Origin of the sequence: Streptomyces sp. NPDC093600, assembly GCF_044764755.1 — a bacterium.
Lineage (GTDB): Bacteria > Actinomycetota > Actinomycetes > Streptomycetales > Streptomycetaceae > Streptomyces.
Genome location: NZ_JBIWIU010000003.1, coordinates 512502 through 568251 on the forward strand (window position 1 = coordinate 512502; position 55750 = coordinate 568251).

Annotated in this window: 52 protein-coding genes, 1 pseudogene and 1 riboswitch (2 of these 54 only partly in view); of the genes and pseudogenes, 30 read left to right on the forward strand and 23 right to left on the reverse strand. The window is 72.6% G+C overall.

Annotated features, from left to right (window positions below):
• Nucleotides 1–640: the 3' portion of a LacI family DNA-binding transcriptional regulator gene (locus ACIRB4_RS12260; RefSeq protein WP_403290191.1), read on the forward strand. It extends 413 nt beyond the left edge of the window; the window shows 640 of its 1053 coding nt (coding positions 414–1053); its start codon lies off the left edge, out of view; its stop codon occupies nt 638–640.
• On the opposite strand, the gene ACIRB4_RS12265 is transcribed toward ACIRB4_RS12260, so the two are convergent.
• Genes ACIRB4_RS12265 through ACIRB4_RS12275 form a run of 3 tightly spaced genes read right to left on the reverse strand, consistent with a single transcriptional unit; the run spans nt 624 to nt 4197 of the window.
• Entirely contained in the window at nt 624–1334 is a 711-nt protein-coding gene (locus ACIRB4_RS12265) for a sulfite exporter TauE/SafE family protein (RefSeq protein ID WP_403290193.1), read from the reverse strand. The genes ACIRB4_RS12260 and ACIRB4_RS12265 overlap by 17 nt on opposite strands.
• Nucleotides 1331–2773: an amidohydrolase family protein gene (locus tag ACIRB4_RS12270; protein WP_403290195.1), complete on the reverse strand. Its 1443-nt coding sequence runs from the start codon at nt 2771–2773 to the stop codon at nt 1331–1333. Before ACIRB4_RS12270 ends, ACIRB4_RS12265 begins: the two co-directional genes overlap by 4 nt.
• Entirely contained in the window at nt 2770–4197 is a 1428-nt protein-coding gene (locus tag ACIRB4_RS12275) for a uracil-xanthine permease family protein (RefSeq protein ID WP_403290197.1), read from the reverse strand. The genes ACIRB4_RS12270 and ACIRB4_RS12275 overlap by 4 nt, the downstream gene beginning before the upstream one ends.
• A gap of 478 nt (nt 4198–4675) precedes the next feature.
• On the opposite strand from ACIRB4_RS12275, the gene ACIRB4_RS12280 reads away from it, so the two are divergent.
• Both ACIRB4_RS12280 and ACIRB4_RS12285 read left to right on the forward strand, forming a co-directional pair.
• The gene (locus ACIRB4_RS12280; protein ID WP_403290200.1) at nt 4676–6100 is read left to right on the forward strand and encodes a nucleobase:cation symporter-2 family protein; all 1425 of its coding nucleotides are present in this window, start codon (nt 4676–4678) and stop codon (nt 6098–6100) included.
• A gap of 77 nt (nt 6101–6177) precedes the next feature.
• Nucleotides 6178–6882 carry a helix-turn-helix transcriptional regulator gene (locus ACIRB4_RS12285; RefSeq protein ID WP_403290203.1) on the forward strand — a complete coding sequence of 235 codons (705 nt, stop codon included), beginning with the start codon at nt 6178–6180 and terminating at the stop codon, nt 6880–6882.
• A gap of 185 nt (nt 6883–7067) precedes the next feature.
• Here the strand turns inward: ACIRB4_RS12285 and ACIRB4_RS12290 are convergent, their stop codons facing one another.
• Nucleotides 7068–7985, reverse strand: coding sequence for a S1 family peptidase (locus ACIRB4_RS12290; RefSeq protein WP_403290206.1), 918 nt, complete (start codon nt 7983–7985; stop codon nt 7068–7070).
• Between the two features lie 906 nt (nt 7986–8891).
• Between ACIRB4_RS12290 and ACIRB4_RS12295 the strand changes: the two genes are divergently transcribed.
• Nucleotides 8892–10532: a glycosyl hydrolase family 8 gene (locus tag ACIRB4_RS12295; protein ID WP_403290209.1), complete on the forward strand. Its 1641-nt coding sequence runs from the start codon at nt 8892–8894 to the stop codon at nt 10530–10532.
• A 73-nt stretch (nt 10533–10605) separates the two neighbouring features.
• Here the strand turns inward: ACIRB4_RS12295 and ACIRB4_RS12300 are convergent, their stop codons facing one another.
• Nucleotides 10606–12183, reverse strand: a complete 1578-nt coding sequence (locus tag ACIRB4_RS12300) for an ArnT family glycosyltransferase (RefSeq protein WP_403290212.1) — start codon at nt 12181–12183, stop codon at nt 10606–10608.
• Between the two features lie 227 nt (nt 12184–12410).
• Between ACIRB4_RS12300 and ACIRB4_RS12305 the strand changes: the two genes are divergently transcribed.
• The 3 genes from ACIRB4_RS12305 to ACIRB4_RS12315 all read left to right on the forward strand — a co-directional run bounded on the left by ACIRB4_RS12305 (nt 12411) and on the right by ACIRB4_RS12315 (nt 15251).
• On the forward strand, nt 12411–13217 hold the full coding sequence (locus ACIRB4_RS12305) for a class I SAM-dependent methyltransferase (RefSeq protein ID WP_403290215.1): 807 nt from the start codon (nt 12411–12413) through the stop codon (nt 13215–13217).
• A gap of 233 nt (nt 13218–13450) precedes the next feature.
• Nucleotides 13451–13557, forward strand: a riboswitch (ZMP/ZTP riboswitch).
• A 28-nt stretch (nt 13558–13585) separates the two neighbouring features.
• Nucleotides 13586–14467, forward strand: coding sequence for a bifunctional 5,10-methylenetetrahydrofolate dehydrogenase/5,10-methenyltetrahydrofolate cyclohydrolase (locus ACIRB4_RS12310; protein WP_403290217.1), 882 nt, complete (start codon nt 13586–13588; stop codon nt 14465–14467).
• Nucleotides 14468–14594: 127 nt separating this feature from the next.
• The gene (locus ACIRB4_RS12315; RefSeq protein WP_403290219.1) at nt 14595–15251 is read left to right on the forward strand and encodes a hypothetical protein; all 657 of its coding nucleotides are present in this window, start codon (nt 14595–14597) and stop codon (nt 15249–15251) included.
• Nucleotides 15252–15370: 119 nt separating this feature from the next.
• On the opposite strand, the gene ACIRB4_RS12320 is transcribed toward ACIRB4_RS12315, so the two are convergent.
• Both ACIRB4_RS12320 and ACIRB4_RS12325 read right to left on the reverse strand, forming a co-directional pair.
• Nucleotides 15371–16669: an SWF or SNF family helicase gene (locus ACIRB4_RS12320; RefSeq protein ID WP_403290222.1), complete on the reverse strand. Its 1299-nt coding sequence runs from the start codon at nt 16667–16669 to the stop codon at nt 15371–15373.
• Nucleotides 16666–19692, reverse strand: coding sequence for a DEAD/DEAH box helicase (locus tag ACIRB4_RS12325; RefSeq protein ID WP_403290225.1), 3027 nt, complete (start codon nt 19690–19692; stop codon nt 16666–16668). The genes ACIRB4_RS12320 and ACIRB4_RS12325 overlap by 4 nt, the downstream gene beginning before the upstream one ends.
• A 264-nt stretch (nt 19693–19956) precedes the next feature.
• Here ACIRB4_RS12325 and ACIRB4_RS12330 point away from each other — a divergent pair, with 264 nt between their 5' ends.
• The 3 genes from ACIRB4_RS12330 to ACIRB4_RS12340 all read left to right on the forward strand — a co-directional run bounded on the left by ACIRB4_RS12330 (nt 19957) and on the right by ACIRB4_RS12340 (nt 21873).
• Entirely contained in the window at nt 19957–21036 is a 1080-nt protein-coding gene (locus ACIRB4_RS12330; protein WP_403290228.1) for a fatty acid desaturase family protein, read from the forward strand.
• A 39-nt stretch (nt 21037–21075) separates the two neighbouring features.
• Entirely contained in the window at nt 21076–21255 is a 180-nt protein-coding gene (locus tag ACIRB4_RS12335) for a hypothetical protein (protein WP_403290231.1), read from the forward strand.
• A gap of 75 nt (nt 21256–21330) precedes the next feature.
• A complete protein-coding gene (locus tag ACIRB4_RS12340; protein ID WP_403290233.1) occupies nt 21331–21873 on the forward strand; it encodes an MOSC domain-containing protein in 543 nt (180 codons plus the stop codon).
• A 3-nt stretch (nt 21874–21876) separates the two neighbouring features.
• Here the strand turns inward: ACIRB4_RS12340 and ACIRB4_RS12345 are convergent, their stop codons facing one another.
• The 4 genes from ACIRB4_RS12345 to ACIRB4_RS12360 form a co-directional block, all read right to left on the reverse strand.
• A complete protein-coding gene (locus ACIRB4_RS12345; RefSeq protein WP_403290236.1) occupies nt 21877–23268 on the reverse strand; it encodes a tannase/feruloyl esterase family alpha/beta hydrolase in 1392 nt (463 codons plus the stop codon).
• A gap of 127 nt (nt 23269–23395) precedes the next feature.
• Complete coding sequence (locus tag ACIRB4_RS12350; RefSeq protein WP_403290239.1) at nt 23396–24262, reverse strand: hypothetical protein; 867 nt, start codon at nt 24260–24262, stop codon at nt 23396–23398.
• A gap of 101 nt (nt 24263–24363) precedes the next feature.
• The gene (locus ACIRB4_RS12355) at nt 24364–24669 is read right to left on the reverse strand and encodes a hypothetical protein (RefSeq protein ID WP_403290241.1); all 306 of its coding nucleotides are present in this window, start codon (nt 24667–24669) and stop codon (nt 24364–24366) included.
• A 163-nt stretch (nt 24670–24832) separates the two neighbouring features.
• Nucleotides 24833–25432, reverse strand: coding sequence for a class I SAM-dependent methyltransferase (locus tag ACIRB4_RS12360; protein WP_403290244.1), 600 nt, complete (start codon nt 25430–25432; stop codon nt 24833–24835).
• A gap of 161 nt (nt 25433–25593) precedes the next feature.
• Here ACIRB4_RS12360 and ACIRB4_RS12365 point away from each other — a divergent pair, with 161 nt between their 5' ends.
• The 8 genes from ACIRB4_RS12365 (at nt 25594) to ACIRB4_RS12400 (ending at nt 34147) form a co-directional block, all read left to right on the forward strand.
• Nucleotides 25594–26508, forward strand: coding sequence for an MHYT domain-containing protein (locus tag ACIRB4_RS12365; RefSeq protein ID WP_403290247.1), 915 nt, complete (start codon nt 25594–25596; stop codon nt 26506–26508).
• Between the two features lie 137 nt (nt 26509–26645).
• Entirely contained in the window at nt 26646–29177 is a 2532-nt protein-coding gene (locus ACIRB4_RS12370) for a nitrate- and nitrite sensing domain-containing protein (protein WP_403290250.1), read from the forward strand.
• Nucleotides 29174–29608 carry a roadblock/LC7 domain-containing protein gene (locus ACIRB4_RS12375; RefSeq protein WP_403290252.1) on the forward strand — a complete coding sequence of 145 codons (435 nt, stop codon included), beginning with the start codon at nt 29174–29176 and terminating at the stop codon, nt 29606–29608. Before ACIRB4_RS12370 ends, ACIRB4_RS12375 begins: the two co-directional genes overlap by 4 nt.
• A gap of 13 nt (nt 29609–29621) precedes the next feature.
• On the forward strand, nt 29622–30110 hold the full coding sequence (locus tag ACIRB4_RS12380; protein ID WP_403290255.1) for a DUF742 domain-containing protein: 489 nt from the start codon (nt 29622–29624) through the stop codon (nt 30108–30110).
• Nucleotides 30091–30708: a GTP-binding protein gene (locus ACIRB4_RS12385; RefSeq protein ID WP_403290258.1), complete on the forward strand. Its 618-nt coding sequence runs from the start codon at nt 30091–30093 to the stop codon at nt 30706–30708. Before ACIRB4_RS12380 ends, ACIRB4_RS12385 begins: the two co-directional genes overlap by 20 nt.
• Nucleotides 30709–30842: 134 nt before the next feature.
• Entirely contained in the window at nt 30843–31256 is a 414-nt protein-coding gene (locus ACIRB4_RS12390; RefSeq protein WP_403290261.1) for a roadblock/LC7 domain-containing protein, read from the forward strand.
• A gap of 131 nt (nt 31257–31387) precedes the next feature.
• On the forward strand, nt 31388–32425 hold the full coding sequence (locus tag ACIRB4_RS12395; RefSeq protein WP_403290264.1) for a DUF6397 family protein: 1038 nt from the start codon (nt 31388–31390) through the stop codon (nt 32423–32425).
• A gap of 165 nt (nt 32426–32590) precedes the next feature.
• The gene (locus tag ACIRB4_RS12400; protein WP_403290267.1) at nt 32591–34147 is read left to right on the forward strand and encodes an ATP-dependent DNA ligase; all 1557 of its coding nucleotides are present in this window, start codon (nt 32591–32593) and stop codon (nt 34145–34147) included.
• A 200-nt stretch (nt 34148–34347) separates the two neighbouring features.
• Here ACIRB4_RS12400 and ACIRB4_RS12405 read toward each other — a convergent pair.
• Nucleotides 34348–34836 (reverse strand): annotated as a pseudogene (locus ACIRB4_RS12405) (DUF6328 family protein); the annotation flags it as partial.
• Nucleotides 34837–34928: 92 nt separating this feature from the next.
• Here ACIRB4_RS12405 and ACIRB4_RS12410 point away from each other — a divergent pair.
• The 6 genes from ACIRB4_RS12410 (at nt 34929) to ACIRB4_RS12435 (ending at nt 39195) form a co-directional block, all read left to right on the forward strand.
• Nucleotides 34929–35342: a hypothetical protein gene (locus tag ACIRB4_RS12410; protein WP_403290269.1), complete on the forward strand. Its 414-nt coding sequence runs from the start codon at nt 34929–34931 to the stop codon at nt 35340–35342.
• Between the two features lie 87 nt (nt 35343–35429).
• Nucleotides 35430–36113 carry a DUF6766 family protein gene (locus ACIRB4_RS12415; protein ID WP_403290272.1) on the forward strand — a complete coding sequence of 228 codons (684 nt, stop codon included), beginning with the start codon at nt 35430–35432 and terminating at the stop codon, nt 36111–36113.
• A 129-nt stretch (nt 36114–36242) separates the two neighbouring features.
• Nucleotides 36243–36620, forward strand: coding sequence for a hypothetical protein (locus ACIRB4_RS12420; RefSeq protein WP_403290275.1), 378 nt, complete (start codon nt 36243–36245; stop codon nt 36618–36620).
• 239 nt (nt 36621–36859) lie between these two features.
• Nucleotides 36860–37642: a polysaccharide deacetylase family protein gene (locus ACIRB4_RS12425; RefSeq protein ID WP_403290278.1), complete on the forward strand. Its 783-nt coding sequence runs from the start codon at nt 36860–36862 to the stop codon at nt 37640–37642.
• Between the two features lie 513 nt (nt 37643–38155).
• Nucleotides 38156–38827, forward strand: a complete 672-nt coding sequence (locus ACIRB4_RS12430) for a hypothetical protein (RefSeq protein ID WP_403290280.1) — start codon at nt 38156–38158, stop codon at nt 38825–38827.
• Nucleotides 38824–39195, forward strand: a complete 372-nt coding sequence (locus ACIRB4_RS12435; RefSeq protein WP_403290282.1) for a peptidase inhibitor family I36 protein — start codon at nt 38824–38826, stop codon at nt 39193–39195. The genes ACIRB4_RS12430 and ACIRB4_RS12435 overlap by 4 nt, the downstream gene beginning before the upstream one ends.
• A 110-nt stretch (nt 39196–39305) precedes the next feature.
• Here ACIRB4_RS12435 and ACIRB4_RS12440 read toward each other — a convergent pair whose 3' ends face one another.
• Together ACIRB4_RS12440 and ACIRB4_RS12445 are read right to left on the reverse strand one after the other, a co-directional pair.
• Complete coding sequence (locus tag ACIRB4_RS12440) at nt 39306–39761, reverse strand: peroxiredoxin (RefSeq protein ID WP_403290285.1); 456 nt, start codon at nt 39759–39761, stop codon at nt 39306–39308.
• A 51-nt stretch (nt 39762–39812) separates the two neighbouring features.
• The gene (locus tag ACIRB4_RS12445) at nt 39813–40379 is read right to left on the reverse strand and encodes a PadR family transcriptional regulator (RefSeq protein WP_403290288.1); all 567 of its coding nucleotides are present in this window, start codon (nt 40377–40379) and stop codon (nt 39813–39815) included.
• 293 nt (nt 40380–40672) lie between these two features.
• Between ACIRB4_RS12445 and ACIRB4_RS12450 the strand changes: the two genes are divergently transcribed.
• Both ACIRB4_RS12450 and ACIRB4_RS12455 read left to right on the forward strand, forming a co-directional pair.
• Nucleotides 40673–41158, forward strand: a complete 486-nt coding sequence (locus ACIRB4_RS12450; protein WP_403290291.1) for an SRPBCC family protein — start codon at nt 40673–40675, stop codon at nt 41156–41158.
• A 146-nt stretch (nt 41159–41304) separates the two neighbouring features.
• Nucleotides 41305–41625 (forward strand): CU044_2847 family protein, encoded by a 321-nt coding sequence (locus ACIRB4_RS12455; RefSeq protein WP_403290294.1) that lies wholly within the window; start codon nt 41305–41307, stop codon nt 41623–41625.
• A gap of 18 nt (nt 41626–41643) precedes the next feature.
• Here the strand turns inward: ACIRB4_RS12455 and ACIRB4_RS12460 are convergent, their stop codons facing one another.
• On the reverse strand, nt 41644–43245 hold the full coding sequence (locus ACIRB4_RS12460; RefSeq protein ID WP_403290297.1) for a poly(3-hydroxybutyrate) depolymerase: 1602 nt from the start codon (nt 43243–43245) through the stop codon (nt 41644–41646).
• Between the two features lie 168 nt (nt 43246–43413).
• On the opposite strand from ACIRB4_RS12460, the gene ACIRB4_RS12465 reads away from it, so the two are divergent.
• Nucleotides 43414–43932: a tetratricopeptide repeat protein gene (locus ACIRB4_RS12465; protein WP_403290300.1), complete on the forward strand. Its 519-nt coding sequence runs from the start codon at nt 43414–43416 to the stop codon at nt 43930–43932.
• Between the two features lie 40 nt (nt 43933–43972).
• On the opposite strand, the gene ACIRB4_RS12470 is transcribed toward ACIRB4_RS12465, so the two are convergent.
• From ACIRB4_RS12470 to ACIRB4_RS12490, 5 genes are all read right to left on the reverse strand, one after another.
• Nucleotides 43973–46273 (reverse strand): protein kinase, encoded by a 2301-nt coding sequence (locus tag ACIRB4_RS12470; protein WP_403290303.1) that lies wholly within the window; start codon nt 46271–46273, stop codon nt 43973–43975.
• A gap of 143 nt (nt 46274–46416) precedes the next feature.
• Nucleotides 46417–46830, reverse strand: a complete 414-nt coding sequence (locus ACIRB4_RS12475; RefSeq protein ID WP_403290305.1) for a hypothetical protein — start codon at nt 46828–46830, stop codon at nt 46417–46419.
• A 168-nt stretch (nt 46831–46998) separates the two neighbouring features.
• A complete protein-coding gene (locus ACIRB4_RS12480) occupies nt 46999–47316 on the reverse strand; it encodes a cupin (protein ID WP_403290308.1) in 318 nt (105 codons plus the stop codon).
• A gap of 405 nt (nt 47317–47721) precedes the next feature.
• Nucleotides 47722–49374, reverse strand: coding sequence for an acyl-CoA dehydrogenase family protein (locus ACIRB4_RS12485; protein WP_403290311.1), 1653 nt, complete (start codon nt 49372–49374; stop codon nt 47722–47724).
• Nucleotides 49358–49975: a TetR family transcriptional regulator gene (locus ACIRB4_RS12490; RefSeq protein ID WP_403290314.1), complete on the reverse strand. Its 618-nt coding sequence runs from the start codon at nt 49973–49975 to the stop codon at nt 49358–49360. The genes ACIRB4_RS12485 and ACIRB4_RS12490 overlap by 17 nt, the downstream gene beginning before the upstream one ends.
• A 107-nt stretch (nt 49976–50082) precedes the next feature.
• Here ACIRB4_RS12490 and ACIRB4_RS12495 point away from each other — a divergent pair, with 107 nt between their 5' ends.
• A complete protein-coding gene (locus ACIRB4_RS12495) occupies nt 50083–51270 on the forward strand; it encodes a DUF6924 domain-containing protein (protein WP_403290316.1) in 1188 nt (395 codons plus the stop codon).
• A gap of 80 nt (nt 51271–51350) precedes the next feature.
• Here the strand turns inward: ACIRB4_RS12495 and ACIRB4_RS12500 are convergent, their stop codons facing one another.
• On the reverse strand, nt 51351–51935 hold the full coding sequence (locus ACIRB4_RS12500) for a TMEM165/GDT1 family protein (RefSeq protein WP_403290319.1): 585 nt from the start codon (nt 51933–51935) through the stop codon (nt 51351–51353).
• Nucleotides 51936–52309: 374 nt separating this feature from the next.
• Between ACIRB4_RS12500 and ACIRB4_RS12505 the strand changes: the two genes are divergently transcribed.
• Nucleotides 52310–53464, forward strand: a complete 1155-nt coding sequence (locus tag ACIRB4_RS12505; RefSeq protein ID WP_403290322.1) for a PP2C family protein-serine/threonine phosphatase — start codon at nt 52310–52312, stop codon at nt 53462–53464.
• Between the two features lie 44 nt (nt 53465–53508).
• Here ACIRB4_RS12505 and ACIRB4_RS12510 read toward each other — a convergent pair whose 3' ends face one another.
• Nucleotides 53509–54321: a hypothetical protein gene (locus tag ACIRB4_RS12510; protein WP_403290325.1), complete on the reverse strand. Its 813-nt coding sequence runs from the start codon at nt 54319–54321 to the stop codon at nt 53509–53511.
• A gap of 145 nt (nt 54322–54466) precedes the next feature.
• Complete coding sequence (locus ACIRB4_RS12515; RefSeq protein ID WP_403290327.1) at nt 54467–54883, reverse strand: cupin domain-containing protein; 417 nt, start codon at nt 54881–54883, stop codon at nt 54467–54469.
• A 52-nt stretch (nt 54884–54935) separates the two neighbouring features.
• On the opposite strand from ACIRB4_RS12515, the gene ACIRB4_RS12520 reads away from it, so the two are divergent.
• A protein-coding gene (locus tag ACIRB4_RS12520; protein ID WP_403290330.1) for a GlxA family transcriptional regulator crosses the window boundary here: on the forward strand, nt 54936–55750 show its 5' portion. Its footprint extends 238 nt past the window's final position; the window shows 815 of its 1053 coding nt (coding positions 1–815); it begins with the start codon at nt 54936–54938; its stop codon lies beyond the right edge, outside the window.

The following is a 55750-nucleotide window of genomic DNA, read 5'->3' on the forward strand; positions in this document are numbered from 1 at the left end:
GAACGACGCCGCTGCGGCCCATCTCAAGGAGCGCGGGCTTCCGTACGTGGCCCTGGGCAGGCCCGTGGCGCCCGACGAGGCGGCGCCGTACGTCGATCTGCGCGGCGAGCTCGTCACCGAACTCCTCCTCGCCCATCTGCGCGAACAGGGCGCCCAGCGGCCGGCGCTGCTCATCGGGGCCGGACGGCGCCACTCGTCGGTCGACGCGCGAGCCGCGTACGAGCGCGTCGCCGCGGAGTTCGGCTGGACGCCGATCGTGGCGACCGCCCCCGAGGCCGGTGGCGAACAGGCCGGTTACGAGCGCTGTGCGGAGCTGCTCGCCCGGCATCCCGGGATCGACGCCGTCTGCGCGCTGGTGGACGCCTTCGCCGTCGGCGCGGTGCGGGCGATCCGGGACAGCGGGCGCGCCGTACCGGACGACGTCATGGTGGTCACCCGGTACGACGGGCTGCGGGCCCGTACCTGCGAGCCGCCCCTCACGGCCGTCGATCTCCATCTGGACCGGGCGGCGTCCGACGCGGTCGAGCTGCTCCTCGGCCGCCTGCGCGATGAGGGGGCGGCCGCCGCGACTGCCGCCCCTCCACCCGAGCCCCGGGTGATCGCGCGCGCCTCTTCGCTGAGGGTCACAGACCCGCGATGAGCACCAGCCCGGAGACCAGCGCGAACCCGAGTACGAACAGGCGCATCCTGCGGGCGTCCATACGGTGGTGCACCAGGCGGCTCAGCCACGCGCCGGCGGCGATGGCCGGCAGCAGTGCCACGGCCAGGCCGAGGTCCGCCGACTGCCCCTTCCCCGCCGCGAACAGCAGGACGAGCGAGGCCACTTCGCCGACGAGGAAGCAGGCGGCGACGGTGGAGCGCAGTTCGGCCGGTGGCCGGTGCTGGTACACCAGGGCGAGCGGCGGGCCGCCGACGCCGGTGGCGGTCTCCGTCAGACCGGTCACCGCGCCCGCGCCGACGTAGGCGGCCCGGCCGGGCGTGAACGCGGGAGCGGCGAGGCTGACCACCGCGGCCAGGACGGTGGCGATGCCCACGAAGAGGCCGAGGCTGCGCTCCGGGATCAGCCAGAGCAGCGCCAGCCCGCCGGGTGTCGCGGCCAGTCGCGCGGCGGTGATCCAGCCCGCCCCGCGCAGATCGAGCGAGGCGCGCTCGCGCCAGGCGACGTACACGTTGAGCGGGATCATCGACGCCAGGACGAACACGGGCAGCAGGCCGGGATCGAGGATCCCGGCCACGGGCGCGACGATCAGCGCGAAGCCCAGCCCGCTGCTGCCCTGCACGAACGCGGCCACGGCCACGGTGACGGCGAGGACGGCCAGTGTCTCGGTGCTCACGGGGCGGTGCTCCGGACCCGTGCCGCCGTCGAGGTGGGGTGTACGCGGGTGATGGGCGCCCGCTCCACGGCGGCGCGGGCCAGCTCGACCGCGCGTCGGACGAGCCCGGGGCCGTCCCAGCTGGTGGGCATCCCGCGCCACAACCGCATCCGGCCCGCGACGAACACGGCGGTGATCTGGTCGCGGTTGCCGCGCCGTACGAGCTCCCACGGCACGTCCCAGGAGAGCGCCAGTTCGGGGTTGGTCACGTCGACGACGAGGAAGTCGGCGGCGAGACCCGCGGCGATGGCGCCGGTACGGGCACGCAGGCCCACGGCGTCGGCGCCGCCGCGTGTGGCGGCCTCCAGCCAGGTCCATCCCGCGCCGCACGACGAGTCGCCGGTGGCGAGTCCGTACGTGATCCGCTGGGCGAACTCGGCCGCCTCGGCCAGCCGGAACCCGTCGCCGCGGGTACCGTCCGTGCCGAGGCCGAAACGGATGCCGCGTTCGGCCATGGTCACGGCCGGTGCGACGGCGTTGCCCTTCCAGGCGCTGGCGACCGGGTTGTAGCTGACGGCGGCTCCGGTGTCGGCGAGCAGGCTCAGTTCACGCGGCGTGAGCAGGGTGGCGTGAGCTGCGAGCAGATGGGAGCCGAGGACGCCGATGTGGTGCAGGTGCTCGAGCGGGCGCATTCCGTGCCGGAGCAGGGAGCGTTCGACAGCGGCCAGATGTTCGTTGACATGGATCTGTACGGTCGCTCCCGCTTCCGCGGCGAGGCGGGCGACGCTGCGCAGGGTCGCGGAGGTCGCCGCCTCGGGGATGGAGACGGCGAGGGAGGAGTGGACGAGCGGATCGCCGTCGTACCGGGCGAGATGTTTCTCCGCGTCGGCGAGGACGGACGCGCCGCCGTCGCCGGCCCCAGCAGCACCGGTCGCAGCAACGCCGGGCGCGGAGGCGCCCGCTAGGGAAGTGTCGTCGCAGACGAGGCCCAGAACACAGCGGATTCCGGCGTCGCGGGCGGCGCAGGCGACGACATCGACGTCCACGGCGGCGCGGGTGCCGGCGTCGGCGACCGTGGTGAACCCGCCGCGCAGTGCCTCCAGGGCCGCCAGCTTGGCGGCGGTGTAGGCGGATTCCTCGTCCAGCGCGCCTTCCAGCGGCACCCACACCCGCCGGAAGATCTCCGACGGCTCGCCGAAGGCCAGCGCGGAGCCGAAGCTCTGCGTGAGGTGGTGGTGGGCGTCGACGAAGCCGGGCATCAGCAACTGACCTGCCAGTTGTACGCCGTCGAGGTGCGGGTGCGTGCGCCGGAGCTCCTCCACGGGGCCCACGGCCTGGAACGAGCCGTCGGCGACGACGACCGCGAAGCCGTCGGCCGGTCCTTCGGGCAGCAGCACGGCGTCCGGTACGAGGAGGAGCGGGCCGGGCCCGTCGAGGAGCTCGCGGGTGAGCTGGTTCATCGGTCACTTTCCGTACGGCTGGTGGCCAGGCGGGCGGCGATGCCGGGCCTGACGTGGTGGAAGAGGATGTTGAGCACGGCGGCGACGCACGCGCCCACGGCGACACCGCTTTCGAGGAGGATCCGGAGGTTCGGAGAGAACCCCGCGTACACCCCGGGGATCAGGATGGGCAGCAGGCCGAGCGCGAGGGCGACGGCGCAGATGAAGGTGTTGGTGTGCTGGTCGAGGTCGGAGCGGCCGAGCATCTGCACGCCGAGCACGGTGATGACCGCGAAGACGACCATGGCGGTGCCTCCGATGACCGCGGCCGGGATGACGCTGATCGCACGGGTCACGGGGGCGAGGAAGCCGATGGCGATGAGGACCACGCCGGCCGCGGCGGTGACGTACCGGCTGCGTACACCCGTGACGCGGACGATTCCGATGTTCTCGCCGCTCGTCACCATCAGCGGCAGTCCGAAGAAGCCGCCGAAGAGGGAGGTCAGCGCGTCGCCGCGGATGGTCTTGGGAACGGCGGTCCGCCGGTCGATCGTCTTGCCGACGGCCTCGGCGTTGATGACGGTCTGGCCGGTGGCCTCGGCCATGGAGGCGAGGCTGTAGAGCATCAGGGGCAGCGCGGCGAGAAGGCTGAACTGCGGGGAGCCGAACGGCAGCAGGTGCGGCAGGCTGATCAGGCCGCCACCGGAGGCGGCCCCGGCGTCGATGTGGCCGAGGACCGCGGCCAGCGCGGTGCCGGCGAGGAGCCCGAGCATGACGGCGAGTTGGCGCAGGATGCCGGTGAACAGCAGGTAGAAGACGACGGTGAAGCCGATCGTCGCCATGCCGAGCATCAGATTGGTGGGATCGGCGAACCCCGCCTCGCCGGGTCGGCCGGTGACCAGAACGGCCCCGACCTTCACCAGGTTGACCCCGACGATCACGATCATCGTGCCGATGACGAGGGCCGGGAAGAAGGCGAGCAGCCGCGAGAAGACGGGCAGCACGACGAAGTAGAAGAGGGCGGTCAGGATGACCGCGCCGCAGGCGGTGGGCAGTCCGTGCTGCTCGGCGATGGCGAGGAAGAGGATGAGCGGCGCGCCGCCCGGCAGCATCACGAACGGCAGCCGGGGACCGAACTTCCATGGCCCCAGCGACTGGACCAGCGATCCGACGCCGGAGAGGACAAAGGCCGCGGAGAGCAGGTCGACGGTCAGACCGGCGTCGAGGCGGAGGGTGGCGCTCATCAGGAAGATCGCCGAGATCGGCGTGGCGGCCATCACGAGGACGTGCTGGATCCCGAAGAGGAGGATCCGGCCCCACGGTCGGGACTCGTCGACGGGGTGGACTGCCGAGCAGTCGGCAAGGCCGACGGGGTCGGCGGGGTCGGTGGGCTCCGGCGTCGGGGGCTGTTCCGTACCGGAAAGGGTCTGGCGGGGACTGGACACGTTCGAGCTCCGATCGGCGTTCGACACGTTCGGGTTCAGCCGCGATCCGGCCCTGGACGGGGAGCCAAATCGATTTGGCCATCGATTTGGCCGCAAGTATGTGAGGGCGCGCGGCGGCCGTCAAGAGCCGGAGGTGTTCTGGTGGTAAATGCCGTGGACAACGAAATCCGCACCGCAGGCCACCGGCGACCATGGATTCGTAAGTTACCGAAGGGTTTTACTTCAATAAACACGGTCCCTGGTCTTGCATGAGGGCGCACGCGTCCGCGAGGATCTGACTCCGGCCCGGGAGCCCTTCGCCCCGTGGCCCCCTCACGCCTCCATGTCTGGACGCCTGGCCGCGCACCGGTAACCCCGTGCCGCCAGCCGGTGAACCGCCTGATCCGCGCGGCCGCCCGGATGACCCCTTTCGAGGCTCACCCTTCCGCGACCCGGCGTCGCGCTCCCTCTCGTTCACCTACCTCAAGGCAAGGCAGAGATGGCACCACTGGCCTCGCGCCGACGACCCGTCACCACCCCGCACCCGGTGGACGAGGTCCTTCCGCTCCCCACGCTCGCGCTCTACGGATTCCAGCACGTCCTGGCCTTCTACGCCGGCGCCGTGCTGGTACCGGTGATCCTGGGCAACAGCCTCGGACTCTCGCGGCAGGAGCTGGTCTATCTCATCAACGCCGACCTGGTCACCGCCGGTATCGCCACCATCATCCAGGCGTGGGGCTTCTGGCGTATCGGAGCGAGACTCCCGCTCGTCCAGGGCGCGACCTTCACGGCCGTCTCGCCCATGATCGCCATCGGTCAGGGGGCGGGCGGCGGCACCGCCGGACTGCTTGTGGTGTACGGCGCCGTGATCACCGGCGGTATCGCGGCCTTCCTCTTCGCCCCGTTCGCCGGACGGCTCGCCAAGTACTTCCCCCCGATCGTCACCGGCACCCTCCTCACCGTCATCGGCATCGTCCTCATCCCCGTGGCGCTCCAGGACGTCGGCGGCGGCGCGGCGCTGATGGGCGGGCCGCGCTACGGCGACCCCGCCCACCTCGCGTACGCGGGCGGCACGCTCCTGTTCATCCTGCTGGTGGTGCGGTTCGGCGGTCCGTTCCTGCGCAGCATCGCGGTCCTGCTGGGACTGGTCGGCGGAACCGCCGTCGCCTGGCTCCTCGGCGACGCCGACCTCGGCGCGGTCGACCAGGCCGACTGGCTCGGCGTCAGCACGCCCTTCCACTACGGCATGCCCCACTTCTCCGTCTTCCCCATGCTCGCCATGGTCGTCGTCATGCTCATCACCATGGTGGAGACCACGGGAGACGTGTACGCCATGGGCGAGATCACCGGCCGGAAGGTCGACGGTGACACGGTCAGCCGTGCCGTGCGGGCCGACGGCGTGGCCACCGTCCTCGGCGGGATCTTCAACTCCTTCCCGTACGTGGCCTTCGCGGAGAACATCGGCCTGGTCCGGATCTCCCGCGTCACCAGCCGGTTCGTCGTGGTCGCGGCCGGAGTCTTCATGATCCTCCTCGGCCTGGTACCGAAGGCCGGCGCCGTGGTCGCCTCCGTCCCGCACCCCGTGCTCGGCGCCGCCGCCGTCGCGATGTTCGGCATGGTCGCCACGGTCGGCATCCAGATCCTCGCCAAGGTCGACCTGCGCGAGGAACGCAACGCCCTCGTCCTCGCCGTCAGTCTCGGCGCCGCGATGCTGCCGACCGCCGTCGCGCCCTTCTTCGAGCGCATGCCCACCGAGGTGCGGGCCGTCCTGGGCAGCGGCATCACTCTCGGCACGCTGACGGCGGTCCTGCTGAACCTGTTCTTCCATGTCTTCGAGAGCCGCCGCAAACGGGAGGACATCGACTGGGACGGGCTCGCCGCGTACGACGACGGGACGGGCCCGCAGACCGCCACGGCCCGCTGACCCCGTTTCCCGCTCCGCGGAGTCCGTTCCCGCTCGCGGAGCCGCCCCGCGCAGCCGCCCACCGAGGTGATCCGTACGTGTCCCACCCTCCGTTCTCTCCCGTCCAGGCCCGGGCCGCCCGCCTCCGCATCGGCCTGACCCCGGAACAGGTCGTCGCCGCCATGGCGCAGTTGGGCGTGCGCCGTCCGGTGGAGGCCGTCACGGCCTGGGAGTCGGGGGCGGTCGCGCCCTCGGAGACGGAACTGTTCGCCCTGGCCGACGCGCTGTGGTGCCCCGTACCGGAGCTCATGGCGCTGCGGCCGAGATCCCTGCGCGAGCACCGCCTGGCCCGGCAGTTCACCGCCGAGCGGCTCGCCCAGCGCATCGGCATGGACCCGCGGGACTACGCCCGCGCCGAGGAGGACCACCACTGGCGCGGCACCGACCGGCAGACCCTGATGCTCGCGGACGCCCTCGGCCTCGAACCGGACGAACTGCTGCGGGTCATCGTCCGGGCCGGCGAACTCGACCGCCTCCTGCGCCAGGCCGTCGAAGGCCGGTGGAAGCAGCACACCGCCGCGCTCGGCCGGCTCGTCGGCGCACCCGAGCGCAGCGTGGCGCAGGCGTTGCGCACCTTGCACCAGGAGTATGCCCACTTCAACGAGCGCTACATGGGCCATCTCGTCGCCCGCAGCGACCACGCGCGGCTGAGGGAGATCGCCACGGAACGCGCCGGGTGGCTGCACGCCCTGCCCGACCGTTTCCTGCACCTCATCGGCCACGACACCCGGCCGTCGCGCTGAGCGCGCCGCACCCGCCCGGCCCACCGCCTCCCGCCCCGCGGTGCTGGGGAACGCCGCTCCACGTGCGGAGGCCGGCGGCCCCGTGGGGGACCGCCGGCCCGTGTGCCCGCCAGGCTCCTGCCTGTCGGACCGAGTTTCCTGCCTGTCTTACCGAAGAGTCCGCCGATCCTTCGGTGAGGCCGGGACTAGAAGACGCTCACGCCGTACGCGTTGAGGGCCTCGGTCACCGGCTGGAAGAACGTGGTCCCGCCGCTGGAGCAGTTGCCGCTGCCGCCGGAGGTGAGGCCGAGCGCGGTGCTGCCGGAGAACAGGGCGCCGCCGCTGTCACCCGGCTCGGCGCAGACGTTGGTCTGGATCATGCCGTAGACGACGTCGCCGTTGCCGTAGTTGACGGTCGCGTTGAGACCGGTCACCGTGCCGCCGCGCAGACCGGTGGTGCTTCCGCTGCGCTGGACCGACTGGCCCACGTAGGCGTTTCCGGCGCCGGTGATGTCGCGGTAGCTGCCGTTGTAGAGGTACACGCGGCCGTCCGCCGCCGAGGCGTTGGAGTGGCGGATGATTCCGTAGTCGTTGTTGGGGAAGCTGGAGCCCGTCCGCGTGCCGAGCACCGTGGTGTTGGCGGAGTTGGTGTACCAGGTGCTGGCGATGTTGGTGCAGTGACCGGCTGTCAGGGCGTAGTAGGTCGAGCCGCTGCGGACGTTGAAGCCGAGCGAGCAGCGTCCGCCGCCGGCGTAGATGGCCTGGCCGCCGGCGATGAGCTTGTTGAACGTGCCGGGCGTGCGCTTGATCTCCAGGGAGGAGGCGCCGGTGCCCGCCGCCTTCCGGATCTTGGCGATCTCGGCGGCGGAGACGGTGGAGTCGGCGGTCACGACGATCTTCCCGGTCGCCTGGTCGGTGTACCACGCGGTGCCGGCCACGTCGGCCACGCGCACGGCGTCGCTCGTCGCGGCGAGTTGGCCGCTGGTGGCACGGGCGGTCTCGCCCGTCGCCGCGGACGAGGTGGGGGCGGCAAGCGCTGAGGCGGCCAGGAGCGCGGAGGCCACGGCGATCAGCCGGGCCCCCTTCGCGACGCCGCCGAGGGGGGACAGACGCTTGAGGTTCACTGCTTCCTCCGGTGGGGGAGTGGAGGCCCGCTGGGTGGGCGGGCCTTGAGGTGCGGCCGACAGGTCCGGAACGGAGGGTGCTCCGGCATGGACCTGTCAATCTCGACGAGGGGAATCCTCCGGTCCGGATGGTGCTCGCCGCAAGAACGGCTTTCAGTCGTTCTACGCGCGTTCAGTTGGTCCCCTCGCCGGGCAGGCCGGGTGGCGGACGCGTCGGGCGCACGCGCCGACCTGCGCGGCAGTGGAGTGCAAACGCTTTCTAGGTTTGCTGACACCTTTTCAGGCTCGTGGGGACCCTGTGGTGGAAGGTGGCTGAGGGTCTGCCGAGGGAGCGGAGGGTGCCGTGCTGTCGCTCCAGATCAGCGTCTCGGCGCCCGTGCGCCGCACTCGGTGCCCGCCCGTTCCGTCGCTCTCGCCCGCCGACTGCCTCTCTCCCCACCTCGAAGGGGTAGCGGTCGCACAGGCGGGTCGCCACCCGGGCCCGGCCGCTATGAAGGAGGAGCCGATGGCGGCAGCGCGCGCGGACGCGCCTCGGCGCAGTGGTACAGCCGTGAGGGACACCGCAATGCCTCGATCTTTCCCCTTCGCCCCGCCCCTGGGGTGTCCGGTTCCCGTCATCGCTGACCCGTCAGAGGCCGGAAGGCGGTGGCCGGTCCTCACGCGCCCTTTTTGACAAGGGACTTGCGGACGGCGGGCGCGCGTCTCTAGGCTCCCGCAATGGTTAGGAAGTTTTCCTAACCATTGGGCGCGTCTGCCTCACGCTCACCCGCGATCACGAGACCGCCATGTCACACCCCGGAGAATACGCCGCCCCGAGAATCGTCCGCCTGCCGCCCCAGGCCCGCGCCTGACCTCCGGCCACCGCTCCCTCCACCCCCATGCCCAGGAAGAAACAGAGGAGTTGACATGCGACGAAGAAGTATCGGCCTGCTCGTCGCGGCCGGCCTGTTCTCCGCGCCCCTGACGGTGCCTCAGACGGCTGTGGCCGCCGACACGCTCGTCTCGGTGGCCAAGCCGACGACGGCGTCGTCCATCGAGGCGACCGGCTTCGAACCTCGCCTGGCGGTCGACGCGAACACCGGCACCCGCTGGGCGAGCGCCGAAGGCATCGATCCGCAGTGGATGCGTATCGACCTCGGCTCCAGTCACCGGATATCCCGGGTCAAGCTCAACTGGGAGGTCGCGTATGGCAAGACGTACCGGATCCAGACCTCGGCTGACGGCTCGACCTGGACGGACGTCTACAGCACGACCGCCGGAGACGGCGCCATCGACGACCTGTCGGTGACGGGCACCGGGCGGTACGTCCGTATGTACGGCACGCAGCGCGGCACCCCCTACGGCTACTCCCTCTGGGAGTTCGAGGTCTACGGCTCCCCGGTCTCCGGCGGGACCGGCCCGGCCGTCCCGTTCGGCAGCCACCTCAAGCCGTACGCCGCGGGCACGCTCAAGCCGTCCGGCACCCAGGCCGCGCTCGACCAGAAGGTCGTCGACTACTACAACAGCTGGAAGTCCGCCTTCCTCCGGCAGAACTGCGGCAACGGCTGGTACCAGGTCATCTCCCCGGACGCCGATCACCCGTACGTCGCCGAGGCCCAGGGCTACGGCATGGTGATAGCCGCGACCATGGCGGGTGCCGACCCGGACGCGAAGAAGATCTTCGACGGTCTGGTCAAGTGGAAGATCGACCACCCCTCGGCCATCAACCCGAATCTCCTCGCGGCCGAACAGGACGTGAACTGCAAGAGCGTCAACGGCGGGGACGCCGCGACGGACGGCGACATGGACGTGGCCTACGGGCTGCTGCTCGCCGACAAGCAGTGGGGCAGCTCGGGTACGTACAACTACAAAGACCTCGCGATCAAGCACATCGACGCGATCAAGAAGGACGAGCTCAACCCGGCCACCCACCTGCTGAAGCTGGGCGACTGGAGCAGCTCCGGCGACCAGTACTACTACATCTCCCGCACCTCCGACTGGATGATCGACCACTTCCGCGCCTTCCGCACCGCGACCGGCGACGCGACCTGGGACACCGTCCGCACCGCCCATCAGAACCAGATCGCCCACCTCCAGTCGACGTACGCGCCGAACACCGGCCTGCTGCCCGACTTCGTCGTCAACACCGACACCACCCCCAAGCCCGCCCCGGGCCAGGTCCTGGAGGACCCGAAGGACGGCAAGTACTGGTGGAACGCCTGCCGCACCCCGTGGCGCATCGCCGACGACGCGGTGACCAGCGGCGACGCCAAGTCCCTGGCCGCCGCGCGCAAGCTCAACAGCTGGATCAAGACCAAGACCGGCGGAGACCCGAACAAGATCGTCGTCGGGTACGGGCTGGACGGCACGCCGATCCAGACCTACACCAGCGCGGCGTTCTTCGCCCCCTTCACCCTCGCGGCGATGACCGACCCGGCCAGCCAGGCGTGGCTCGACGCCCTCTGGAACAAGATGCTCGCCACGCCGATCCAGACCGGCAGCTACTTCGCGGCGAGCATCCAGCTCCAAGTCATGATCACGGCCTCCGGCAACCACTGGGTTCCGTAACGACGACCCGTAGCCGCGATTCGTCACCTCGTGCGCGGTTCGGCACCACCGAGCCGCGCCGCGGTGCCGCCCCCTAAGGCCCGCCGCCGTTGCGCGGTGACGAAGGGCCCTCCGGGATCGCCGTGGGGGAGAGGTAGGCCCGGTAGCCCGTCCGGGCGCGCAGGTCCGGCAGGTCGAGTACGCGCCAGTGCCGGGCGTACGCCGGTGGTCGCCGGTCGCCCGAGAGCAGGACGGCGACCGGCCGTTGGAGCGCGGCGGAGGCGAGGGCGGCGGGCGTGATGCTTGCGTCGTGGCCGGTGGGCTGACGGGAGGCACAGCCGGCGCGGAAGGCGACGCGGATGGCCTCCTCACCAGTGACCACGCAGGGCGGCCGTACGCCTTCGGCGCGCAGCTCCCTCGCCACGTCGGCGAAGGCGATCGTGTCGCGCCGCACCCGGTCGACGACTCCGTCGAGCAGCCGGTACTGGACCGCGAGGTGGGCGGTGAGGGCCACGGCGACGAGGATGACGACGGACGGGCGCCACCGGGTCTCCGAGCGGCAGGCACGGACGACGGCCAGCGCCACGGGCAGCATCAGCAGGGCGTACGCCGGAAGGAGGAAACGCGGAGCGGCGTAGTCGACGGTGAAGAGATAGGGCACCGCCAGCGACGCGCCCGCCGCGGTGGCCACGACGATCTCCATGCGATGCCGGGTACGCCAGGCGGCCAGCACGCCGGCCGCGACCAGCAGGGGCAGCGCGAGCAGCCAGAGGGAGGCGACCGGGTACGCCCACGGGACGTCACAGGGCCGGCAGAGGGTACGGCCCCCCAGGGCGCGCAGGTGGTCGTCGACGGCCATGTGCCAGCCCAGATGGCCCTGGATCTCACTCCCGCGCCGCAGCCGCGCCCCCAGACCGCCGTACCGCGTGTACGCCTCGACCACCCACACCACGCCGCCGAGCGCCGCGCCGGCGGCCGGCACGAGCAACAGCGGCCAGCCGCGCCGACGCCGCCACAGCGTGAGCAGGGCCGCCCCGGTGAGCGGCAGCACCAGCCACACGGCATCGGTCGGACGCATGAGCGCCACGAACGCCACCCCGGCCCCCAGCCCCGGCAACGCCCACCTGTCGCCGGGACCGCGCAGGAAGCAGCCGACGGCGGCGAGCGACGCCAGGGCCACCCACAGGTTCGGCATCACCTGCGGCCCGTAGAACAGCGTGACCCACAGACTCGCGAACAGCGCCCCGCCGACGGCGAGCACGGCGGGGGGCAGCAGCCGCCGCCACGCCCACAGCGCCAGGAACAGTCCGGCACCGGACAGCAGAGCCAGATAGACGCGGAGCGCCACGGTGGAGGCGGTCACCGCCGTGACGGGTGCGACGAGGAAGGTGATGCCACGGGCCCGGGGAGCGCTGAAGAACGCCGCGGGCGCCTGGTCGCTGACCTGGCTGACGTACACCGTCTCGTCCCACCCCAGACCGACCCCCGGTACCGCGAGAACCAGCTGGGCCACGGTGAAGGCCGCGGCGACGACAGCCGGCCCCGCCATCCCGTGGGCAAGCGCCCGGCCGCCGGGGGCACCGCGGCGCCGCCCGACGACGTCTCCCGCCTCGTCGCTCCGCCCGGACGGCAAGCCGCTCGGGGAGCCGGACATCAACCCGGAATCACGCATGCCTGGCCTCGCTCAACAGTTACCGCGTCACATCACGTCACATCACGTCACAGCCCCCGGTCCGTCTCCCCATGCTGCGACGGGCCGGACGACGTCACCACGCGACGAGGCAGTCGGCCCAACGGACCGGACGGGACGAGTGGAGGGGGAGGTGTCGAGGCGCCGTGCCGCGGGCCCGCGGGCTACGATCCGCGACATGGGGGGCCATCGGATCCACGGAGACCGTCATGAGCAACCCACATGCCTCACGCCTGGCGACGAACCGCTCCCGACTGGGGCACAAAGTGCGCTACGCGCTGCGGCATCCGCAGCGTGTCGTCCCCTACCTGCGCCGGGCGGGCCGGAACACCTGGCTGCGCCTGCGCCACCGGGGCAGCCATGTGGCGTACTACCGGGCGGTGATGGCCTCCGACACCGCGAGGAGCCCCGAAGCGGCCGTCGGCGGCGTGCCGTCGCACGAGCGCTGGCTCGCCATCGGACAGATGCAGTACGACTATCTGGTCGGGCATGGTCTGAAGCCTGAGGACCGGATGCTGGAGATCGGGTGCGGCAATCTGCGCGCGGGCTGGCGGTTCATCTCCCACCTCGAACCCGGCCACTACTACGGCGTCGACATCTCGCCCGACATCCTCATCGAGGCCAAGAAGACCGTCGTCCGCTACGGGCTCCAGGACAAGCTGCCGCACCTGACCCCCGTCGACGACCTGACCCTGGACTTCCTGCCCGACGCCTGGTTCACGGTGATCCACGCGCACAGCGTCTTCTCGCACTCGCCGCTGGAGGTCATCGACGAATGCCTGGCGCACGTGGGGCGGGTGCTCGCTCCCGGCGGCTTCTTCGACTTCACGTACGACCGCACCGAGACGAGCGAACACCAGGTGCTGGGTGAGGATTTCTACTACCGCACGCAGACGCTGGTGGCGCTCGCGGAGAAGCACGGGCTCGTCGCCCACGTCATGGACGACTGGGAGCGGCTCCCGCACGGCCAGTCGAAGCTGCGGGTCGCCCACACCCGGCTGAACGCGATCGGCTGACGCGACGGGTGACGAGGGCGCGGCTGGGGTGATGAGACCGCCCGCCGCACCGGCCGGCTGACGCGACGGGGTCGGCGCGGCCGCGTGACGGGACGGGGCGGGGGACGCGACCGCCCGGCGGACAGGACCGGTCGGCTGACGCGACCGGGTCGGCGCGGCCGCGTGGTCGGGTGGGCGCCGACGCCTCCCCACGCGCCCGCCCCCGACGCCGCTCCGGGCCCTCCCGTAGAGTGGCCCCGGGCCGTGACTGGCGCTTGAGGTGGATCACCACCGGGGAGCGGTCCCGTGGACACCGCGCAACCGCGCGGTTCCGACGCTGCCGTGCGCCTGGGCGATCACCTGTCCTCGACGACGCCCAGGAGCGGCCCATGTCCGTCAGCGCCCCCACCAGTCTCGCCTCCCACGGCCCCGCCACCCTCATGGACGGCACCGCGCTCGCCCGTCGCACGGTCGACGAGACCGCCGCCCGCGCCGCCGAGATCACCCGCCGCACCGGTGTCACGCCCTGCCTCGCCACCGTGCTCGTCGGCGCGGACCCGGCCTCCGTGACGTACGTGAAGATGAAGCGGAACCGCTGCGCGAAGGCCGGAATCCGCTCCCGGCACGTCGAGCTGCCCGCCTCCACCACGACCGCCGAGCTCGTCGCCGCGATCACCGCGCTCTCCGACGACCCCGACGTCCACGGCATCCTGCTCCAGCACCCCGTCGGCCCGCACATCGACGAGCGCGCCGCCTTCGAGGCGATCGCTCCCGAGAAGGACGTCGACGGGGTCACCATGGCCTCGTTCGCCGCGATGGGCTTCGGACTGCCCGGCTTCGTCTCCTGCACCCCCGGCGGAATCATGCGCCTCCTCGACGCCTACGAGGTCGGGCTCAGCGGCAAGCGAGCCGTGGTCGTCGGCCGCTCCGCGATCCTCGGCAAGCCCGCCGGCCTGCTGCTGCTCGGCCGCGACGCCACCGTCACGTACTGCCACTCGCGGACGACCGAGCTGTCCTCCGTCGTCCGCGAGGCGGACATCCTGGTCGCGGCGGTCGGCAGGCCGAACTTCATCAAGGGCGAGGACATCAAGCCCGGCGCGGTCGTCATCGACGCCGGCTACAACCCGGGCGACGTCGGCGACGTCGACTTCCCCTCGGCGGCGGAGCGCGCCTCCCTGATCACCCCGGTCCCGGGCGGCGTCGGTCCGATGACGATCGCCGTGCTCCTCGCTCAGACGGTCGAGGCGGCCGAGCGACAGCTGGGTCTCTGACCCACCTGACCCGCGGCAGGCCCCAACGGCCGTTCCATGGAAAGCGATTGTCACGGTTCTGTACGAGACGTGCCGCACGTCGCCCGCACAGTGGCCGGACCGGTCGTCCAGAGGTGACCCTGGTCACATGGCCCCGCTCTCCGGTGACCCGTCGTCGTTCCCGCGGCACCTCCTCGTGCCGGTCATGCTCCTCCTCGCGGCCGCCCTCGTGGCGGCCGCCCTGACAGGCGGCGGTGACGGCGACGGGGAGGCGCCGCCGCTCGGAACAGGGCCGGCGTCCGACCGGGCCGCCTCCGGCACCTGGGCCCCGCGGGCGGGCGGACAACACCCCGCGCCCCAGGGCGAGATCGCCACCGGTCGTCCCTCGCCGACTCCCACCCCGTCGCGGTCCGCGCGGCCTTCGCGCCGCCCGGCGCCGCCGCCGTCCGCTCTTCCCTACCACCGGCTCCGGGCGGGGGAGTGCTTCGACATCGACCGGGCCGCGCCCGGCACGGTCGTCCGACGCGCCTGCCACCGGCCCCATGACGCCCAGCTCGTCACCATGCTCCGGCTGACCGGCGACCATCCCACCGACCGGGACGTCCGGGACGCGGCCGCCGGCCTGTGCCGGGAGCCGCTGCGCCGCAAGGCGGCGGAACAGCCGCGCGGCACCCGCTGGACCACCTTCGTCCAGTACCCGTACCGCACCAGCTACCTCCTCGGCTCCGACACGGTGGCCTGCAGCCTCGCCACGCCCACCGGTCGCGGAGAGGCGGGGCGGAAACTCACCGCCCCGCTGCTCTGACCCCCCCGCCCGCCGATGCCCGGCAGCAGCTGCTCGCCGTGCAGCCACAACCGCCCCAGGGCGCCGCCCCCTCCCCGCCCCTGCCCCGCCCCGTTCCTACCGGCCCATACCCGGGGCGCTCAGTCCTCGCCCGCCGAGGACACGACCGCGAGCGCCGCCGCCGGGTCCTGGTCCGCCGGGCCCGCGGGCGCCCACTGGCCGCGCTCCTTGCGATACGGCCACCAGCGGCCGTCCGCGCCGAGCCGCAGCTGCGCCTCCGCCCCGACCACCGTCCAGCGCCCCGCGCCCGCCGCGCGCAGCACGGGCCGCTCACCGTCCTCCCAGGCCTCCGCGAGCCGCGCCTTGGCCCGCGCCAGGAGCTCGGGCCCCGGCGCCGACTCCTCCTCCAGTACGGCCAGGGCGGCCGCGCCACCGCACCGCCACGCGCGCGTGGCCAGGTCCAGCTCAGCACGCCGGCGCCCCGACCCGGAGGCGAGCCGCTCCACGATCCGCGCCGCCGGAGCCCCGGCGGCCAGCCGCACCGCGTCCTGGCTCACCGTCAGGTCGTGCTCGTCTGCGGCTCGTTCCGCGCCGGTTCCGAGGCCGTGCGCGAGAGCCTCCGCCAGCATCCGGTGCGCCCGGACGGCGGCGTCCGTCGCCAGGAACTCCAGCGCCGCCGGGTCGAGACCCGGCTCGGGGACCGTCTCCGTGTCCAGGGACGGCGGCTCGCCCGGCGCCGCGGGCAGCTCGGGCGGGGCGGGCAGCGGCGGCAGGATGTCCCGCGCCGCGAACGCCTCCCGCGCCGGCACCCCTTCGGCGGCGGCCTCCCGCGGCGCCGCGGCGGAAGGCGCGGCCCGTGACGCGCTCCGCTCCTGGAGCTCCCCGAGGACCGCCCGCTCCCCACGGCCGCGCATCAGCAGCAGGACGAACGGATCCTCGTCCAGCAGCCGGGCCACCTGATAGCAGAGTGCCGCCGTGTGCGGGCAGTGGTCCCACGCCTCGCAGCTGCACTCGGGGTCGAGATCGCCGATGCCCGGCAGCAGTTCGAGCCCCGCGGCCGCCGCGTCCTCCACCAGGTGCGGCGGCATCTCACGATCCAGCAGCGCCGCGATATGGCCGGCGCTGTCCACCGCCAGGTCCAGCAGCCGGTCCCACTCGTCCGCCGACAGCTCCTGCAGGAGCACATCGCTGCGGTACGAGGCGCCGTCGGGGTCCTTGACGACGGCCGTGATCCGGCCGGGCCGCACCGACACCGCGCCCACCGCGCCCTGGCGCGCGTGCCGCCGCCCCCGCTTCAGCTGCTGGTTGTCGAGAGCCGTGTCCTCCAGCGCCTTCAGCCACGCCCGGCCCCACCAGGTCCGGGCGAAGGCACCGCCGCCTGGGGCGGGTGGCAGCGCCGTGAACGTCCGCTCCTCGCCGCCCGTCTCGTATCCGCTCATCGTCCCTCTCCTCGCAGCTCGACCAGGTTCGCCAGCTCGGCGTCCGTCAGTTCGGTCAGTGCCGCCTCTCCGGAGCCGAGGACGGCGTCGGCGAGGGCCTGCTTGGCGCGGAGCATGTCGGCGATGCGGTCCTCCACCGTGCCCTCGGCGATGAGCCGGTGGACCTGGACGGGCTGGGTCTGCCCGATGCGGTACGCGCGGTCGGTGGCCTGCGCCTCCACGGCCGGGTTCCACCAGCGGTCGTAGTGCACGACATGGCCGGCCCGGGTCAGGTTGAGTCCGGTGCCCGCGGCCTTCAGCGAGAGGAGGAAGACGGGCACCTCACCGGCCTGGAAGCGGGCGACCATCCGCTCGCGTTCGGCGACCGGCGTGCCACCGTGCAGGAACTGCGTCCGCACGCCCCGAGCCGCGAGATGCTGTTCGAGCAACCGCGCCATCCGCACGTACTGCGTGAAGACCAGCACGCTCGCGCCCTCGGCGAGGATCGTGTCGAGCAACTCGTCCAGGAGCTCCAGCTTCCCCGAACGGCCCTCGATCCGGGGGCGCTCCTCCTTCAGATACTGGGCGGGGTGGTTGCAGATCTGCTTGAGCCCGGTCAGCAGCTTCACCACGAGACCACGGCGCTCCATGCCGTCGGCCTCGGCGATCGCCGCGAGGGTCTCCCGCACGACCGCCTCGTAGAGGCCCGCCTGTTCCGCCGTCAGGGAGACGGCACGGTCGGTCTCCGTCTTCGGCGGCAGCTCGGGCGCGATGCCCGGGTCCGACTTGCGGCGCCGCAGCAGGAACGGACGGATCAGGGCGGCGAGCCGCTCGGCCGCGGCCGGATCCTCGCCGCCCTCGACGGCCGAGGCGTACCGCGAGCGGAAGGTCCCGAGCCGGCCGAGGAGACCGGGCGTCGTCCAGTCGAGGATGGCCCACAGCTCGGAGAGGTTGTTCTCGACCGGAGTGCCGGACAGGGCCACGCGCGCCTTCGCCCCGATGGTGCGCAACTGCCTCGCCGTGGCCGAGTACGGGTTCTTGACGTGCTGTGCCTCGTCCGCGACGACCATGCCCCAGGGGCGGCCGGCGAGCTTTTCGGTATCGAGCCGCATGGTCCCGTACGTGGTCAGGACGAACGCGTTCTCGGCCAGGTCCTCCAGGCCGCGCGCGGCCCCGTGGAAGCGGCGCACGGGCGTGCCCGGCGCGAACTTCTCGATCTCGCGCTGCCAGTTGCCCATCAGGGACGTCGGGCAGACGACGAGCGTCGGGCCGGCCGCCGACGGCACGGTCTGCCGGTGCAGATGGAGCGCGATGAGGGTGATGGTCTTGCCCAGGCCCATGTCGTCGGCGAGGCAGCCGCCGAGCCCGAGCGAGGTCATACGGTGCAGCCAGTTGAGGCCGCGCAGCTGGTAGTCGCGGAGTGTCGCGGCGAGCGCGGCGGGCTGGGCGACCTCCTGCGGGCCGCCCTCGGGGTCGGCGAGCCGGGCGCGCAGCTGTTCCAGCCATCCCGTCGCCCGGACCTCGACGCGGCGGCCGTCGACCTCGGTGGTGCCGGTGAGTACGGCGCCGAGCGCGTCGACCGGGGTGAGCTTGCGGTCCGCGGAGGCGCGGGCACGGCGCACCTCGGCCGGGTCGATCAGCACCCACTGGTCCCGCAGCCGGACCACCGGACGGCCCGCCTCGGCCAGTCGGTCCAGTTCGGCGCGGGTGAGTTCCTGGTCGCCCACGGCGAAACGCCAGTTGAAGGCGAGCAGGGCGTCGGCGGAGAGGAGGGAGGGCAGAGCGGAGGAACGGGAGGGGCCGGCACCGGCGCCGTCGGTGCTCTCGTCTGTGGTGGAGCCGGTGAGACCGGTGAGGTGGGGCGGAGGGCCGTCCGCGCCCGGCGGCCCGTCGGGCGGTCCGTCCGGCGGGCCGATCACGGCCTCCGCCGTGAGGCGCTGGGCCAGTTCGCGTGGCCAGTGGACCTGGACGCCCGTCGCCTGGAGCGCCCGTACCGCCGGGCCGAGGAGCTCGGTGATCTCCTCGTCGGCCAGCTCCACCGCGTCGGGGACGGCTGCCGAGAGCAGCGGCGTCAGCGGCGCCCACGCCCGGGCGGCACGGCGCAACGCGAGCAGGGCGTCCATCCGGGCCCGGGGCCCGAACGCCGCCGCGGTCGGTCCCGATCCCGCCCAGACGTCGGCCGCGTCCGCGACCAGGGCCGGGTCGGCGGCGCTGTGCATCTGCAGGACCGCCCGGAAGGAGGGCGCCTCCAGCTCGGTGAGCCCGGGCAGTTCGACGCGCAGCGAGAGGCGTACTCCGGCGTCGTGACCGGCCGCCACGTCCGCCGCCCACGCCCGGAGGCCGGGCAGCTCCCGCGGCTCATCGGCGGCGAAGGCGGGCCCGCCCGCCGCGACCGGGGCGGCCGGGGTGCGCGGCAGCCCGTCCGCCACCGCGTCGACGAACGCCCGCAGCAGGGCCTCGGGTTCGGGAAGGAGCGGCTCGCCGTCGGCCGCCGCTCCCGGCAGCGGTACGGCATGGGCGGCCGGCGGCATGGAGGCGGCGAGTGTCCGCAGCGCGGTCAGTTCCTCCGGGCCGAGCGGTCCCGCCCGCCAGGCGTCCCGGTCGGTCCCGGTGAGCCCGGGCAGGAGCAGCCCCCGGGCCACCAGGTGCAGGGCGAGGAGGGCGGCGGCGCCCCAGAACGCCGTCGCGGCCGGGGCCTCCTCGGAGAACCGGGCACGAGCGAGGATCGGCAGGGCGTCCCGTACGGGCAGGAACACCGCGGGCACGGCGTGCGGACGGAGGTCGTCCGACACCAACGCCAGCTCGCCGGCCACGCCAGTCCCCTCGGCCATCGGCAAGGAGGCCGACGCAGACGCAGACGCAGACGCCGACGTGAACGCCGACGGTCCGCCGTCCCCTGGCGTCCGCTCGTCGGTCGCGAGCCCCTCCCCGACGGGCGACCAGAAGGCGATCCGGCCGGCGCGAGGAGGGTCGGAGGGCAGGAACAGGGCGGAACGGCGGGCGAGTTCATCGGGGCTCTGCGGCAGCGACAACGCATTCCTCAAATTTGACTAGCGGGGGGCGGAGCGGCCGAGGGTACCCGAACACCCCGCCCCGACGGGCGGAGAATCCCCGTGACCAGTCTCACCCGTGGACTTCCTCGGCGCGGGTGGACAGCGGGGGGTGGAGTCAGCCCCACCCCCGCCCCCGGGGCAGCCCCCCGGGATCCCGGGGGAAGACGCCATGGCTGGGGACGATCACCGTTCCGTACGTTCGAGGGAGCCGGCGCGGCAGGCGCCGAACCCCGCCCACGGACACCGGAGACCTCCATGCCCCAGGCCACCGCCACACTCGCGGCGCCCGATCGGAGCACCACCCCCGGAAGAGGAGGCGGCAGCGAGTTCACGCCGCTGCTGCGCGCCGTCAAGGAGCGAGGGCTGCTCGAACGCCGAGTCGGCTGGTACGCGCGCGGCATCGCCGTCAACCTCCTCGGACTCACCGCCGTCGTCGCGGGCCTGGTCCTGCTCGGCCCCTCCTGGTGGGCGCTGCTCCTCGCCGTCCCGCTCGCCCTGCTCTCCGCCCGGATCGCCTTCGTCGGACACGACGCGGGCCACGCCCAGATCACCGACGACCGCCGCCTCGGCCGGGCCCTCCAGCTCCTCCATGCCAACCTCCTGCTCGGCATGAGCCGGGAATGGTGGAACGACAAGCACAACCGCCACCACGCCCACCCCAACCACCTCGACAAGGACCCGGACGTCGCCGCCGACATCCTCGTCTTCGCCCGGCATCAGGCCGAGGGCCGCGACGGACTGCGCGGATGGCTCACCCGCCATCAGGCCTGGCTGTTCTTCCCGCTGACGACCCTGGAGGGCATCGCCCTCAAGGTGTACGGATTCCAGGCCCTCTTCTCCGCGGAAGGGCCGTTCCGGACCCGGCGGGAGCGGCTCGTCGAGGGAGCCCTGCTCCTCGCCCATGTCACCGGCTACGCGACCCTCCTGCTCTCCACCCTCACCCCCGGCCAGGCGCTCCTCTTCGCCCTGATCCACCAGATGCTCCTCGGGCTCCACCTGGGCATGGCCTTCGCCCCCAACCACAAGGGCATGGAAATGCCCGACGCCCACCCGGACAGCGCCGCCTGGGGCCATCTGCGCCGCCAGGTGCTCACCTCCCGCAACATCCGCGGCGGCGCCCTGACCGACTGGTTCCTCGGCGGACTGAACTACCAGATCGAGCACCACCTCTTCCCCAGCATGCCCAGGCCGCATCTGCGGCTCGCCCAGCCCGTCGTGCGTGCGCACTGCCGCACACTGGGTATCCCCTACACGGAGACGGGATTCGTCGAGTCCTACCGGCAGGCGCTCGGCCATCTGCACGAGGTCGGCGAGCCGCTCCGTACGGCGGCCTGACCGCTCAGCGCGGCGGGCCCGAGAAGGAGGCGTCGGACCATGACGACACGGACCAAAGCAGTACTCGGGGGAGTGGCCGTCGGCCTCCTCCTGATGCCCCTCATCGGGTTCTGGATGTCGCTCCTCGTGATCCTCGGCGTGCCCGCCGTGGCCTACCTGGCGCTCGACCCGAGCCAGCGGCGCCGGCTGCGCCGCATCTCGCGCAAGGAACTCCGCTGAACACACCCTGGGGTGACGAGGCGGGGGTGACGTAGGGTCGAGGTGATCATCAGCCGGAGAGGGGAGCTCCACACCATGAGTGGGACAGTCACGACGGTCAGCAGCAACGGCGTGTACGCGTTCACCAAGCCGAACCGCGAGAGCATCACCCTGCTCGCCGGACTCGGCGTGGAGGGCGACGTGCACGCCGGGGTGACGGTCAAGCACCGCTCGCGGATGGCCAAGGACCCGACCGTGCCCAACCTCCGCCAGGTCCACCTGATCCACGCCGAGCTCTTCGACGAGGTCGCGCACTCCGGATTCGAGGTTTCGCCCGGTGCCCTCGGCGAGAACATCACGACCCGGGGGATCGACCTCCTCGGCCTGCCGACCGGGACCCGCCTGCACCTCGGCCCCGAGGCCGTCGTGGAGGTCACGGGCCTGCGCAACCCGTGCGTGCAGATCGACAACTACCGGCACGGGCTGCTGAGGCAGGTGCTCGGCCGCGACGAGCACGGACAGCTCGTCCGCAAGGCGGGGATCATGAGCATCGTCCTGACCGGTGGGGTGGTGCGGCCCGGCGACAGCATCGGCGTCGAACTGCCGGCCGAGCCCCACCGCCCCCTGGAGAAGGTCTGAGACTCAGCGCGGCCGGCCGTTCTCCGTCAACGCACAGGAGTTGACCACGTCACCGCCCGAGGGCCGGGAGATCGTCCGGTCCGCGGGCGGCGCCACGCCCTCCTCGACCCACCGTGTCAGCGCCGCGAACGCCGAGCGGTAGCAGGGCAGCAGGGGCCGCAGCCGGTCCGGATACGTGTCGTACAGGCCGTCGGTGTGGGTGCCGTCCTGGACCCTGTAGTACCGGTGCACCCCGCCGCGGCCCCGGCCGTCGATCATCCGGGCGTAGACGTCGGAATCGGTCGCGATCGGCAGCAGCGTGTCGAGATCGCCGTGCAGGGTGATCAGCGGCTTGCCGATCCGGCCGGTCAGAGCGACCTTCGCGACGGCCCGGTGGACCGATCCGGGGCGCGAGGCGTAGTCGTACGAGGCGTCGGACGCGCACGGCGCGAGGATCCGCTCGGCCGTCGTCCCGGCGGTGGCACCAGGGCAGCCCGGATCGTACGAAGGGTCGAACTCGGCCCGGAAGACCTTCTGGGTCAGCCCCCAGTACGCCTTCTCGTGGTACGGCCACAGGAACCGCGAAGCGGGCGCGAAGCCGGCGTCGATCAGATCGCTGTCGGACGCCCGGCCGAACGACCGGGCCACGGCCACCGGCAGGCTGGTGAGGAGGTTCGGCCCCCGGGTGGTCCAGAGCACCCCCTCCCAGTCGACCCCTCCGTCGTACAGCTCCGGCCGGTTCTCCAACTGCCAGCGCGTCAGATAGCCGGCGTTGGAGATACCCGTCATGTACGTGCGGTGGGGTGCCCGGCCGTACCGCTGCCGTACCGCCTGCTTGGCCGCCCTCGTCAGCTCGGTCACCCGCCGGTTCCACTCCGCGACCGCGTCACCCGGTTGCCGCCCGTCGGTGAAGAAGTCCGGCCCGGTGTTGCCCTTGTCGGTGGCGGCGTAGGCGAAGCCCTGAGCCAGGACGTGATCCGAGATGAGGGCGTCGGTGGAGTACTGGCGGCGGGTGCCGGGCGCGCCGGTCACGACCAGGCCGCCGTTCCAGTTCGCCGGCAGCCGGATGACGAACTGGGCGTCGTGTGCCCAGCCGTGGGTGGCGTTGAGACGCGAGTCGTCGGGGAAGTAGCCGTCGATCTGGATCCCGGGAACGCCGGAGGGGTTACGGGTGCCCTTCGCGGAGAGACCGGCCTGGTCGGCCATGTCGGTGTACCGCGTGCCCGCCAGGCCGGCCGTCGTGAGATCGGGCAGGCAGGCGGTCTCCTGGTGGGCCGCGCCGGGAACGCGGAGCCGGTCCTGTCGCGCGCAGGGAGCGGGCGAGCCGGCGTCGGCACCGGCGGGTGTGGCGGGGCCGACGACGGTCAGCCCCGCCAGGAGAGCGGCGAACAGCGGGACGCCTCGGATCGGGCGCATGGACGGCCTCCGGTGGGACGACGGGACGGGGTGCGCCGCCACATCGTGCGGTGGGCCGGTGGGCCGGGCCATGGTTCCGGGCCACACCTCGGGCCGCAGACCCGTGTGGTTTCCCCGCCCGGGGGCGTCAGGAGGGGCGTACCGCCATCGCGTCCAGCGCCTCCAGGAGGGCCGGCAGCTGGGGGCCGCGGGTGACGGGCAGGACCTCGCCGGGCTGGTCGTCGAGGAGCACGAAGGCCATGTCGTCGGTCCGGGCCACCAGCGACCAGCCGGGTCCGTCGGCGCGGAGCATCCGCGCGCCACCGGGGGCGAAGCTCGACCGTACCCGGCCCACCGGCGGTGCCTCCTCCAGATACCCGCGCAACTCGGCGAGCGCCCGCCGGACACCGACGTAGGGGTCGGCCGATGGCTCGCCCGGGCCCGCGCCCGGGCCTCCGTCCGGGCCCGCGTCCGTGGACTCGTACTCGTCCTCGTCTTGGTCCTCGTCTTCGTCCAGCTGGGCCCGCCAGGCCGCCCACTGCAGCGCCACCTCGTCCGCGCCGAGCCGGCGTTGGGCCGGGCCCCAGACATCGGCGGACGGCGGTGTCAGGGGAGTACGGTCCCCCTCCTCGGGCTCCGGATCGTGCGGGTCCGGGAGGCCGGGCGCGGCGGTGGCCACGGCCAGCGGCCAGCCCGGCAGCGCGGCCACGACCGAGCGCTCGTCGGGGGAGAGGTCGTACTCCATCCCGCAGTCCCAGGAGGCGATCGCGACGGCGACGAGCGACACGTCGTCGACCACCACGGTCCACCGGGCCCCCGTGCCGTCCTGCCCGAGCACGAGCCCGTAACCGTCGGCGTACGGCTCCAGTCCCAGCGCCGCGCACGCCACCGGGTAGTCGTCGCCGAGCACGCTCGGGAAGCGCGCGGGTGTGAGCAGCACCGCCGTCAGTACGTACAGCGCGTCGTCGTCTACGTCGCCGACGGTGTTGTCGGCGGCGGGGCTCGTTCCGCTCACGGCAGCCTCCCCATCTGGTCGTCGGCGCACCTTAACCAGTGGGTAACCCGCACGTCGAGGGTCTCCGGCCGGGAGAAGGGGTGCGGTGGCTACCGTACGGCTCACGCCTCCGGCAGCCCGAGCAGCGACCGGGCCACCTTCTGAGGCGACTCGTTCCGCTCGCGGGCGAGTGCGATCACGGCGCGGCAGGCGAGTTCGCTGAGACCGAACATGAGCGCCTCCGGAGCGACCGAGGAGGTGGCCTCGTCGACCTGTTCCTGGTCGTCCTCGATGGAACCGACCACGTAGACCGCCGCCGCCTCGAAGAGATTGCGCTCACGCCGCATATGGCGCGGCTCGGGCGGTTTGTCCGGGGCTCGCCGGGCGGTCGGGAGGAGTCTGCGCGCCATCGCCTGTATCCGGGACACCGTGTGCCGCCTTTCCCGGACAGGGGCTGCCCGGTGCCTCCACCGTAGTCACGGATGTGCCGGGGCAGAAGGGCGCGGACGGCGACGGCGCAGGAGCGGGACCGGGCACCGTCGCCCCTATGGCGCCCCGGGCGCGCCGCGCCGCCTGTCCGTGGCGGGCCGCTCAGTCCGCTCGAACGGCGAGCGCCAGATAACGGTCGTCCCTGTCCACGTACTGGGTCAGCCGCCAGCCGGAGCGTGCGAGGAGCGGGCGGAGGTTGGGCTCGGCGCGCAGATCGTCCTCGGTGACCTGCCGTCCGTGGCGGGCGGCGAGGGCGGCGCGGCCGATGGGGTGGAAGAGGGCGAGACGGCCGCCGGGGCGGACGACGCGGGCCAGCTCCCGCAGGTTCTCCGCCGGGTCCGGCAGATGGGAGATGAGACCGGCCCCGAAGACCGCGTCGAGGACGCCGTCGCGCAGCGGGAGCCGGGCGACGTCCGTGAGCAGGAGAGCGGCGACGGCGTCGCGACCCGCCCGCACCGCCTCGGCGAGCATCTCGGGGGTCAGATCCGCCCCGAGGACCGTGCCCGTGGGGCCGACCGCCGCACGCAGCGGAGGCAGCGCCCGACCGGTGCCGCAGCCCGCGTCGAGCACGGTGTCACCGGGGCGCAGGCCGAGATCGGCGACGGCGGCGGCATAGGCGGGACCGTCGTCGGGGAAGCGCGCGTCCCAGGCGGCGGCGCGGGCGCCGAAGAACTCCTGGACGCGGGTGGGGTCTTCGCTCATGCGTCCATGATCCCCCATGGGTCGTCTCCCTCAGGGGTGAACGCACTGTGCACACGTTCGAGCGCGGCACGATCGTTCCGGAACATCTCTGCGTCATATTCCATCAGCTTTCGAAATGCGCCCCCAGTGCGCCCCCTTATGCGGACTAGCGTCCCCCAGCCATGGGACACCTGGACCACGCCACCTTCGGCTGGCTGACACCCGTGCTGTCGTACGCGATGGCCTGTATCGGCGCCGCTCTCGGCCTGCGCTGCACCGTACGAGCGCTCGACGCCACCGGCCGGTCGCGACGCAACTGGCTGCTCACCGCCGCGTCCGCGATCGGCACCGGAATCTGGACGATGCACTTCCTCGCGATGCTCGGCTTCGGCGTGACCGGGACCGACATCCGCTACGACGTGCCGCTGACCGTGCTCAGCCTGCTGATCGCCGTCACCGTCGTCGGAGCCGGTGTCTTCGCCGTCGGCCACGGCCACGTTCACGGCCGCGACCACGGTCGCGACCGGGTTCGGGTCCGGGTCCGCTCGTTGCTCATCGGTGGGCTCACGACCGGAATCGGCGTCGCCGGCATGCACTACACGGGTATGGCCGCCCTGCGCCTGCACGGGGAAGTGCGGTACGACCCCCTGCTCGTCGCGCTCTCCGTCGCCATCGCGGTCGTCGCGGCCACGGCCGCGCTGTGGGCCGCCCTCCACATCCGCGCGCCGGCCGCGGTCGCGATCGCCTCCCTGGTCATGGGCGCGGCGATCAGCAGCATGCACTACACCGGGATGTTCGCCGTCGAGATCGACGTCGTTCCTTCGGCGGCAGCCCTTCCCGGTGCCTCGGCCATGCAGTTCATCTTCCCCCTCGCGGTGGGCCTCGGCTCCTACCTCTTCATCACCTCGGCCTTCGTGGCCCTCTCCCCGACGGCCGGGGAACGCGCCGCGTACGCCTCGGCGGAACGCCTCACCGAACCGGACGAGCACGCCGTGGACGTGGCGCCCCCGGGCTCTCCACGCGAAGCCCCGACCACGGACACTGCGCCGCCCCCACCCTCGTACGCCCGGCAGGCGGGGCCCGCGGACAGGCACTGAACGCCCCGGGGAAGCCCGCGAAGCCACCGCACACGGCACACGGCACACCGCACACCGCACACGGCACACCGCACACGGCACACCGCACACGGCACACCGCACCAGTACCAGGAAGACGCAGCCGGAACGAGGAGGCCATGCGAACTCCCCGCAGGACCCAGGGCATCGACGCGACGGCGAGGCCGCGCCCGGCGGCGGCGCGCGGGCGGCGCGCGCATGCGGGGCCGCCCGCCGCGGAACCGCCGGAGCGCGCCCCCCGCGCCCAGGCCGTACCGCCCACGCCGCCCGCGCAACCGGCGCCGTCCGAGCCTGCCGCGCAGTCCATGCCTCTCGCGCCGTCCGGGCGCCGAGCCCTGCGCCCCCGCACCGTCCGCGCGAAAATCGTCTCGCTCCTGATGCTGCCCGTCATGTCGCTGCTGGGCCTGTGGGGGTTCGCCACCGTGACCACCGCCCAGGACGTCGCCCGGCTGCGCCAGCTGCACCGCGTCGACACCCAGATCCGCGAACCCGTCGCCGCAGCCGTCACCGCCCTCCAGGCCGAACGCCGCGCCGCCGTCCGCCAGATCGCCTCGCCCGGCACCGGACGCGCCACCGAGCTGCGGCAGCAGGGGCAGCGCACGGGCGCCGCCGTCTCCCGGCTCCGCCTCGACGGCAGGCACACCGTCGGCGACACCGGTAACCTGCCCCGTGAAGTCGCCGACCGGATCGGACAGTTCGTCACCAAGGCCGAGAGCCTCGGCCCCGTGCGCACCGCCGTTGCCACCGGCCGCGCCGACGCGGACCAGGCGTACGAGGAGTACACCGCCGTCATCTCCGCCGCCTTCGCCGTCGGCGGCGCCCTGAGCGGCATCCAGGACGCCCGCGCCGGATCCGACGCGCGCGTGCTCCTGGAACTCGCCCGCGCGGGCGAGATGCTCTCCCGTGAGGACGCCCTGCTGAGCTCCGCACACCTCACCGGGCAGCTCAGCGCGGAAGGGCTGCGCCGGTTCACCGGCGCCGTCGACACCCGCCGTACCCTGATCGAGTCCGCCACCGCCGACCTGCGCGGCCCCGAGCGAGCGGCCTGGCAGCGCCTCGTCGCCCAGCGTGGCCACCAGCAGCTCACCGCGGCCGAGGACCGGGTACGCGCCGCCGCCCCCGGACGCAAGGCCGCCCGGGCCGTCCCCGCCGCGACCTGGGACGACGCCGTGGCGGTCGTACGCGGTGGGCTCGCCGCCGTCGACGACGACGCCCGGCGCGCCGCCGCCGACCGGGCCGACCCGTTCGCGGGCGGCGTCCTGACGGCGGGCGGCGCCGCCGTCCTGTTCGGCCTCGGCGCCGTCGCCGCCTCCCTCGTCATCTCCGTACGCATCGGACGCGCCCTGGTCGTCGAGCTGATCAGCCTGCGCAACACGGCTCTGGAGATCGCCCGGCGTCAACTCCCCGACGCGATGCGCCGACTGCGCGCCGGGGAGGAGATCGACGTCCGGGCCGAAGCCCCGCGCGGCCCGACCCCCGAGGACGAGATCGGTCAGGTCGGCGAGGCCCTCGGCACTGTTCACCGCGCCGCGCTCTTCGCCGCCGTCGAACGCGCCGAACTGGCCGACGGCATCTCCGGTGTCTTCGTCAACCTCGCCCGCCGCAGTCAGGTCCTGGTCCACCGTCAGCTCAGCCTGCTCGACAGCATGGAGCGCCGGGCCGACGACCCGAACGAACTCGGGGACCTGTTCCGGCTCGACCATCTCACCACCCGGATGCGGCGCCACGCCGAGAGTCTGATCATCCTCTCCGGGGCCGCCCCAGGCCGCGCCTGGCGGAATCCGGTGCCGCTGACCGACGTCGTCCGGGCCGCCGTCTCGGAGATCGAGGACTACGCGCGCGTGGAGGTGCGCCGATTCCCCGAGACGGCCGTCGTCGGCGGCGCCGTGGCCGACCTCACCCACCTCCTCGCCGAACTCGTCGAGAACGCCGCCCAGTTCTCCCCGCCCCACACCAAGGTGCGGATCAGCGGCGAACCGGTCGGCAACGGATACGCCCTGGAGATCGAGGACCGGGGCCTCGGCATGGGCAAGGAGTCCCTCGCCGAGGCCAACAGCCGGATCGAGCGGTCCGAGGACCTCGACCTGTTCGACAGCGACCGGCTCGGCCTGTTCGTGGTCAGCCGGCTCTCCGCCCGGCACGACATCAAGGTGCGGCTGCAGACCTCCCCGTACGGCGGAACGACCGCGGTCGTCCTGCTGCCGACCGACCTCCTGCAGAGGGCCCTCCCGGTGGGCGACGAGAAGCACCCGGCCGACCGCGGTCCGAGGGACGAGGCGCCGCCACCCGGGCCGCCCGCCGCCGAAGCCCCCGTACCGCCCTCACCGCTGCCCCGACCGCCGCGCGCGCCCGCCTTCGCCACGCGGGCGGAGCCACCGGAGGCCGACTCTCCGCGCAGGCCGTCGGCGGACGGTTCCGACGATCTGCCGCGCAGGGTGCGCCAGGCCAGCCTCGTACCGCAACTGCGCGAGGCACCCGCCGCCGAACCGGAGCCCGCCCCGGCCGTCCAGGGCACGCCCGAACGCACCCCCGAACGAATCAGGGACCGTATGACCGCCTACCGCGACGGCTGGACGCGGGGCGGCGGCCCGGCCCCCGGCACCAGACGCCCACTCGGAACCGGTTTCGGCAGCGAAGGAGACCAGCAATGACCGACCACGAGAGGATTTCCCACCATCGGTCCGGCGAACTCGACTGGCTCCTCGACGACCTCGTCGTCCGGGTCCGCGACGTGCGGCACACGGTCGTGCTCTCCCACGACGGGCTCGCCGTCGGCTCCTCCAGCAGCCTCAGCCGTGAGGACGCGGAGCACCTGGCGGCCATCGCGTCCGGGCTCCACAGCCTCGCCAAGGGCGCGGGCCGCCAGTTCCACACCGGAGGCGTGCGCCAGACCATGGTGGAGATGGACGACGGCTTCCTGTTCGTCGCCGCCGCCGGAGACGGTTCGTGCCTCGCCGTCCTCAGCTCCGTGAGCGCCGACATCGGCCTCATCGCGTACGAGATGGCCCGTCTGGTGAAACGGGTCGGCGAGCATCTGCGCACCCCGCCGCGGCTGACCGCGACACCACCGGCCGCGGGCTGACCGGGGGACACCGATGAACGAGGACAGCATGGGCACCGGCACTGGTATCGGTCTCGGTACCAACGTCGGTACCGGTCACGGCAGCGGTCTCCGCATCGCTTGCGACGACGGGCCGCTCGTGCCGGGCGGTCAGTGGTACGACGCCGCAGCCGGGCCGCTGGTCCGGCCGTACGCGATGACGGGCGGCCGTACCCGCCCCGGGCCCAGCAGCGTCCGGTTCGACCTCATCGCCCTCGTCGCCGTCGACGGCAACCCGCCCGACCGGTCCGAGGAGTCGCTCCTCGGACCGGAACACCGGGCCCTGCTCTCCCTGTGCCGGGCCGAGACCCAGTCGGTGGCGGAACTCGCCGCCGACGCCGACCTGCCCGTCGGAGTGGTCCGCGTCCTCCTCGGCGACCTCCTCGAAGCTGGCTTCGTCAAGGTCAACAGGCCCGTACCGCCCGCACACCTCCCCGACGAACGGATCCTGAGGGAAGTCATCAATGGACTACGAGCGCTCTGAGAGCACAGGTGGGGACGGCGGCGTGGACACCACGGCGCTCGCGCTGAAGATCCTGGTCGCCGGCGGATTCGGGGTCGGCAAGACCACCCTGGTGGGCGCGGTCAGCGAGATCCGCCCGCTGCGTACGGAGGAACGGCTCAGCCGCGCCGGGGAGTCGGTGGACGACACGGACGGCGTCGACCAGAAGACCACCACGACCGTTGCCATGGACTTCGGCCGCATCACGATCCGCGCCGGGCTGTCCCTGTACCTCTTCGGCACACCGGGGCAGGACCGGTTCTGGTTCCTCTGGGACGAACTGTCCCAGGGCGCGCTCGGCGCCGTCGTGCTCGCCGACACGCGACGCCTGGAGGACTGCTTCCCCGCCGTGGACTACTTCGAGCACCGCGGGATCCCCTTCGTGGTCGCGGTCAACTGCTTCGCGGACGCCCGGAACTACGGAGCCCACGAGGTCTCGCGGGCGCTGGACCTGGACCGCGGCACGCCGGTGGTGCTGTGCGACGCGCGGGACCGCGACTCCGGGAAGGAGGTGCTGATCCGGCTGGTGGAGTACGCCGGAAGGGTGCACACCGCCCGCCTCCTGGACTCGGTCGGGTGAGCTCGTCCTGCGGCACGCACGGCCTCCGGGGTGCTTGCCCTGTCCACGACAGTGCGTAAGGCTTGCGCGCGACACGCGGACCACGGGGACTACGGGTCCACGGGGACGCAACACACAGGGGGAGGACCGAGAAGATGGCGCTGGACAAGGGACTGGACTGGCTCCTGGACGACCTGACCAAGCGGGTGGGGTACATACGGCACGCGCTGGTCCTGTCGAACGACGGGCTGGTGACGGGAGCGAGCAGCGGCCTGAGGCGGGAGGACGCGGAGCACCTGGCCGCTGTCTCCTCCGGCCTGCATAGTCTGGCCAGGGGCTCGGGCCGCCACTTCCACGCCGGCAGGGCGCGGCAGACGATGGTGGAGTTCGACGACGCACTGCTCTTCGTGACGGCGGCGGGGGAGGGCAGCTGCCTGTGCGTGCTGAGCGCCGCCGAGGCCGATGTCGGCCTGGTCGCCTACGAGATGACGCTGCTGGTGAACCGGGTCGGCGAGCATCTCGGCGTGGCGGCGCGCCAGCCGGGCAGGGCGGGCGTCGCCGAACGCTGACACGGTTACCGAGGGCCCGGAACTGCGGGAGGCTGGCTCCGGGACCGAGTTGTCCACAGGCCCCGGCGGACAGGATCTCCACGGGCTACGGTCGTCACCGAGAGTATTCGTCACTCACGGGGGAGATCGTCATGACGGTGGAGGAAGGCGCGCGCACGCTGGCGCTGGGGCGGGCCGCGCAGGAGCTGGAGCTGAGGCGCGAGGAGTTCCGGCTCGCCGTGCAGATGGGCCTGGTCCGCACGGTGCCGGGCTCCTCGCCCGGTGCGCCGGCCGGAGCGGGTGGATCAGGGGCACGGGGAGTCACGGGCACAGCTGCCGGGCGGCGACGAGTGAACCGGAGGGAGATCGATCGGCTGCGGGCCGCGCCGGACTTTCCGGACGGCCTGCGCGAGCGGGTCCGCGCGGTCGGTACGACAGAGGCCGCCGAGTTGCTCTCGGTGACTCCGGACCGCTTCACCAAGCTGGCCAGGACGGGGCACTTCAGTCCCGTGCGGTTCTATCTGAACCGCTACCGCGCGGTGGTATGGCTCTATCTCGCCGGAGAGCTGGGCGAGTTCGCCTCGGCGCACCCGTCACTGCTGACCGGCAGACTGCCGCAGAACGTCCGGGACCTGATCGACGCGGGGGAGGACTCCCGCCCCCGCAACTGGCGGGCCCGGCGGTTGGGCCTGCTGCTGAGAGCGACCGAGGACCCCTGGGTGCGGGCGGCGGCGATCGCCTCGCTCCTCGACCCCGTCCAGCTGGCCGAGGTCGTCGACGACCCCTACGAGCGGACATATCTGGACCGGCTGCGCCCGGAGCCGCCGTCCGGCCGCACGGAATCCGCCGCCGCCCTGGAGATCATGGACCGGATGCTCCTTGCGGACGACCCGGACGAGATCCTCTGGCACCGGATGAGCCTGGCCCTGGCGCTCGACGAGGCCCGCGAGGACCGCCCCGCCCCGCGTCCCGACCGGGCGACGGGGCCGGCCACGACGTTCCCGGCCACCGACCGTCCACCGGGCCCGACGGGACTGACCCGAGCGCCGGGCCGCCGGACCGGGCGCGGACTCCTGGACCGCCTGCTCCGTCGCAAGGCGGCCCGCCTGAGCGGTCCCCTCACCGCGCCGCCGCCCCGGCCAGGCGAAGGCGCCGCCCGGCCGGCCATCGACGGCACGGTCCGCGGTTGAGTGGGGGCGGCGGGTGACGGGGGAAGGAGGAAGGAAGGCGGGTCTCCGGCTTCGGAGCGGGAGGTTTGGCTTCGGAGGCCGAGCGCGACGAGCTTCGGGGGTCGGGGTGCGACGAGCTGCGGAGGTCGAGGTGCGATGACGGGGTCGCGCGGGCACGATGACCGCATGCTGCTGGCACGACTCGCCGACGCCTCCCACCAGGTCGCCGCGACCTCCGCCCGTTCGGGGAAGATCGCGGCTCTGGCCGAGCTGTTCTCCGAGGCCGAGCCCGAGGAGAGCCCGCTCGTCATCGCCTATCTCTCCGGGCGGCTCCCGCAGGGCCGCATCGGAGTGGGCTGGAGCGTGTTGAAGAACGCGCTCCCACCCGCCGTACCGCCCGCCGAGCGCCCCACCCTCACCCTCGCCGGCACCGATGCCACCATGACCGCCCTCGCCGCCGTCTCGGGGGCCGGGTCCCAGGCCCGGCGGGCCGGGCTCGTCCATGAGCTGATGGCCGCCGCCACCCTGCCCGAGCAGGAGTTCCTGCTTCGGCTGCTGTCGGGGGAGGTGCGTCAGGGCGCTCTGGACGCCATCGCGCTGGAGGGCGTCGCGCGGGCCGCGAGCGTGCCGTCCGCCGACCTCCGCCGCGCCGTGATGCTGGAGGGATCGCTGCCGCGCGTCGCGCGGGCGGTGCTCTCCGACGGTCCCGCCGCCCTGGAGGCGTTCGCCCTGCGTGTCGGCAGCCCGGTCCAGCCGATGCTCGCCCACACCGCCACGTCCGTCACCGAGGCGGTCGCCGCCCTGGGGCCCTGCGTGGTCGAGGAGAAGCTCGACGGCATCCGTGTCCAGGTGCACCGCGAGGGCGGCGAGGTGCGTGTCTTCACCCGCTCCCTGGACGACATCACCGCCCGTCTGCCCGAAGTCGTGGCCGTCGCCCACGAGACGTCCGCCGACTCCTTCATCCTGGACGGCGAGGTCATCGCGCTCGACCCGGCCACCGGGCGGCCGATGCCCTTCCAGGACATCGCCTCCCGGGTCGGCTCCCGCCTCGACGTAGCCACTGCACGCGCCACGCTGCCCGTGTCGCCCGTCTTCTTCGACGTTCTCGCCGCGGAAGGTGAGGTCCTCATCGACCGGCCGGGCCGCGAACGCCACGCGGTCCTCGCCCGTCTGCTCCCCGAGCCCCTGCGGGTCCGCCGTACCGTCGTCGACGACCCGGCCTCGGCCGACCAGGTGGAGGGCGCCGAGGCCTTCTTCACCGACACCCTGGCCCGAGGCCACGAGGGAGTCCTGGTCAAGGCCCTCGACGCGCCGTACGTCGCCGGCCGCCGGGGCCGTACCTGGCTGAAGGTCAAGCCCGTTCACACCCTCGACCTCGTCGTCCTCGCGGCCGAATGGGGCCATGGACGCCGCACCGGACTGCTCTCCAACCTTCACCTCGGAGCCAGGGCAGCCGATGGCACGTTCGTGATGCTCGGCAAGACCTTCAAGGGCCTCACGGACGAGATGCTGCGTCGGCAGACGGAGATACTGCGTGAACTGGCCGTGGAGGACGACGGTTTCACCGTACGGGTCCGGCCGGAACTGGTCGTCGAGATCGCCTACGACGGCCTCCAGCGCTCCACGCGCTATCCGGCCGGAGTCACCCTGCGCTTCGCCCGGGTCCTCCGTCACCGGCCCGACAAGCCCGCCTCCCAGGCCGACACGATCGAGCAGATCACCGGCACCGCCTCGCCCGACTGACCGGGACGTCAGTCGCCCCGCGAGCCGCGCCCGCCGCGCCCGGCGTCTCCCGGGCCATAGTCCGAGCCAGAGCCAGAGCCAGAGCCAGAGCCAGAGCCGGAAGCCGAGCTCGAGCTTGAGCCCGAGCCAGAGCTAGACGCGGAACCCGAGCCGGAGCCCGAGTTCGAGCGGCGATAGCCGTCACCGGAGCCGCGGGAGCCGCTGGTGTACCGATGGCGGACCCACAGCGGCAGCACGTACCAGCACAGCAGATACCACGCGACCAGACCGACCACCAGCCACGGACCGTAGTCGCCGTCCGTCGCCACCCGCAGGATCAGCAGCAGCGCCGAGGCCAGCGTCGCGAGCAGCAGGACGAGCCCGATGAAGGTCAGCCGTGAAGCCCACTCCACGGCCTGTGGTTTGATCCGACGCCCCGCCACCAACCGGTGGAACGAGACCGGGCCGATGAGTGCGCCGGTCGCTGCCGCGCCCAGGGACACGGTGATGATGTAGATCGTCCGGTCGATGACCGTGAGCTCCGGGAAGCGGGGAGTGAAGACGACGGTCAGCAGGAAACCGAAGAGGATCTGGACGCCTGTCTGGGCGACCCTGATCTCCTGCATGAGTTCGATCCAGCGCCGGTCAGCGCGTTCCTCCGGCGTCTCATGACGCCCTTTTATGAGGCCGCCGTCGCCTTTCGAACCCAGTTCGTCACGGTTGGTCACGTAACCTCCCGTTTCTATCCCTTGGTTGCGGGTAACCGCTCGTAGCGACTCTCAATCGTGAGGAGGTTCGCCGAATGAGGCCGGGGCGAGCCAGAGCCGTTCTGCTGCCTGTCGTCGTCGCCGCGGCGTTGACGGGCGGTTGCTCGGTACCGGAGGACCGCGTTCAGGCGGTCACCGACGCGGCCGAGAAGTTCGTGCGGGTGACCAACGCCGACGACATGGCGACCGCGTGTGCGCTTCTCGCGCCCACGGTGCGTGAGGAACTGGCCGACGACCCGGGCCCCACCTGCGCCGATGGCCTCGCGCAGGCGGATCTTCCGTTCGCCGGAGAGGTCCGCGCCACCGCCGTGTACGGCCGCCAGGCGCAAGTCACCCTCGACGGCGACACATTCTTCCTGCGCTCTTCCCCCGACGGCTGGCTGGTCACGGCGGCGGGCTGCACCCCGCGCACCGACCGCCCCTACGACTGCGATGTGAAGGGGGATTGAGTCCGTCATGCGTGTGATGTTCGTGCTCTATCTGCTGGCCATCGCCGGTGGCCTGGTCTACTTCTCCGTGATGGGGGCGATGCACGGATGAGCCGGGCCACACGGTTCCTGCGCGACAACGGCATCTCGGTCGTCTTCGGCATCGGGTTCCTGCTCACACTGCTCGGTCAGGCGCTGGCCGGCCGCGCGGAGTTCAACGAGGAGCTGAAGGCGGAGGGAGCCTCGACGATCGGCTTGGGTGAATACCTCACCACCGCGCACTTCGCCGTCAACGTGACCGAGAACTGGCAGTCGGAATATCTGCAGTTCTTCCTCTTCATCCTCCTCACCGTCTGGCTCCTGCAGCGTGGATCGCCCGAGTCGAAGGAGCTGCACAAGGCCGGTACGGAGACCGACCGTGAGCAGCTGACGGGTGACCACGCCCGCCCCGACTCCCCGAAGTGGGCAGTGGTCGGGGGAGTGCGACAGGCCCTCTACTCCCGGTCTCTCGGCGCTCTGATGCTCCTGATCTTCCTCGGCGCCTGGTTCGCCCAGTCCGTGTCCGGTGCGGCCGCGGAGAGCGAGGAGCGCCTGCGCTCCCTCCAGGACCCCCTGCCCTGGTCCGAATACCTCGGGTCGCCCGATTTCTGGAGCCGCACGCTGCAGAACTGGCAGTCCGAACTGCTCGCCGTGGGATCCATGGCGATCTTCGCCGTCTTCCTACGTCAGCGCGGCTCGCCCGAGTCCAAGCCGGTCGGGGCGTCGCACGGTGACACCGACTTCGAAGGCTGAAGCGGGGCCCGGCACCCTGGGTCCGAGGCCTGTGTCCGACGATCCGCCGTGGGCGGGCCTCGCGGGATGCCCGGGTGCGAGGGATGCTGGAAGCGTGGCAGGACGGGCGGCCGCTCGGGGCGCGAGGAGATGAGCGACGTGTACGACATGCACATCGACACCGACGTCACCGTTCAGCTGAGCGACTGCAACCGGGAGGACGCCCAGGCCGTCTTCGATGTCCTCGACAGCGTCTACGAACTCGAGGACATGACCGCGCCCGGGCCCGCGGCGTCCACCGCCCCGACCCCCACCGTCTGGATGGCCACCTTCGACACGGCCGGCGGACGGCGGGAGGACGCGCGTCCCGTTCCGTTGAGCGCCATGGTCGGAGCGGTGCTGACCGGCGGCTACCACGCGGTCGACGAGGTGGAGAAGACCCTCGCCGCCAGCTTCGACATCCAGTCGCTGCAATCCGTCTCCGGCGACCAGGAGACCGAGGCCCGCCTCCTCCTGGCCTCCCGCTGAGGGCTTGACTCGCCGGCCGTCCCGGTCGGCGCCGCACACCCCGGGCGGAGCGGACGGGCGCCGCCCGGGGCACCCGTGTGCCCGGCCCCCGCATCTCCTGACTCTCCTGCACCAGGCACCACCCCCTATGCATGCCGTGTATACACCCTGTGTAGAGTGCTCGGCGAGCCACGTGGCACCGCCCCTGACCAGGCGGAAGTGGCTGACCGAAGCGGATGACATGGGGAGTGGGTTGCAGCATGTTCCGAAACAAGCCGGGCAGGCGCCGGGGGCCGGCCGTCGCGATTCTCGCGGCGGCCTCGCTGATTCTGGCGCTCGGCGGCTGCGGGGTCGACGCGGTGACACCGGGCGAAGCCCGGGGCGAGGTCGCCGACTCGGACGGCAAGGGGGGCGCCGGGGCGGCCGGCGCGGTCGACTGCGGCAAGGCGAAGTGCATCGCCCTGACCTTCGACGCGGGGCCGGGCAAGGACACCCCGCGCCTGCTCGACATACTCAAGGAGAAGAAGGTCCCCGCCACCTTCTTCCTGCTCGGCAAGAAGCACGTCGACCGGTATCCCCAGGTCGTCAAGCGGATCGCGGACGAGGGGCACGAGGTTGCCAACCACACCTGGACCCACCGCATACTGACCGACCTGGAGGCGGACCAGGTCCGCGACGAGCTGTCCCGCACCCAGGAGGCGATACAGCGGATCACCGGCCGCAAGCCCACTCTGATGCGGCCGCCGCAGGGCCGTACCGACGACATGGTCTCCGAGGTGAGCCGCGAGCTGGGGCTCGCGCAGATCCTGTGGAGCGTCACGGCCAAGGACTACGCCACCACCGATTCGGCGCTCATACATCAGCGCACGGTCGACGGTGCCGAGGGTGACGGCATCATCCTGCTGCACGACATCTACGACGGGACGGTTCCGGCCGTGCCCGGGATCATCGACGAGTTGAAGAGGCGCGGCTTCACCTTCGTGACCGTGCCCCAGCTCCTGGCGCCGGGCAAGGCCGAGCCGGGCACCGTCTACCGTCCGTAGACGGACACGAGACACGCGGTTAAAGCGGGGTGATACGCCTCACGCCGGGCATCCGGGATGAGGTGGAACAAGGGGCTGTGGTTTATCGTTCATCAATATGTGATTGCGAAGGGGCCCGGTCCCCAGGTCCCCCCTCTGAGGCGACCGCCCTTCGCTGATCACGGCGATCGGCCCCGGTTGGAATCCCCCGTCCAACCGGGGCTTCGTCGTGTCCGGCCGCCACGTGCCGGGCTTCGTCGTCCGGCCGCCACGTGCCGGGCTTCGTCGTGTCCGGCCGCGTCCCGTTCGATCGCCTCCGGCCTCCCCTACGCCTCTCTCCGCAGGCGCTCACAACGCCCCCGCGCAGCGCGCGCTCCGGCGCTTTCGACCCCTTCGGGTGACCTTCGCATGGCCCCGGCCCACCCCGGGCAGTGATCGTCACGGGGAGTGACGGTCACGCCGTCCGACCCCGCTGACCAGGCACTTCTCAGGGGGGGACCGTTCATGTTCCACAGGTCCGGGCATGCCCGCACCATGTTCGCGAGCACGGCCGCGGCGCTGCTCCTCGTGGGCTGCACCACCGTCGCGGCCGAGCCCTCGCTCCCTTCGGAACCCCAGGCGCAGGACGCCCTCCTCCGGACCGCGGAGCGCACTCTCGTCGAGCGCTGCCTCCATACCCAGGGCCTCACCCTGACCACCCGGCCCCGTACACCCGCCGCCGACAGCCGGCTCCAGGGGGCTCTCTTCGGCACCGGCCCCAGAGAGCTGTCCGTCACCGTCGCCACCGGGCAGACCGTCACGGCCCACAGCGACGGCTGCCTCGCCACCGCCCGCGGCACCCTCTACGGCGACCAGGGGCGCTGGTTCCGCGCCCAGGTGATCGTCGGCAACCTGCGCACCGAAGCCCAGGCCCGTATGAAGACCGACCCCGTTCACCGCGCCGCCCTGGACCGATGGACCCGGTGCGCCGCACCGCCCGGCCGCCCCCGCCCAGAGCGCCCCGACCCCGCCGTCGCCACCCGGTGCGAACGCGAGAGCGGTCTCGCCGCCGTGCGCGCCCGGCTGGAACCCGCCGAGCTGGCGATGGTGCGCGCCCTGCGCCAGGACCAGCTCACCACCTACCGGCAGCTGCGCACCCGCGCACTGCAGCGGGCGGCCGAACTCTCCGCCCGCACCACCGCACAGAAAGGCAACGACGCTTCATGAAGCGACTCCTCACCACCACCGCGGCGGCTCTCCTCACCCTCGCCGGCGGACTGGCCATGACGGCCCCGGCGCAGGCGGCCGACTGCCCGAGCGGCCACTTCTGCGTCTGGCAGGAGGCCAACTTCGGCGGCCAGCGGGCCAACTGGAGCGGCGACGACGGCTGGTGGGAGAGCTGGATCGCCGACACCGACTCCTCCTGGGCCAACCACGGCATCTCCGGCCCCGGCGTCAAGGACCACGTCCGCGTCTACGAGAACGCCTGGCAGGGCGGCGCCATGACGATCTGCCTGGCCCCCGGCCAGGAGGTCGGCTACCAGGGCGCCGCCAACGACCGGGGAGATTCCCACACCTGGGCGATGAGCTGCTGAACCGGCCCCGGACGGCCCGCTCCGCGCCCGTGTACGGGTGAGGCGGAGCGGGCCGTCCGCGCCCCACCCCCGTGCCAGTGGGGTGGGGCGGCGTTAGCGGGAGCGGTGCTTCAGGACGTGCGTGCCCGGAGCGCCGCCAGCGCGCGGTCCGCGTGCGCGCTCATCCGCAGCTCACTGCGGACGACCTCGACGATCCGGCGGTCCTCACCGATCACGAACGTGACCCGCTTGGTCGGTGCGAGCGAGAAGCCGCGCGTCACCCCGAACCGGTCACGTATCGCACCGTCCGGGTCGGACAGCAGCGGAAACCCGAGCGAGTGGCGGTCGGCGAACTCCTGCTGCCGCTCGGCCAGGTCGGCGCTGATGCCGACAGGCCGGGCCCCGACGGCCCGGAACTCGCCCGCCAGATCGCGGAAGTGGCAGGCCTCGGCCGTACAGCCCGGTGTGAAGGCGGCGGGATAGAAGAAGAGGACGACGGGGCCGTCGGAGAGTAGCCCGGTCAGCGAACGAGGCGCCCCTGTTTCGTCCGGAAGAGTGAAGTCCTCCACGATGTCGCCGACGTTCATCAGGCCCATCCCTTGTCCGCCACCGGCCGCTCCGGTTGCCGACCGGTGACCTTACCCCTGCCGTACGGACCGCCGCTGATCCAGGATCGCCAGCACGCGCTCGCCCCAGCGCAGGTTCTCCTCCTCGAAGGAACGGCCCCGCATCAGCGTGAGGTACGGACCGATCCGCTCGGCCTCACGCAGGTACGTCTCCTCGTCCCGGCCGTCCAGCAGCCACTCCCGCGCCTTGTCGTACCGAGCGAGCTTGCCCCGTGCCCACTCCATCCGCTCCTCGACGAAACCACGGACCGCGTCCGTGTCCCCTTCGTCGCACGCCTGCACCTGCACCATCAGCTCGTCGCGGATGGCCGTGGGACGGGGGGCCGTGGCCGTGTAGGCGACGAGATCCTCCCGGCCGGCATCGGTGAGCGTGAACATCCGCTTGTTGGGGCGGCGCTCCTGCTGCACGACACGGGCGGCGATCAGACCGGCCTCGGAGAGCCGGTCCAGCTCCCGGTAGAGCTGCTGCGGAGTCGCCGCCCAGAAGTTGGCGACAGACACGTCGAAGAGCTTGGCCAGGTCGTATCCGGATGCCTCGCCCTCCAGGAGAGCGGCGAGAACGGCGTGCTTGAGGGACATCCGGACACGCTAGCAGCGTGTTGAATAGCGTCTTCCACACCTATTCAACGGGTGACCGGCGCTCCTCGGCCTCGCGGGTCGGCAGGCGGGGTGCGGCCCTCGCCCGGTCCACCCGTGCGGTCGAGAGCGTGCGCGATCCGGAGCTCCGCGAAATCCTGGTACCAGGAGGCCGAGGGGCTGGTGACGGCGGCGCTGCGACCCGCCGGGGCCGGGCTTCGTTAGAGCGGTACGCCCACGAGCGCGTCCACCTGCCGCGCTCACCGACCCGACGTCAGCAAGGGGAGCACAACCCGATGGACACCAACGCCTTCGTCTACACCACCTACATCCGCACCACCCCCGACGAGCTCTGGCAGGCCCTGACCGACCCCTCCCTCACGCGCCGGTACTGGGGCGTGGCCTTCGATACGGAGTGGACCGCCGGGTCTCCGATGGTCTGGGACGAGGGCGGCCGCAAGACCGCCGACCCCGAGCAGACCGTCCTCGCCGCCGAGCCCGGCCGGCTCCTCTCGTACACCTGGCACACCTTCACGCCGGAGTGGGCGGAGGCGGTCGGGATCGGCGACGAGACGTACGCGAAGCTGGCCGAGGAGCGCCGTTCGAAGGTGACCTTCGCGATCGAACCGGCCGGGGACATCGTCAAGCTGACCGTGGTGCACGACGACCTGGAACCCGACGGCATGATCCGCGACCTGATCGCCGAGGGGTGGCCTGCCCTCCTCTCCAGCCTGAAGAGCCTTCTGGAAACGGGCGAGGAGCTGCCGGAGCCGCCGCGCTGAACCCGGCGGCACGCCCCGATGTGGCGCCCCGCCCCGCCGCCTCGCCGCCCCGCTACGCCGAATGCCCGCCACGGACGCGCGCGCGGGGCACCGCCCGGCGATACTGGCGCCCTGCCCGCAACCCCGCCCCCGGAGGGAGTCGTGTGATGCCGGACGTCACCAAGGTCGAGGTCGCGGACGGTGCCCTCTACGTGGAGACGGAGCCCGTCGGCCCCGACGTGGAGCTCGAAGGGCTCGCCGATCACGTGGCCGATCTCTCCGGGGTCACCCGCGCCCTGTCCTCCTTCGCGGGACAGCTCAGCGACTCCCTGCGGGCGGCGGCGCCCGACCGGGCGACCGTGGAGTTCGGCTGCCAGATCGGCGTGGAGCCGGGAGGGCTGACCGCGATCATCGTCAAGGGCAGCACCAGCGCCAACCTGCGGGTGACCCTGGAATGGACGAAGTCCCCCACCGAGCCCCCCGGATGAGCCCCCCAGCGTAATCGCCTACCGGTACTCCACCGTCAGCGTCACCGGAGCGTCCCTGCCGATGAAGAGGTACGCGGTGGAGGCGGGCGCCGACTCGAAACGCAGCCGCACCTGCGTGGTGCCGTTCCGGTCGAGGGCCGCGAGAGCCGCCGCCGAGAACTCCGTCGACGTGGCGCTCCCCGACGAGAACGCGCCGATCTGGGCCCCGCCCTCCGCCGTGGCCGCCGCCGACCAGTCCGACGCCTCGATCGAGCAGGCCCCGAAGCAGCCCGTGCGGACGTCCGCGAGGAGCCGGTTGCCCGCCGGCGAGGCCCATGGATCGCCGGAACCGCTGCTCCGGTTCACGGTCAGACGGGCCCCTACGATCTCCTTGCCCGGCGGGATCCGCGAGGTGTCGAAGGAGAGCAGCGTCCGGTTCACCCGGCCGTCGGTGCCCCGGCCGAGCGCGAGACCGTAGCTGGCCTCCAGCGTTCCCACCGTCGCCCCCGAACCGTCCGCCGCCGCCTTCACATAGCCGTCCTCGGCGTCCACGCTCTCCAGGGTGACGTGACCGGTCTCCGGCTGCGGCGTGGAGCCGCCGCGCAGCGCCCTGACCATCGCCATGACCGTCTCGATCTGCTTGCCGCCGTGCCGCGCGTAGGCGGAGTCACCGAGATAACCCCACCAGTTCCAGCACCCGTTGGGGTTCTCCAACGTGGCCGTCGCGGCGGCCTGCGGGTAGAGCACGATCATGTCGTTGGTGTCGGCGTACTCGTTGAGATACGCCTTGTCGACGAATCGCGTCCCGAAGCCCTGGTACCCGTACCCCTGCTTGCAGCCGTGCAGGGCCACCATGAGGGTGCAGGCGGCGCCGTCCGAGCACGACGTGGGCACGTACACGAAGCCCCGGTCGTCGAGGGAGTGTGCCGCCGCCGTGCCACCGGGGGCGTAGGCGTTCTGGTCGAACTGGATCAGCGCGCCGCCGGGGGAGGCGCTCGGGGCGTCGACGGAGCCCAGCAGATGGCCGAGGAGGTCCCGCTGCGCGTCGATCCCGCAGTGGTTGATCCACGGACTCTGCGTGACCGTACAGGAGTTGGGGCCGAGGGGGCTGATCCAGGCGTGCCCGGCCGCCGTGGAGCGGTCGTACCGGACCCGCGCGCCGAACCGGCCGTAGTAGTCCGCCAGCGCGTCGGCCACCGGCCGCTTCACCGTGGAGTCGTTCGAGCCGCTGAAGACGTACACCGGGTCGCCCGCCAGCTGGGCCACCGGGTCGATCAGCCCCCGCGCCGACCAGTCCCGGGTGGTCTGCTCCAGGGTCCCGAGCTGGAGGTCCTGCGTGGTGTTCATGCAGGCGTTGAGGGCGGTGGAGAGCGAGCTCTGGGCGCAGTCGTACGGGCCGGAGGCGAAGGCCGCCGAGCCGCTGAAGGTACCCGAGTACGCCACGTGGAGCTGCGTGGCCATGTAGCCGCCGGACGACACCCCCGAGGTGTAGACGGCATCGACGTTGTACGGCCGCAACTGGCCGGGCGCGGGCACGGGGGCGGCGGACGCGGCCGGCGTCGTGGTGGGGAGGAGGGCGGCGGCAACGGCGAACAGCAGCAGCGCCGCCGACCGGCGGACGGAGCGGGACGGTGGTCGCATGGAGTCTCCCGGGCGGCTCGTACGGACGGGGTGATGGCCGGGAGGGTAGGGGCGCGCAGGACCGGGCTCCTATGGTCCCGGCCGCCACAACCGGCGGGCGGTGCTATGGCGCCCCGTCATCTGGCATCCGCCGCGCCACGGCGCCGGGCCGCCTGCGACGATGACGCCATGAGCGAGGACGTGAGGGACGTACGGGACGACCTGCTGGCCGAGGCGATACGGCTGCGGGAGCAGGGCCGTCAGGAGGAGGCGAGGGCCCGGCTGGTGGAACTCGCCGCGCGGCACCCCGCCGACGCCGAGGTGGCCTACCAGACCGCCTGGGCCCACGACGTCCTCGGCCTGGAGGCCGAAGCGGTCCCCTTCTACGAACGGGCGCTCGCCATCACCGGCCCGGCCGCCCTGCCGGCCGAGGACCGCCGCGGGGCGCTCCTGGGCCTCGGCAGCACGTACCGCGTCCTCGGCCGCTACGAGCAGGCCGTCGCCACGCTCCGCCGCGGCACCGAGGAGTTCCCCGAAGACGGCGCACTGCGCACCTTCCTGGCGATGGCCCTGTTCAACACGGGCGAGCACCACGAGTCCACGCGGCTGCTGCTGAACCTGGTGGCGGCGACGAGCGACGACGCGCACGTACGGCGGTACCGTCGGGCCATCGAGTACTACGCGCGGGATCTGAACGAGACCGTGTAGCGGAGAGGGCCCCGACCGCCTCTTCACCGTCCGCGGTGGTTCACGACTTCCACCGCGGGCCGGCCGAGTCCAGCACGGTGAGGGTCCGCTCCTGCGCCACGTACACGCTGTCGCCGTGCGGGACCGGTCCGTGGAGCGGTCCCCCTGGAGCCGTGTGCTGCCAGACGACCTTGCCCGATCGGCCGTTCAGGGCGTAGACCGTGGCCTTGTCCGTACCGAAGAACAGCAGGCTCTCCTCGTCGCCTCCCCGTGCGAGCGAGGACACCCTTCCGGTGATCTGTCCGTCCGCGACGAACTTCCAGAGAGGGTCGTCGGGCCCCGCCGTCGCGTACACCGCTTCCCCGTACCGGAAGATCACCGTTCCGCCCTGGACGACCGGCGGATCCCGGTCGACGACGACGCTGTCGGCGTCGGAGGTGAACTCCCACCCGCTGACGTCCGAAGGATCGACCGGTTCGCACGCGACGCCGCGCCGCGTGTGGAAGTAGAGACACCCATCCGCCTCGATGGCCGCGGACGCCAAGCCGTCCGGCAGTTTGCGGAGACGGGAAGTCTTCCCGTCCGGTACGGACACGGTCCGGCGCCCCGGCCCGTCCCAGTCGCCGGCCAGGCTGTACAGGGCGACGGCGTCGCCCTCGTCCCATGCCAGTGAGCTGTCAGGGGGGTCGGTCTCCAGGAGCACGACGCCGGCGGCGTTCATGACCGTGACCTTGCCGAGGCTCCGGCCGTAACCGCTGGCGACCACGAAATGACCGCCGCCCACCTGGGGGAGCAGCCGGGCCGTGTCGCCATGGAACGTCCGCGTCCACAGCCGCTCGCCCGACTCCTGGCTGAGGCCGTGGAGGGTGGCGTCCCCGGTCAGGGCGAGGACGACGTCCTGGTCGCCCCGCCGGATCCGGTCCACGCCGACGGGCAGCACGATCGGAACCGCTTCGGACACCGTTCCCGCTCCCGCATAGGTGCGGAGATCGACGGCCCACTGCAGCGCGTGGGAGTTCTGGCTCACCAAGACGATCCTGCCGCGCGCGTCCCCGAAGGCCACGGTGCGCCGGCCGGGTGCGGGCGGGGTGACGATCTCGGCGTCGTGCGTGTACGACCAGGACGGCTCCCGAAGCGCCTTCCCGCCGCTTGCACCGCCTTCGCGGTCCTGTGCGCGGACCAGGGCCCAGGCGCCGCCGACCAGCGCGGAGCAGCCGACGATGCCGGTGCCCAACAGGGCGCGCCTGCTCATCCGCCGTACCGGCGGGGCGGCGCGGGGCGACGGGGCGGGGGAGACGGGCCGCGCCGGGTCGATGCGCGTCGGGGCCGGTTCGAGAGCCGGTCCAGGAGCCGGGTTCACCGAGTGCGCGGGATTCACCACCAGGGTCGCCGCGGCCGCCTGGAGCGCCCGCAGCCGCCCCCTCTGGCGTGTGATGTCCGCCGACACCGCCTCAGGAAGCCAGTTCCCACCCTCGGCCCCGTCCACGGCGGCCAGCTCCTCCGCGGAGGGCCGGTGCCGGGCATCCTTCGCCAGCATTCGGCGCACAGTCTCCACGAGTCCGGGAGGCAGGCCCGCCAGGTCCGGTTCCTCATGGACCAGGCGGTACAGAAGCTCATGGACGGCGCCGGTACCGAACGGCCCGCGTCCCGTCGCCGCGTACGCCACCACCGCGCCGAGCGAGAAGACGTCGCCCGCCGCCTCGACGGTCCGCCCCACCGCCTGTTCGGGCGGCATGTATCCGGGCGAGCCGATCACCATGCCCGTACCGGTCAGCGCCGTCTCGTCGGCCGCGCGCGCGATGCCGAAGTCGATCAGCAAGGGCCCTTCGGGGGCGAGCAGCACATTGGTCGGCTTGACGTCCCGGTGCACAAGCCCGGCCGAGTGCACTCTGACCAGGCCCCGCGCGAGCCCCCCGAGCAGGCGCCGTAAGGAGTCCTCGGGCAGCGGCCCGTGGACATCCACCGCGGCGCCGAGCGAAGGGCCGGGGACGTACTCGGTGGCCAGCCACGGCAGGTTCCCGCCGGTGTCGAAGTCGATCACCTTCACCATGCCGGGACCGCTCACCGCGCGACAGGCCCTTACCTCGCGGGCGAATCTCTGGCGGAAGCCGGGGGCGTTCGCCATGTCCGCCCGTACCGTCTTCAGTGCGACGGCCCGCCCCTCGACGGTGCGGGCGAGATACACCACCCCCATGCCTCCCTCGCCCAGACGCGCGAGCAACGGAAACGGACCGATTCTCGTGGGGTCCACCGCACGCAGAGCCTCCACAACACCCCCCCAGGTCTTGCCCCTCGCGCATCCCGGCCTACCGGGCCGCACCTCTACACGCATCCTGCCAGGACGACGGTGGAGTCGACCCATTCGGTCCAGTCGGCCGTTTGCGAGCGGTCTGGAAACGATCCGGGTTCCTCGGGCAGCTCCCCCCACGGCGAGCTGGTGCGTCTGTGATCAATAACCGGACGGACGCACCTGATCAGCTGAGCGACCCATCGAAGGAACACGCTTTACCCGGATTCGCCGGTGGCGCAGGCGTGGCACAGGCATCGGTCGGGGTGCGGACAGTGCGGCGCCGTCTCGGCGCGGTACTGGCGCGCGTACCGCTCCAGCGCCACGGAGACGTCCACCGCGTGGTCCGCGGCGAGTCCGCGTGCGCGTCCTGACTCACGCAACCGCTCCAAGACGCGCGGAGTATGGATGAGTTTCGGCCAGAAGCCGTAAAGGTGGCGCGTCGCCATGTCGATGACGATCCACCGGCTGGTGTGCCGCTCACGTCCGACCACCGTGACCCGATCGCCTCCCGGGCCCCAGTACGCGTCGGCCACGTAGACTTTCGCCCCGCCCTTGAAGCACTTCGTCCCCGGGCGCAGTTCCTGGCCGCCCACCCCGCATCGACGCCAGGCCACGACGTTGGCCGCCACCAACCAGACCGGCTCCTGCCGCGGAACATCTGCCTCGGTCACTCGCCCCGCCCTCCGCGCCGACGCCCTGCCTGATGCGAAGCAGCGATCGTAGACCGGACGGCCACAAGTGCCCCGTCGAGCCCGACTGTCTTCCTCGTCGGCGCTCGATGGCCAAAGAGACGGGACCTAGTCGTTGACGGCGGTCAGCAGGACGACCGCGTCCTCCAGGGCGGCCAGGCCGTGTCGCTCCTTGGGGATCATCTGCAGTTCGCCCGCCGAGAGTTCCTCCGACCGGTCGGCGGCCGTCAGCTTCACCCGCCCGCGCAGCACCTGCAGGCTCGCGGCGGGTGGCGCGTTGTGCTCGTCGAGCACCGTCCCCGACGTCATGGCGATGACGCTCTGCCGGAGCACTCCGTCATGGACCAGCAGTTGGGCGCTCCTGCCGTGCGCGTCGTCGCGCGCGTTGGCGAGATGCTCGTCGGCCAGGGCTGCGAGATCGTGCATCGTTTCTCCCTGCGGGGTGCGCGGGCTTTGCCTCCCAGCCTTGCGTGTGTCCCGGGGAACGCAACTCGGGGAACGACCGGGGCGCCCCGCTGACCGACGGTCAGGGTTCCGGCGAGATGGTCGTACGCCACCTGAGCGTGCAGCCGGGCGCCCGTGACCAGGGTGTCGTCGTCGGCGTAGAAACGCGGATGGTGGTTGGTGACCAGGCCGCGTCCGCCTGGTGCCGGGGTCAGCACCGTGCCCGCCGCCGGCATCGGGTCGACGCCCTGCCACGGTGTGGATCCGTGGACCTGCTCACCGGTGATCACGATCTTCACGAGGGTGGAGGCGCCGTACTGGTCGCCCACGCGGTAGCCCACGTACCCCTTCGGGTACCGCGGGGCACGGGCCGAGGCCCGGCGGGGGTCAGGCGCCGGCCGCCTCCGGCGTACCGCGCTCGATGATCGCCGCCGTGTCCAGACCCGGGGGCAGCGTGCCGAAGGCGACGCCCCAGTCGCCGTCCAGGCGCGAGGCGCAGAACGCGTCCGCCACCGCCGGGTGACCGTGGCGGACGAGGAGCGAGCCCTGCAGGACCAGCGCCATGTGCTCGACCAGACGGCGCGCGCGGTATTGCAGGGCGTCCGGGTCGCCGAGGTCGGCCAGCTCCTTGCGCAGTCGGGCCGTGGCCGCGTCGAGCCGGCGGTCGGCGCCGGCCGCACGGTCGACCTCGGCGAAGAACGCCTCGACGGCGTCCGGCTGCCGCCCCATCGCCCGCAGCACGTCGAGCGCGGCGACGTTGCCCGAGCCCTCCCAGATGGAGGGAAGCGGCGACTCGCGGTAGAGCCGGGGGAGTCCCGAGTCCTCCACGTAACCGTTGCCGCCCAGGCACTCCAGGGCCTCGGCCGCGTGCGCCGGAGCCCGCTTGCACACCCAGTACTTGGTCACCGCGAGGCCGATCCGGCGCAGCAGCTCCTCGTCCGCGTCACCCGCCGCCGCCCGGTCCACGGCCCCCGCCAGCCGCAGCCCCGCCATCGTCGCCGCCTCCGCCTCCACGGCCAGGTCGGCGAGGACGTTGGTCATCAGCGGCTGGTCGACAAGGCGCGCCCCGAACGCGCTGCGGTACGTGGCGTGGTGGACCGCCTGCACCAGCCCCTGGCGCATGCCGGACGCCGAACTGATCGCGCAGTCCAGACGGGTCATGTTCACCATCCGGATGATGGTGGCCACGCCCCGGCCCTCCTCGCCCACGAGTCGGCCGAGAGCACCCTCGTACTCGATCTCGGACGACGCGTTGGAACGGTTGCCGAGCTTGTCCTTGAGCCGCTGGAGCCGGATCGCGTTGCGCGAGCCGTCCGGCAGGACGCGCGGCACGAGGAAGCACGACAGACCGCCGGGGGCCTGCGCCAGGGTGAGGAACACGTCCGACATCGGCGCCGAGGTGAACCACTTGTGACCGGTCAGCGCGTAGCAGCCGTCCTCGCCCGCCGGTACGGCACGTGTGGTGTTCGCCCGGACGTCCGAGCCGCCCTGCTTCTCGGTCATCGACATCCCGGCGATGATCCCGCGCTTCGAGGTCGGCTCGCGCAGCCCGAAGTCGTAGAAGGGGGAGGTGAGAAGGGGCTCGTACACCGCGGCGAGATCGGGCTGCGCCCGCAGGGCGGGCACCGCCGCGTACGTCATCGACACCGGGCACAGATGGCCCGGGTCGGCCTGCCCCCAGACGAACACCTTCGCCGCGCGCGCCACGTGCGCCCCGGGGCGTTCGTCGCGCCAGGGCGCGCCGTGCAGCCCGTGCCGCACGGCGACCGTCATCAGCTCGTGCCAGTACGGGTGGAACTCCACCTCGTCGACACGGTGGCCGTAGCGGTCGTGCGTGTGCAGGACGGGAGAGTTCCGCTCGGCCGACCGGCCCCACTCCTGGGCCTGTTCACCACCGGCCCGCACACCCAGCTCGCGCACCTCCGCCTCGGCCCAGCCGGCGCCCTCCCGGCGCATCCCCTCCAGCAGGGCCGGGTCGGCCGACACGTCGTAGCCGGTGAGCGGCGGAACTTGGTTGGTGACCTCATGCGTGATCGGCATCGGGAACTCCCAGGGCTCGCAGGGTGAAGGTGACAAGGGCGGGTACGGTGTCCGGCCCGACCGTTCCCGCCGCCAGCGGGCCGACGAGCGCCTCCGCGCCCGCTCCCACGAGCGCCGAGGCCGTCAGCGCGGCGTCCTGGGGCGGGAGCCGGCCGCTGCGCACGCCCTCGGCGATCCGCTCGGCGAACACGTCGCGGAACGCCCGCCGGAAGACCAGCCGTTCGGCGTCCACCGCCGGGTCCACGGGCTCGGCGAGCAGCGCGTACGCCAGGCGCGGCGACTTCAGTGCGCGGTGCGCGAACGTCTCGATGACGGCGACGACCCGCTCGGCGGCGTCGGCGTGCCCGGGCCGGCCGGCCGCCTCGGACACGGCGGCGACCTCGCGCGAGACGACCGTCCGGAACACCTCGACGGCCAGCTCCGCCTTGCCGGCGAAGTGGCGGTAGACGCTGCCGGTGGCGATCCCCGCCCGCGCCGCCACGGCGGCCATGGTGCAGCCGGCGTAGCCGTGCTCGGCGAGCAGCCCGATGGCCGCGTCCACGACGGTGGCGCGCTGGGCGTCGAGGCGGGCCTGGACGGCGGGCGTGCGGCGGTAGGGCATGGAAGAAGTGAAGCAGTGATTCATTGCTTCAACAAGGGGTGGGGGCGCCCCAGCGCTTCGGGCGCGGGCGCGGGCGCGGGGGCGGGGGCGGTCGGTAGGTTCGCCCCATGACTCTTCAGCGGGCCGCCGTCCAGCATTCGTCCTCGACGTGGCGGCAGCCGGTGCCGCCCGTCGCGTCCGCGGCGCGCGTCGCGCTGGTGGGGCAGATCGCCGAGGCGATCCTGGCCCGGAGCCCCGGGCGCCTCCTCGTGGGCATCGACGGCCTCACGGCGGCGGGAAAGACCAGCTTCGGCCATGAAGTGGCCGAGCGGATCGCCGCCACGGGCCGGCCCGTCCTGCGTGCGACGCTCGACGACTTCAAGAGGCCGTGGAAGGACCGGCATCTCTACGACCGGGAGTCGGGGGAGGGGTACTACCGCAACGCCTACGACTACGACTCGGTCAGGAGGCTCCTGCTCGACCCGTGCCGCTCCTGCGAGGCGGAGTCCTGCTCCCTGTGCGCCATCGATCCGCTGACCCAGCTCGACCACTCGGCCCGGCGGTCCCCGCTCGCCCCGGACTCCGTGCTCGTCGTGGACGGCGTCTTCGCCTTCCGTCCGGAGATCGACGACTACTGGGACTACCGCGTGTGGCTCGACGTGGACGCCGAACTCTCCGTACGGCGCGGGGCGCTGCGCGACCAGGACTGGGCCGGCTCCGACGCGGAGTCCCTCCACCGTGACCGGTACCTGGTGGCGCAGCGGATCTATCTCGACGAGGTCGCCCCGCTCCCGAGGGTGGACGCCGTCGTCGACAACGCGGACTTCACCCGCCCCCGGCTGGTCCCGCGCCCCCGCACCCCGAGGCCGCCGGTCACCGGGCGGGACCCGTTCGACGCCCTGGTGATCCGTACCGACTACACGGACGACGGCGCCTGGCGGGCCGTCAGGGCGGCACTGGCCGAGGACCCCGAGTCGGCCGCGCACGTCGTCGACGATCCGGCGTGGGCCGGAGCCGGTGTGGACGAGGCGCTGGCGGCGGTGGCCGGCGACGACGAACTCAGTGTCGTGTTCCTCGCCGACCGGGCGACGATGACGTCCCCACACCGCGCGCTGCTCGCCGTGACCGCGCTCACGCGGGAGGAGTGCGACGACGACGAGGAGTACGCGCGGCTGACCGCGTTCGGCGCCCGCTTCCGTACGGCCCCGGCGGCCGTACACGGCATCCACGCCAACCTGTCGCTCGCCAACATGGGATTCGAGGAGTACGCGGGCGCGGCGCACGACGACCCGGACGGGATCTTCAGGACCTTCTGAAGCCGGACGGGGTCTTCGGACCTTATGAGGAGTGAGCCCGGGCCGTGGGGCGGCCCGGGCGCAGCGCAGCCGTCCTGGCGTCAGCCGACGAAGACCTCGGTGAGGGACCAGATCGCCAGGCCCGCCATGCACAGGCCGCCGATCCGCTGAACCGTCTTCAGGGGTACGCGCTTGGCGATGAAACGGCCCGCGACCAGGGCGAGGGCCGAGACGCTCATCAGAGCCGCGGCGGAGCCGATCGCGGTGGACCAGGTGCCTTCGGTGGCGGCGAGGTTGGCCGTGGTGATCTGCGTCAGATCACCCCACTCGCTGATGAACACGGCCATGAACGCGGTGGACCAGACGGGCCAGAAGCCGGTCACCGGCCCGCCGCCCGCCTCGTCCTCCCCTTCGTCGCCCCCGCCGCGCAGCAGCATGAAGGCGCCGAACGCGAAGAGCAGGGCCGAGATCAGCCGGACGATCCAGTCGGGCAGCAGGCCGATCAGGCTGCCGGCGCCGACGGCGATGGCGACGTGCACGACGAACGCCGTGGAGGTGCCGAACCAGACGTACAGCGGACGCATCCGCGTGCCCATGGCGAGCGACGCGAACATCGTCTTGTCGGGAAGTTCGGCGAGGAAGATCAGCCCGAAGGCGGTGAGGATCGCCAAGGGGTCGAGGTGCATACCGGGGCTCTCTGCTCGGTCCGGGCCCGGGATCCGCACGGCACCGCGGTGGGCGACGGGAAGAACCACTCGGCCCGGCATGACGGACCACGCCCACGGTGTGCGGGCGTGGCGAATGCCTGGCCGAAGGTCTCGCCCGTCCGCGCTTCCGCACGGACCCGGCCACCGGGAACCCGAGGGTTCCAGTGTGTCGACGACCGGTTCGCGGGGCTACTCCCCTTCGCTTCCGGAGAGTCTACCGGAGCCCTCCACCGCCGTGCGGCGCCGCTGACCCCGGCCAGGGCCCGACCCGGCCAGGGCCCGACCCGGCCCGGGCGGACACGCCAGGGTCGCGGCACCGTGGGGCCGGTGCCCCCTCTGCGTACGATCACGGAATGCCCTCTGGTGGTCACCGTCAGCCTCCCCTGTCCCGGACGCGCACACAGATCACCGTCGGCCGCGCACTGCCGTTCCTGGTCATCGTCCTGACGGTCGCCGCCGATCTGCTCACCCCCGACCGGGAGCGCTTCGACCGTCTCCTGGTCGCCGCCCCCGCCCTCGCCGCCATCACCTGGAGCGTCCGCGGCACCGTCCTCATCGGTGGCGTCGCCATGGTGCTGCGGGCGTTGCTCGGCGCCTCCAGGGGCGAGCCGCTCGCCCCCGACCTCCTCGCCAACGAGGTGGTGCTCGCCGCCTTCACCGCGGCCGCCGCCTGGGTCAGCCGGGTCCGGGCGCGCTACGAACGGGACCTTCGCGAGCTCACCGCCGTCGCCGAGGTCGTCCAGCGGGTCGTGCTGCGGCCGCTCCCGCCGCGGCTCGGCCCCGTGGAACTGCATCTGCTGTACGTCGCCGCGGCGGCCAAGGCCAGGATCGGCGGCGACTTCTACGAGGCCGTCCGGGTGCCCGGAGCCGTACGCCTGATGCTCGGTGACGTCCAGGGCAAGGGGCTCGGGGCCGTCGAGACCGCGTCCGTGCTCCTCGGCTCCTTCCGCGCCGCCGTCAACGACGCAGCCGACCTGACCGAACTCGCCGACCGGCTCGAAGAGGGCCTCGGCCGGTACGGCGCCTGGGACCCGGACACCGACGCCGCCGAGCGGTTCGCCACCGTCGTCCTCGTGGAGATCCCGGACGGCGAGGACGTCGTACGGCTCCTCAGCTGCGGGCACCCCGCCCCGCTGCTGCAGCGGGGCGCACGCGTGCGGCCGGTGGACTTCGCCGACCCCTCCCTGCCGGTCAACCTGGCGGGCCTCGTCGACGCGCGGCACCGCGTCGAGGTGGTGCCCTTCAAACCGGGGGACCGGCTGCTGCTCTTCACCGACGGCGTGAGCGAGAACCGCGACCGCGCCGGCGTCTTCTATCCACTGGAGGAGCGGATGCGCCGCTGGGCGGCCGAGCCGGCGGACCGGCTCCCCGCCCTGCTCCACTCCGACCTCGTCGCCTACGGGGCCGACGGCCTCGACGACGACGTGGCCGCGCTCCTCGTCGTACGCCTTCCGGAACCGGCCCCCGAGCCGCCCGGGCCGCCTGCCGGAACCCTGACCGGCGGCTGACGCCGGGCAGCAGGCCGTCCGGCTCGGACGGCGCGCCCGCCCGCTCAGCCGGACGCCGGAACCGACTCGTAGAGGACCGTGTGGAAGCGGCCTTCCGTCTCCCGGCCGGTGGGTTCCGCCCCCAGCGCTCGGACCGTCTCGATCGCGAACCGCTGCTCCCGCTCGTCGGTGAACAGCCGCTGCGGATAGGTCACCGACGGGTCCACGACGGTCCGCAGCCCGTACTCCGCCAGACACGCGGCGATCGGCGCGTAGTCCACCGTACGCAGCACGAACGCGCTCACCCGCAGCGGTCGCCGCGACCAGGGGAGCAGCGCGGCGAAAGTGCGCCGGGTGAGGTAGCTGCCGCCGCCGGTGAGGGTGATCAGACCGACCTCGGCCATGGCCGCGCGCAGCCGGGGGCTCGGAGGCTCGTCCCCTTCGAGGTTCTCCGCGAAGGCGTCGTCCAGGAGGCCGACCTCGCGTGCGTACCGCACGGCGTGGGCGGCGACGTCGAGCCCGAGGACCGGGGCGGCGTCCGGGCGGCGCCGGGCGGCGTAGAACGCCTTGTCCCGCTCGGCGAGCTCGGCGCCGGTCAGGTCCGCCACCTCCGGACCGGTGTAGCGCGCGTACAGCTCGGCCAGGGTGAGGTCGTGATTGAGGAGGGCGGCGTTGATCCCGTACGAACAGCACAGATCGAGCACCGTACCGCCGTCCCGCTCGGCCGCCGCGCGGCGGAAGGCGGCCTGGGCCCGCTGCGGGATCTCGTACTCCAGCGGCGCGAGACGCCGGAAGTACGCACGCGGATCGGGCTGGTCGTAGACGTCGTCGAACCGGGCCTTGCCACCGTTCGCGTCGCCGGAACCGGACACCTGCACGTGTCTCGCCTCCTGCCCTTGGCCGGGCCCCTCCCTCCCCTCCAGGATGGTCTCGTCCCACGCGCGCTTCAACGGCACACGGTGCTCCGACGGCGCACGGTGCTCCGACGGCGCACGGCGCTTCAACGGCACACGGCCGGCACGGCTAGCCGCCGAGGGCGTGCCCCGTCGTCGCGTCCACATGGTCCGGGATGTCGTCGTGGCGGTCGCCGACCGAGAGGGTGCCGGTCGGCTCGAAGAGCAGGATGGACGCGCCGGCCGGTGCGTACGGGCGGTGCTCCACGCCCTTCGGCACGGTGAAGACCGAACCCCGGGGGAGCGAGACCGTGCGCTCCGCCCCGTCCTCGCGCAGCGCGATGCGCAGTTCCCCGTCGAGGACGAGGAAGAACTCGTCGGTGTCGTCGTGGGCGTGCCAGACGTGCTCGCCCGCCACCTTGGCGACGCGTACGTCGTAGTCGTTCACGTGCGTGACGATCCGGGGGCTCCACAGCTCCTCGAAGGAGGACAGGGCCCGGTCGAGGGCGATGGGGACGTTCTTCGACTCACTGTTCAGCTCGCTCATGGGCACATCCTGGGCCGTGACCCCGAGCCGCCGCGAGTGCTAGAAAGAGCATATGCCGCAAGGATCCTCGCACGAGACGCACGAGACGCACGAGACGCACGAGACGCACGAGACACAGGGGACGAACGAGACGCAGGAGGATGGGGAGCGCCTCCACCGGGTCGTCGTCATCGTCGACGCGAACTCCAACCCCTTCGAACTCGGCTGTGCGACGGAGATCTTCGGTCTGCGCCGGCCCGAGATCGGCCGCGAGCTGTACGGGTTCCGGCTCTGCTCGCCCGAGCCGCGGACCCTCATGCGGGACGGGTTCTTCACCCTCACGGGCGTCGCGGGACTCGAAGCGGCCGACGAGGCGGACACCTTGATCGTCCCCAACCGCCCCGACGTCGAGGTCCCGCGCCGCCCCGCCGTGCTCGACGCCATCCGCCGCGCCCACGCCCGCGGCGCGCGCCTGGTCGGCTTCTGCAGCGGTGCCTTCACGCTGGCCGAGGCGGGGGTGCTCGACGGCCGCAGGGCGACCGCCCACTGGCAGTGGGCGGACTCCTTCCGCGCCCGCTTCCCGGCCGTACGGCTCGAACCCGACGTCCTCTTCGTCGACGACGGCGACATCCTCACCGCTGCGGGCAGCGCCGCCGCCCTCGATCTCGGCCTGCACGTCGTGCGCCGCGACCACGGCGCCGAGGTGGCCAACGCGGTGAGCCGACGGCTGGTGTTCGCGGCCCACCGGGACGGCGGACAGCGCCAGTTCGTCGAGCGCCCCGTTCCCGACCCGCCGGACGAGTCCCTCGCTCCGCTGCTGGCCTGGGCGCAGGAACGCCTCGGCTCTCCGCTCTCGGTGGCCGACCTCGCCGCCCGCGCCTCCGTCAG

Coding starts and splice junctions, on each gene's coding strand:
- ACIRB4_RS12270 (WP_403290195.1), bottom strand. CDS start 2,773: ATGAACCAGCTCACCCGCGAGCTCCTCGACGGGCCCGGCCCGCTCCTC.
- ACIRB4_RS12280 (WP_403290200.1), top strand. CDS start 4,676: ATGGCACCACTGGCCTCGCGCCGACGACCCGTCACCACCCCGCACCCG.
- ACIRB4_RS12295 (WP_403290209.1), top strand. CDS start 8,892: ATGCGACGAAGAAGTATCGGCCTGCTCGTCGCGGCCGGCCTGTTCTCC.
- ACIRB4_RS12300 (WP_403290212.1), bottom strand. CDS start 12,183: ATGCGTGATTCCGGGTTGATGTCCGGCTCCCCGAGCGGCTTGCCGTCC.
- ACIRB4_RS12305 (WP_403290215.1), top strand. CDS start 12,411: ATGAGCAACCCACATGCCTCACGCCTGGCGACGAACCGCTCCCGACTG.
- ACIRB4_RS12310 (WP_403290217.1), top strand. CDS start 13,586: ATGTCCGTCAGCGCCCCCACCAGTCTCGCCTCCCACGGCCCCGCCACC.
- ACIRB4_RS12315 (WP_403290219.1), top strand. CDS start 14,595: ATGGCCCCGCTCTCCGGTGACCCGTCGTCGTTCCCGCGGCACCTCCTC.
- ACIRB4_RS12320 (WP_403290222.1), bottom strand. CDS start 16,669: ATGAGCGGATACGAGACGGGCGGCGAGGAGCGGACGTTCACGGCGCTG.
- ACIRB4_RS12330 (WP_403290228.1), top strand. CDS start 19,957: ATGCCCCAGGCCACCGCCACACTCGCGGCGCCCGATCGGAGCACCACC.
- ACIRB4_RS12335 (WP_403290231.1), top strand. CDS start 21,076: ATGACGACACGGACCAAAGCAGTACTCGGGGGAGTGGCCGTCGGCCTC.
- ACIRB4_RS12340 (WP_403290233.1), top strand. CDS start 21,331: ATGAGTGGGACAGTCACGACGGTCAGCAGCAACGGCGTGTACGCGTTC.
- ACIRB4_RS12345 (WP_403290236.1), bottom strand. CDS start 23,268: ATGCGCCCGATCCGAGGCGTCCCGCTGTTCGCCGCTCTCCTGGCGGGG.
- ACIRB4_RS12360 (WP_403290244.1), bottom strand. CDS start 25,432: ATGAGCGAAGACCCCACCCGCGTCCAGGAGTTCTTCGGCGCCCGCGCC.
- ACIRB4_RS12365 (WP_403290247.1), top strand. CDS start 25,594: ATGGGACACCTGGACCACGCCACCTTCGGCTGGCTGACACCCGTGCTG.
- ACIRB4_RS12370 (WP_403290250.1), top strand. CDS start 26,646: ATGCGAACTCCCCGCAGGACCCAGGGCATCGACGCGACGGCGAGGCCG.
- ACIRB4_RS12375 (WP_403290252.1), top strand. CDS start 29,174: ATGACCGACCACGAGAGGATTTCCCACCATCGGTCCGGCGAACTCGAC.
- ACIRB4_RS12380 (WP_403290255.1), top strand. CDS start 29,622: ATGAACGAGGACAGCATGGGCACCGGCACTGGTATCGGTCTCGGTACC.
- ACIRB4_RS12385 (WP_403290258.1), top strand. CDS start 30,091: ATGGACTACGAGCGCTCTGAGAGCACAGGTGGGGACGGCGGCGTGGAC.
- ACIRB4_RS12390 (WP_403290261.1), top strand. CDS start 30,843: ATGGCGCTGGACAAGGGACTGGACTGGCTCCTGGACGACCTGACCAAG.
- ACIRB4_RS12395 (WP_403290264.1), top strand. CDS start 31,388: ATGACGGTGGAGGAAGGCGCGCGCACGCTGGCGCTGGGGCGGGCCGCG.
- ACIRB4_RS12400 (WP_403290267.1), top strand. CDS start 32,591: ATGCTGCTGGCACGACTCGCCGACGCCTCCCACCAGGTCGCCGCGACC.
- ACIRB4_RS12410 (WP_403290269.1), top strand. CDS start 34,929: ATGAGGCCGGGGCGAGCCAGAGCCGTTCTGCTGCCTGTCGTCGTCGCC.
- ACIRB4_RS12415 (WP_403290272.1), top strand. CDS start 35,430: ATGAGCCGGGCCACACGGTTCCTGCGCGACAACGGCATCTCGGTCGTC.
- ACIRB4_RS12420 (WP_403290275.1), top strand. CDS start 36,243: ATGAGCGACGTGTACGACATGCACATCGACACCGACGTCACCGTTCAG.
- ACIRB4_RS12425 (WP_403290278.1), top strand. CDS start 36,860: ATGTTCCGAAACAAGCCGGGCAGGCGCCGGGGGCCGGCCGTCGCGATT.
- ACIRB4_RS12430 (WP_403290280.1), top strand. CDS start 38,156: ATGTTCGCGAGCACGGCCGCGGCGCTGCTCCTCGTGGGCTGCACCACC.
- ACIRB4_RS12435 (WP_403290282.1), top strand. CDS start 38,824: ATGAAGCGACTCCTCACCACCACCGCGGCGGCTCTCCTCACCCTCGCC.
- ACIRB4_RS12440 (WP_403290285.1), bottom strand. CDS start 39,761: ATGAACGTCGGCGACATCGTGGAGGACTTCACTCTTCCGGACGAAACA.
- ACIRB4_RS12445 (WP_403290288.1), bottom strand. CDS start 40,379: ATGTCCCTCAAGCACGCCGTTCTCGCCGCTCTCCTGGAGGGCGAGGCA.
- ACIRB4_RS12450 (WP_403290291.1), top strand. CDS start 40,673: ATGGACACCAACGCCTTCGTCTACACCACCTACATCCGCACCACCCCC.
- ACIRB4_RS12455 (WP_403290294.1), top strand. CDS start 41,305: ATGCCGGACGTCACCAAGGTCGAGGTCGCGGACGGTGCCCTCTACGTG.
- ACIRB4_RS12460 (WP_403290297.1), bottom strand. CDS start 43,245: ATGCGACCACCGTCCCGCTCCGTCCGCCGGTCGGCGGCGCTGCTGCTG.
- ACIRB4_RS12465 (WP_403290300.1), top strand. CDS start 43,414: ATGAGCGAGGACGTGAGGGACGTACGGGACGACCTGCTGGCCGAGGCG.
- ACIRB4_RS12470 (WP_403290303.1), bottom strand. CDS start 46,273: ATGGGTCGACTCCACCGTCGTCCTGGCAGGATGCGTGTAGAGGTGCGG.
- ACIRB4_RS12480 (WP_403290308.1), bottom strand. CDS start 47,316: ATGCACGATCTCGCAGCCCTGGCCGACGAGCATCTCGCCAACGCGCGC.
- ACIRB4_RS12485 (WP_403290311.1), bottom strand. CDS start 49,374: ATGCCGATCACGCATGAGGTCACCAACCAAGTTCCGCCGCTCACCGGC.
- ACIRB4_RS12490 (WP_403290314.1), bottom strand. CDS start 49,975: ATGCCCTACCGCCGCACGCCCGCCGTCCAGGCCCGCCTCGACGCCCAG.
- ACIRB4_RS12495 (WP_403290316.1), top strand. CDS start 50,083: ATGACTCTTCAGCGGGCCGCCGTCCAGCATTCGTCCTCGACGTGGCGG.
- ACIRB4_RS12500 (WP_403290319.1), bottom strand. CDS start 51,935: ATGCACCTCGACCCCTTGGCGATCCTCACCGCCTTCGGGCTGATCTTC.
- ACIRB4_RS12505 (WP_403290322.1), top strand. CDS start 52,310: ATGCCCTCTGGTGGTCACCGTCAGCCTCCCCTGTCCCGGACGCGCACA.
- ACIRB4_RS12515 (WP_403290327.1), bottom strand. CDS start 54,883: ATGAGCGAGCTGAACAGTGAGTCGAAGAACGTCCCCATCGCCCTCGAC.